This is a genomic window from Methylophaga sp., from assembly GCF_009711715.1.
Classification (GTDB): Bacteria; Pseudomonadota; Gammaproteobacteria; order Nitrosococcales; family Methylophagaceae; genus Methylophaga.
Genome location: NZ_VENF01000009.1, coordinates 288,162 through 340,731, shown reverse-complemented (window position 1 = coordinate 340,731; position 52,570 = coordinate 288,162). Strand labels below are relative to the sequence as shown.

52 protein-coding genes (1 of these 52 running past the window's edge) are annotated in these 52,570 nt (G+C 51.7%); 2 read left to right on the top strand and 50 right to left on the bottom strand.

All coding sequences use genetic code 11. From position 1 onward, the window contains the following. Positions 1-163 precede the first annotated feature (163 nt). The 32 genes from FH755_RS07815 to FH755_RS07660 form a co-directional block, all read right to left on the bottom strand. Complete coding sequence (locus tag FH755_RS07815) at positions 164-1,321, bottom strand: methyl-accepting chemotaxis protein (RefSeq protein WP_292440260.1); 1,158 nt, start codon at positions 1,319-1,321, stop codon at positions 164-166. A 74-nt stretch (positions 1,322-1,395) separates the two neighbouring features. Beyond that, on the bottom strand, positions 1,396-2,823 hold the full coding sequence (locus FH755_RS07810; RefSeq protein WP_292440258.1) for a flagellar hook-length control protein FliK: 1,428 nt from the start codon (positions 2,821-2,823) through the stop codon (positions 1,396-1,398). 81 nt (positions 2,824-2,904) lie between these two features. Continuing rightward, complete coding sequence (locus FH755_RS07805) at positions 2,905-4,077, bottom strand: methyl-accepting chemotaxis protein (RefSeq protein WP_292440256.1); 1,173 nt, start codon at positions 4,075-4,077, stop codon at positions 2,905-2,907. A 26-nt stretch (positions 4,078-4,103) separates the two neighbouring features. Further along, positions 4,104-5,168 carry a chemotaxis response regulator protein-glutamate methylesterase gene (locus FH755_RS07800; protein WP_292440254.1) on the bottom strand — a complete coding sequence of 355 codons (1,065 nt, stop codon included), beginning with the start codon at positions 5,166-5,168 and terminating at the stop codon, positions 4,104-4,106. 12 nt (positions 5,169-5,180) lie between these two features. Beyond that, complete coding sequence (cheD, locus tag FH755_RS07795; RefSeq protein ID WP_292440252.1) at positions 5,181-5,807, bottom strand: chemoreceptor glutamine deamidase CheD; 627 nt, start codon at positions 5,805-5,807, stop codon at positions 5,181-5,183. Next, positions 5,804-6,643 carry a protein-glutamate O-methyltransferase CheR gene (locus tag FH755_RS07790; RefSeq protein WP_292440250.1) on the bottom strand — a complete coding sequence of 280 codons (840 nt, stop codon included), beginning with the start codon at positions 6,641-6,643 and terminating at the stop codon, positions 5,804-5,806. The genes cheD and FH755_RS07790 overlap by 4 nt, the downstream gene beginning before the upstream one ends. A 51-nt stretch (positions 6,644-6,694) precedes the next feature. Beyond that, on the bottom strand, positions 6,695-9,085 hold the full coding sequence (locus FH755_RS07785) for a methyl-accepting chemotaxis protein (RefSeq protein ID WP_292440248.1): 2,391 nt from the start codon (positions 9,083-9,085) through the stop codon (positions 6,695-6,697). Further along, positions 9,078-9,854, bottom strand: coding sequence for a ParA family protein (locus tag FH755_RS07780; protein WP_292440246.1), 777 nt, complete (start codon positions 9,852-9,854; stop codon positions 9,078-9,080). The genes FH755_RS07785 and FH755_RS07780 overlap by 8 nt, the downstream gene beginning before the upstream one ends. A gap of 2 nt (positions 9,855-9,856) precedes the next feature. After that, positions 9,857-10,363, bottom strand: a complete 507-nt coding sequence (locus tag FH755_RS07775) for a chemotaxis protein CheW (RefSeq protein ID WP_292440244.1) — start codon at positions 10,361-10,363, stop codon at positions 9,857-9,859. Positions 10,364-10,371: 8 nt separating this feature from the next. Continuing rightward, positions 10,372-12,414 carry a chemotaxis protein CheA gene (locus FH755_RS07770; protein ID WP_292440242.1) on the bottom strand — a complete coding sequence of 681 codons (2,043 nt, stop codon included), beginning with the start codon at positions 12,412-12,414 and terminating at the stop codon, positions 10,372-10,374. A gap of 29 nt (positions 12,415-12,443) precedes the next feature. Then, positions 12,444-12,806, bottom strand: coding sequence for a response regulator (locus FH755_RS07765; RefSeq protein ID WP_292440241.1), 363 nt, complete (start codon positions 12,804-12,806; stop codon positions 12,444-12,446). 35 nt (positions 12,807-12,841) lie between these two features. Next, positions 12,842-13,123 (bottom strand): STAS domain-containing protein, encoded by a 282-nt coding sequence (locus FH755_RS07760; protein WP_292440239.1) that lies wholly within the window; start codon positions 13,121-13,123, stop codon positions 12,842-12,844. Positions 13,124-13,177: 54 nt separating this feature from the next. Further along, entirely contained in the window at positions 13,178-13,303 is a 126-nt protein-coding gene (locus tag FH755_RS07755) for a hypothetical protein (RefSeq protein WP_292440237.1), read from the bottom strand. Positions 13,304-13,439: 136 nt separating this feature from the next. Continuing rightward, on the bottom strand, positions 13,440-13,886 hold the full coding sequence (fliJ, locus tag FH755_RS07750) for a flagellar export protein FliJ (RefSeq protein WP_292440235.1): 447 nt from the start codon (positions 13,884-13,886) through the stop codon (positions 13,440-13,442). 36 nt (positions 13,887-13,922) lie between these two features. Then, positions 13,923-15,347, bottom strand: coding sequence for a flagellar protein export ATPase FliI (fliI, locus tag FH755_RS07745; RefSeq protein WP_292440233.1), 1,425 nt, complete (start codon positions 15,345-15,347; stop codon positions 13,923-13,925). Next, positions 15,334-16,026 (bottom strand): flagellar assembly protein FliH, encoded by a 693-nt coding sequence (locus FH755_RS07740; RefSeq protein WP_292440231.1) that lies wholly within the window; start codon positions 16,024-16,026, stop codon positions 15,334-15,336. Before FH755_RS07740 ends, fliI begins: the two co-directional genes overlap by 14 nt. Then, complete coding sequence (fliG, locus tag FH755_RS07735; RefSeq protein WP_292440229.1) at positions 16,013-17,023, bottom strand: flagellar motor switch protein FliG; 1,011 nt, start codon at positions 17,021-17,023, stop codon at positions 16,013-16,015. Before fliG ends, FH755_RS07740 begins: the two co-directional genes overlap by 14 nt. Continuing rightward, positions 17,023-18,717 carry a flagellar basal-body MS-ring/collar protein FliF gene (fliF, locus tag FH755_RS07730; protein WP_292440227.1) on the bottom strand — a complete coding sequence of 565 codons (1,695 nt, stop codon included), beginning with the start codon at positions 18,715-18,717 and terminating at the stop codon, positions 17,023-17,025. Before fliF ends, fliG begins: the two co-directional genes overlap by 1 nt. A 28-nt stretch (positions 18,718-18,745) precedes the next feature. After that, positions 18,746-19,081: a flagellar hook-basal body complex protein FliE gene (gene fliE, locus FH755_RS07725; protein WP_292440225.1), complete on the bottom strand. Its 336-nt coding sequence runs from the start codon at positions 19,079-19,081 to the stop codon at positions 18,746-18,748. 48 nt (positions 19,082-19,129) lie between these two features. Further along, a complete protein-coding gene (locus tag FH755_RS07720) occupies positions 19,130-20,500 on the bottom strand; it encodes a sigma-54 dependent transcriptional regulator (RefSeq protein ID WP_292440223.1) in 1,371 nt (456 codons plus the stop codon). Then, the gene (locus FH755_RS07715; RefSeq protein ID WP_292440221.1) at positions 20,497-21,681 is read right to left on the bottom strand and encodes an ATP-binding protein; all 1,185 of its coding nucleotides are present in this window, start codon (positions 21,679-21,681) and stop codon (positions 20,497-20,499) included. Before FH755_RS07715 ends, FH755_RS07720 begins: the two co-directional genes overlap by 4 nt. Before the next feature lie 139 nt (positions 21,682-21,820). After that, positions 21,821-23,287, bottom strand: a complete 1,467-nt coding sequence (locus tag FH755_RS07710) for a sigma-54 dependent transcriptional regulator (RefSeq protein ID WP_292440219.1) — start codon at positions 23,285-23,287, stop codon at positions 21,821-21,823. Positions 23,288-23,421: 134 nt separating this feature from the next. Next, entirely contained in the window at positions 23,422-23,730 is a 309-nt protein-coding gene (locus FH755_RS07705) for a flagellar protein FliT (RefSeq protein WP_292440217.1), read from the bottom strand. Further along, positions 23,730-24,131, bottom strand: coding sequence for a flagellar export chaperone FliS (gene fliS / locus FH755_RS07700; protein ID WP_292440215.1), 402 nt, complete (start codon positions 24,129-24,131; stop codon positions 23,730-23,732). The genes FH755_RS07705 and fliS overlap by 1 nt, the downstream gene beginning before the upstream one ends. Before the next feature lie 15 nt (positions 24,132-24,146). Then, positions 24,147-25,508 (bottom strand): flagellar filament capping protein FliD, encoded by a 1,362-nt coding sequence (fliD, locus tag FH755_RS07695; protein WP_292440213.1) that lies wholly within the window; start codon positions 25,506-25,508, stop codon positions 24,147-24,149. A gap of 55 nt (positions 25,509-25,563) precedes the next feature. Then, entirely contained in the window at positions 25,564-25,962 is a 399-nt protein-coding gene (locus FH755_RS07690) for a flagellar protein FlaG (RefSeq protein WP_292440211.1), read from the bottom strand. Between the two features lie 64 nt (positions 25,963-26,026). Then, positions 26,027-26,860, bottom strand: a complete 834-nt coding sequence (locus tag FH755_RS07685; RefSeq protein WP_292440209.1) for a flagellin — start codon at positions 26,858-26,860, stop codon at positions 26,027-26,029. A gap of 195 nt (positions 26,861-27,055) precedes the next feature. Continuing rightward, positions 27,056-27,892 carry a flagellin gene (locus FH755_RS07680; protein ID WP_292440207.1) on the bottom strand — a complete coding sequence of 279 codons (837 nt, stop codon included), beginning with the start codon at positions 27,890-27,892 and terminating at the stop codon, positions 27,056-27,058. An 86-nt stretch (positions 27,893-27,978) separates the two neighbouring features. Next, positions 27,979-32,094 (bottom strand): glycosyltransferase, encoded by a 4,116-nt coding sequence (locus FH755_RS07675; protein ID WP_292440205.1) that lies wholly within the window; start codon positions 32,092-32,094, stop codon positions 27,979-27,981. A gap of 34 nt (positions 32,095-32,128) precedes the next feature. After that, positions 32,129-33,238 carry a DegT/DnrJ/EryC1/StrS family aminotransferase gene (locus FH755_RS07670; RefSeq protein WP_292440203.1) on the bottom strand — a complete coding sequence of 370 codons (1,110 nt, stop codon included), beginning with the start codon at positions 33,236-33,238 and terminating at the stop codon, positions 32,129-32,131. Further along, on the bottom strand, positions 33,238-33,651 hold the full coding sequence (locus tag FH755_RS07665; RefSeq protein WP_292440200.1) for an FdtA/QdtA family cupin domain-containing protein: 414 nt from the start codon (positions 33,649-33,651) through the stop codon (positions 33,238-33,240). Before FH755_RS07665 ends, FH755_RS07670 begins: the two co-directional genes overlap by 1 nt. Further along, positions 33,641-34,144 carry an acyltransferase gene (locus FH755_RS07660; protein ID WP_292440198.1) on the bottom strand — a complete coding sequence of 168 codons (504 nt, stop codon included), beginning with the start codon at positions 34,142-34,144 and terminating at the stop codon, positions 33,641-33,643. The genes FH755_RS07665 and FH755_RS07660 overlap by 11 nt, the downstream gene beginning before the upstream one ends. A gap of 631 nt (positions 34,145-34,775) precedes the next feature. Here FH755_RS07660 and FH755_RS07655 point away from each other — a divergent pair. Further along, positions 34,776-35,756, top strand: coding sequence for a class I SAM-dependent methyltransferase (locus tag FH755_RS07655; RefSeq protein ID WP_292440196.1), 981 nt, complete (start codon positions 34,776-34,778; stop codon positions 35,754-35,756). A gap of 7 nt (positions 35,757-35,763) precedes the next feature. Here the strand turns inward: FH755_RS07655 and FH755_RS07650 are convergent, their stop codons facing one another. The 18 genes from FH755_RS07650 to flgB form a co-directional block, all read right to left on the bottom strand. Beyond that, entirely contained in the window at positions 35,764-36,516 is a 753-nt protein-coding gene (locus FH755_RS07650) for a phosphocholine cytidylyltransferase family protein (protein WP_292440194.1), read from the bottom strand. Beyond that, complete coding sequence (locus FH755_RS07645; RefSeq protein WP_292440192.1) at positions 36,513-37,169, bottom strand: gamma-glutamyl-gamma-aminobutyrate hydrolase family protein; 657 nt, start codon at positions 37,167-37,169, stop codon at positions 36,513-36,515. Before FH755_RS07645 ends, FH755_RS07650 begins: the two co-directional genes overlap by 4 nt. Then, positions 37,162-39,552 carry a PEP/pyruvate-binding domain-containing protein gene (locus tag FH755_RS07640; RefSeq protein WP_292440190.1) on the bottom strand — a complete coding sequence of 797 codons (2,391 nt, stop codon included), beginning with the start codon at positions 39,550-39,552 and terminating at the stop codon, positions 37,162-37,164. Before FH755_RS07640 ends, FH755_RS07645 begins: the two co-directional genes overlap by 8 nt. Next, the gene (locus FH755_RS07635) at positions 39,533-40,267 is read right to left on the bottom strand and encodes a formyltransferase family protein (RefSeq protein WP_292440188.1); all 735 of its coding nucleotides are present in this window, start codon (positions 40,265-40,267) and stop codon (positions 39,533-39,535) included. The genes FH755_RS07640 and FH755_RS07635 overlap by 20 nt, the downstream gene beginning before the upstream one ends. Beyond that, positions 40,264-40,827: a hypothetical protein gene (locus FH755_RS07630; protein ID WP_292440186.1), complete on the bottom strand. Its 564-nt coding sequence runs from the start codon at positions 40,825-40,827 to the stop codon at positions 40,264-40,266. The genes FH755_RS07635 and FH755_RS07630 overlap by 4 nt, the downstream gene beginning before the upstream one ends. Next, positions 40,827-41,345: an adenylyl-sulfate kinase gene (locus tag FH755_RS07625; protein WP_292440185.1), complete on the bottom strand. Its 519-nt coding sequence runs from the start codon at positions 41,343-41,345 to the stop codon at positions 40,827-40,829. The genes FH755_RS07630 and FH755_RS07625 overlap by 1 nt, the downstream gene beginning before the upstream one ends. 2 nt (positions 41,346-41,347) lie before the next feature. After that, positions 41,348-42,412, bottom strand: coding sequence for a CDP-glycerol glycerophosphotransferase family protein (locus FH755_RS07620; RefSeq protein WP_292440182.1), 1,065 nt, complete (start codon positions 42,410-42,412; stop codon positions 41,348-41,350). A 26-nt stretch (positions 42,413-42,438) separates the two neighbouring features. Then, positions 42,439-43,344, bottom strand: a complete 906-nt coding sequence (gene flgL, locus FH755_RS07615) for a flagellar hook-associated protein FlgL (protein WP_292440179.1) — start codon at positions 43,342-43,344, stop codon at positions 42,439-42,441. 9 nt (positions 43,345-43,353) lie between these two features. Further along, positions 43,354-44,745: a flagellar hook-associated protein FlgK gene (flgK, locus tag FH755_RS07610; protein ID WP_292440177.1), complete on the bottom strand. Its 1,392-nt coding sequence runs from the start codon at positions 44,743-44,745 to the stop codon at positions 43,354-43,356. Positions 44,746-44,777: 32 nt separating this feature from the next. Beyond that, on the bottom strand, positions 44,778-45,752 hold the full coding sequence (gene flgJ / locus FH755_RS07605; protein WP_292440174.1) for a flagellar assembly peptidoglycan hydrolase FlgJ: 975 nt from the start codon (positions 45,750-45,752) through the stop codon (positions 44,778-44,780). Positions 45,753-45,754: 2 nt separating this feature from the next. Continuing rightward, positions 45,755-46,849, bottom strand: a complete 1,095-nt coding sequence (locus FH755_RS07600; RefSeq protein ID WP_292440172.1) for a flagellar basal body P-ring protein FlgI — start codon at positions 46,847-46,849, stop codon at positions 45,755-45,757. An 8-nt stretch (positions 46,850-46,857) separates the two neighbouring features. Further along, positions 46,858-47,565 (bottom strand): flagellar basal body L-ring protein FlgH, encoded by a 708-nt coding sequence (locus FH755_RS07595; protein ID WP_292440169.1) that lies wholly within the window; start codon positions 47,563-47,565, stop codon positions 46,858-46,860. 116 nt (positions 47,566-47,681) lie between these two features. Then, a complete protein-coding gene (gene flgG / locus FH755_RS07590; RefSeq protein ID WP_292440167.1) occupies positions 47,682-48,467 on the bottom strand; it encodes a flagellar basal-body rod protein FlgG in 786 nt (261 codons plus the stop codon). A gap of 52 nt (positions 48,468-48,519) precedes the next feature. After that, positions 48,520-49,263 carry a flagellar basal-body rod protein FlgF gene (flgF, locus tag FH755_RS07585; protein WP_292440165.1) on the bottom strand — a complete coding sequence of 248 codons (744 nt, stop codon included), beginning with the start codon at positions 49,261-49,263 and terminating at the stop codon, positions 48,520-48,522. Positions 49,264-49,388: 125 nt separating this feature from the next. Next, positions 49,389-50,741 (bottom strand): flagellar hook protein FlgE, encoded by a 1,353-nt coding sequence (gene flgE, locus FH755_RS07580; RefSeq protein WP_292440163.1) that lies wholly within the window; start codon positions 50,739-50,741, stop codon positions 49,389-49,391. A gap of 13 nt (positions 50,742-50,754) precedes the next feature. Beyond that, a complete protein-coding gene (locus FH755_RS07575; protein WP_292440161.1) occupies positions 50,755-51,435 on the bottom strand; it encodes a flagellar hook assembly protein FlgD in 681 nt (226 codons plus the stop codon). An 18-nt stretch (positions 51,436-51,453) separates the two neighbouring features. Next, positions 51,454-51,870 (bottom strand): flagellar basal body rod protein FlgC, encoded by a 417-nt coding sequence (flgC, locus tag FH755_RS07570; RefSeq protein ID WP_292440158.1) that lies wholly within the window; start codon positions 51,868-51,870, stop codon positions 51,454-51,456. 2 nt (positions 51,871-51,872) lie between these two features. Continuing rightward, the gene (flgB, locus tag FH755_RS07565) at positions 51,873-52,283 is read right to left on the bottom strand and encodes a flagellar basal body rod protein FlgB (protein ID WP_292440157.1); all 411 of its coding nucleotides are present in this window, start codon (positions 52,281-52,283) and stop codon (positions 51,873-51,875) included. A 267-nt stretch (positions 52,284-52,550) separates the two neighbouring features. Here flgB and FH755_RS07560 point away from each other — a divergent pair, with 267 nt between their 5' ends. Further along, on the top strand, positions 52,551-52,570 hold the 5' end (the start) of the coding sequence (locus FH755_RS07560; RefSeq protein WP_292440155.1) for a GspH/FimT family protein. 514 nt of this gene lie beyond the right edge of the window; the window shows 20 of its 534 coding nt (coding positions 1-20); the start codon lies at positions 52,551-52,553; its stop codon lies off the right edge, out of view.

Sequence of the window (52,570 nt, the reverse complement as noted above, 5' to 3'; positions counted from 1 at the left end):
GACGACTTAGATGTCGTGAGCTTTCGTTTTCAGCACGTTTAGCTAACTCAAGCTTGAACGCTCTATGATGTTTGGACATAAAAAGACCCCCAGTAATTGGAATGTCCAACTATTGGGGGTCACTTCATTTTGCGGGCTTTTTTATTAGCTTGAGTTATTCCACTCAGACTTTGAATTTGGCTGACGCTTCCTGCAACTGGGACGACAGGCTGCTCAGCGTCTCCACGGCAACGGAAGACTCGCGCGCGCCCTCAGCAGTGTGCTCGGCCACCTGGCTGATATTCACGATACCGCGATTGATATCTTCGGCCACCGCGGACTGTTCGTTAGCGGCACTGGAAATCTGAGCACTCATTTCATCCATGGTCGAAATCATGGCGGTAATGGTATCCAGCGCAGCGCCGGCACTGGAAGCTTTCTCTACGCTGTCACGGGCACGTTCACGGCTTTCGTTCATGACTTTTACTGCAACCTGGGCGCCTTGTTGCAGGCGTTCGACCATTTCTTCAATTTCATGCGTGGAAGACTGGGTTCTGGCAGCCAGGGTGCGGACTTCATCGGCTACCACGGCAAAACCACGGCCGTGCTCACCAGCACGGGCTGCCTCAATCGCGGCATTCAATGCCAGTAAGTTGGTTTGTTCGGTAATGCCACGAATGACATCGACAATAGCACCGATATTGCCGATATCCGCTTCCAGACTACTCAGCTGCTGGGCGGCTTTTTCTACTTCATTGGCCAGCGAATCAATCGCTTCCATGGTTTCCATCACCACCTGCTTACCGGATTTGGCTTCGCTGTCGGCGTTGCGTGCCGCTTCAGCCGCACTTGATGCCGTGCGCGCGACTTCCTGAACCGAAGCGGTCATTTCATTCATTGCGGTCGCGACCTGCGTAGTCTCGGCCTGTTGTTTCAGTACACCATCCACCGTTTCTTTGCTGATGGCCTGCATATTCTGGGTGGCCGTGTTGAGCTGGGAAACACCGCCCACCAGCGTATGAACCAGATTAGCAACATTTTTACGTGCGCTATCAAGCTCAAATGCCATCCAGCTGAAATCGCTTTTACCGGGGATCACGACCTTCTGGGTCAGATCACCTTTTTTAATGTTCTGAATCGCTTCAACCAGATTAGTGGCTCTGCGGTCACCAAAGCGACCGATCACATGCGCCAGATACATAATTATTACACTGCCAAGCAACACATAGGTGAGCACGGCATAAAGCTGGTTCATCGCGCTCATCTCAGTAGTCATCATGTACCACTCGAGAACAACAAGCCCCAGAAGCCCGACTATGCCGAAGCCCCCTATCAGATACATTCTTTTTCTTAGAGAAAAGTTTTCAAGTTTAAACACGTCCGTCTCTCCCGGATAACACTTATCGTTATGATAGCTCAGGCATACAAGCTGAGGCCCACCGATGCCTCATCTGAGCTGACCGATTCAACGGTCTCATTGTCTATATCGTCATCCTGACGGCTGGCTTGAGCAAAAATATGAGAATCGTTTGCCTGTTCAGATTGCTCCTGCTGCTGATGCTGCTGTTCACCTACTTCCGCATTGGCCAGTTGCAGACCGCTTTCAGCAAAACTTTCACGCAATCTGGGCAGGGCCTGCTCAAGCGCTTCGCGCGTTGTTCCCTGCTGCGCAAGAAAAGTTACACTGGCCTGATCGTTTTGTACATGAAGTCTGACTTCAACCGGGCCCAGATTGGCCGGATTCATGCGCAGCTCTGCCTGTTGTACACCCTCTTTTGCCATCCACACTACGCGGCTGCTCATCACCTGGGACCAGGCGGGATTCTGCATATTAGGCTGAACCGGCAGGCTGAGTGTGGGTTGACTGATTGCGCTAGCGTTAGTGCCGCTTTGCGTCGATACCAGACCGGTGAGACTGGTGGGTGTTAAAGCAGTGCCTGCGGTATCCGCTGCGCCTCTGTCAGTTAAGATCGGTGGCAAGGTTACCGCTGGTTTGGCTTCAGACTGCTGTGCCTGCGCCGCCATCAGATTTCGCAAGTTGACGGTGACCTCCGGCTTATTCTGCTGACGTTGCAATGCATCCAGAATATCAGCACGAATCTTGGGCGGTTCAGCATTATCTTCAGATAATTGTTTCAGAGCCGCAGCCAGGTTTGGTGTGGCTTTCTGCGCACGCTGCTGTTCTTCGCCATTCAGCTTTTCAATGCTTTCACTGATGGTTTTGGCCGCGGTCTGTTGCGTGGCTTTTGTATTCGAAGGCACTGTATCGGCCGTTACCGCTTCCGTTTGTTTGGGATGGGCTTTGGCGGTCATTTCCACAGAGGTGGTTTTGGCGTTATCCACCGCCTGCTGGCTTACACTAACCTGAGCCCGAACCGGTTTATCAGCTTTTTTATTGCTGACATCGGTGTTTTTAGCCGAGTCCGCAGCTTGCCCTGGTGCAACCACCACTGTTTCCTGTCCGCTGTTATCCGCAGCCGAACTGTCGGTTGCCTGATCCACCTCTTTAGGTTCTGCGGCTGATTCACTATGATTTCCTGCCTGCTGTTCAGCGTCAGATTCAGCATGCGTTTCCGAGTCTGACTGAGCCTCTGACACCGAATTACTGTCATCCTCGGCCGGCAATTTATTGCCGTCAGCGGCAACATTCTGCTCATTGTCTACCGACTTTGCCGCCTGGTTTTTATCTGACTTGGCCCGATTATTAGCAGCCTGCCCCTGCTCAATCCGCTGTTCGAATTCAGCAGAAAATGCTGATTTATCAGTGCTATTGCCGGCGACGGCATTTTTCCTGGCACTGACCGCCGACACCGGCTCGGTCTGAATCATGACGGGTTGTGGCATACAAACTCCTGCTGAGATCAAGCTCACCTGTTAATTGACACAGGAGCTTTTGCAATCGTTATGCCACCGTCACAAGGCAGATTAAAATAATTCTATCTCGCCGCTATCCAGGCTTTGCTGGGTCACCGATTTATGTTGCGTTGCTGCAATTTTCGGCTGCAGACTCTCAGCACGTTGTTTAACGCCGGCCAGCATCTGTCGGCATTGCTCAAGGTTGTCAGGCTGCGTTTGTGCCTGCTGCAATGACTGGATGATATCGGCAAGTTCGTTGACGTTGTCCAGTCGTTTATTAATATGCTGGCTCAGCTGGGCGCACATATCCTCAAACTGTAATGAGGTCACTGCCTGGTTGACCAGTCCGGCAATAGACTGGCTGACATTGCCGGTGCCGTTAATGACCTGCTGGGTTTTATCATTCAGCTGCAACATACGTGCTGAAATATCACCCACCTTGGTTTTGCAGTCTCTGGCCATATCGGTATCTGTGGTCACCACATCCGAGACCTTTGCCAGTGCATCCTGTAACGTCGTTTTGACACTCATTGTGATATCGTTGATTTCATCACTGAAAGCATCTGATTTCTGCGACAGCTTTCTGACCTCATCGGCGACCACGGCAAAGCCGCGGCCGGCTTCGCCGGCACGCGCCGCTTCAATGGCGGCATTCAAAGCCAGCAGATTGGTTTGCGAGGCGATATCCTTAACATCATCAAGTAAAGAAATAACTCCGTCGACATTGCTGTTCATCGCTTCCAGCTTACTCATGACCAGCTGGCTTTCCTGACTGGTTTTGAGCACGCTGTCCGCCAGATATACAAGCACTGACTCGGTTTCCCGGATAAATTCACTGAAATTCTGCCCCTGTTCATCATCGATCAGGCTGTGCAGCATGCGATCTTCATACTCAGTCTGCTCATTCATGCCCTGGAAACTATCAGTCAATTTGCTTATAGCATTGCTGATAAGACCGGCAATCTGGCGATTCTCATCAGCAATCTGGCTGATTTGCTGCTGCAGTGTGCTCAGTGTTTCGCGGCTCAGTTGCTCCACTTCTGCCGGCGCTTTCTGCTCACTGTTACGGCCTGTTTCTGCCACTACTGAGTCAGGTTCGGGCCGTTTCAACAGATAGACGGCCAGGCTGGATATCACTAACAGCGCGGCAAGCCGCCAGTCTGACAGCCAGTAAGCAACGGCCGCCAGTAACATCGCCACCAATGTGGCCGGCAGTGCCTGTTTTAATGTCTGTATATCCATGTGTTCTACCCCTGATTCCCTTTTCTTTATCGACTTAATTTGAGTATTTCTTCAGCGATCTTTTGCAACGGGATCGCTTTTTCTGCTGCGCCCAGTTTGAAAGCCGCACCGGGCATACCCCAGACAATACTGCTTTTTTCATCCTGCACCAGATTCTGTGCTCCCGCCTGTCTCATCTCCAGCATGCCCTGTGCACCATCATCCCCCATTCCGGTCAGCAGAATGCCGATAGCATTAGGGCCGACCTGCTGTGCGACCGAGCGAAACAGCACATCGACTGAAGGTTTGTGGCGTGAGACCGGCGGTCCGTCATTAAGCCGGCAGTAATAGCGCGCACCACTGCGTTCCACCAGCAAGTGTTTATCCCCCGGTGCGATATAGGCATGACCGGCAAGAATCTGCTCTCCATGCTCAGCCTGGCGAACCTGCATTGGCGACAGGCCATTGAGCCGTTTGGCAAAACCGGCGCTGAAAGCGGCAGGGATATGCTGGCTAATCACTACGCCCGGTGCGGACGGCGGCAAAGCACAAAGTACTTCCTTTATCGCTTCGGTACCGCCGGTTGAAGCGCCAATAGCGATAATCTTGTCGGTAGTTCTCAACGTGGTGGTGGCGGATTTGGCGAGAATGGCATCAGCGGTCAGTTTCTGCTCCACCTGCAAGCCGGGCCGGGGTGTCAGCGCCGAGAGCGGCATCGCGGCAGCCGCCTTGACCTTGGCAATGATCTCTTCGGCATAGTCTTCCAGCGTATGTGACAGATCCAGTTTGGGCTTGGCGACAAAGTCAAAAGCGCCGATAGACAGGGCTTCTAATGTCACCTGCGCCCCTTTCTCGGTCAGCGTGGAAACCATCACCACCGGCATCGGCCGCAGCCGCATCAGATTCCGCAGAAACGTCACCCCGTCCATGCGTGGCATTTCCACATCCAGCGTCAGTACGTCCGGATTGAATTGTTTAATTTTCTCTCTGGCCTGGTAAGGATCGGCGGCAGTCGCAACCACGGCAATGGCGGGATCACTGTTGAGGATTTCACTCAATAGCTGCCTGACCAAGGCAGAATCATCAATCACAATGACTTTCAATGGCGTCATGCCTGCGCCTGCCTAGAACAGTTCAATATCGCCGGTCACCGGCTGGGTTTGGAGCTCGGCAACATAATGCTGTTCGCGCTGTATTACCGTGTCGTTATGCAGGGAGCGTAAACGCTTGACCCGCATGACACCGCTGTCGGGATGAAATACCACCTTGCGCGGATGGACATCGCCCAGATCTTTGGCCAGCACTCTGAGGCGCTCCAGCCGGGCATATTCCAGCACGAAGTCAATATTGCGACGGCCGACGTCATACAGGCTGCTGATAATCCGGCCGCCACCCACCAGTTTGACTTCCATCGTTTCCCTGCTGGCCCCCTGCTTGAACATTTCATTAATCAGGTATTCCATCGCGGCACTGCCGAAACGGGTCGCCATATTCATCCAGTTGGGGTTATCTTCAGAAGAAACGGGCAGCATAAAATGATTCATGCCGGCGACCCCGGCTTGCGGGTCACGAATGCAGGCCGACACGCAGGAGCCTAATGTGGTGCAGATAATTTCATCGGGCTCGGTGGTCACATAAAACTCACCGGGCAAGAGTTTGGCCGCCCAGCAGTGGTTATGGCCATCCCAGTAACGGTTGATATGCTCAAAGCCCTTCAGCGGCGTCGGCTGTATTGACCGGGCCAGCATCATTGCACCCGCCTGTATATGGTGTTGCCCAATGAAGTGAAGCGCTCAGTCACCTTATACAAAGACTCGGAGTGGCCAATAAACAATAGCCCGTCAGCCACCAGCAAATCAGCAAAGCGGTCGAACAGTCGGCTTTGGGTTGGCTTATCAAAATAAATGACCACATTACGGCAGAAAATCAGATCAAACGGTCCCCGCATCGGCCAGTCATGCAACAGGTTTAGCCGCTTGAAAGTCACCCGATCCCTGATTTCCGGCTTCAGTCTGACCAGACCGGCTTTACTGCCCCGGCCACGCTGAAACCATTGTCGTTCTTTCCCAGCTACCTTGCTCAGCTTGTCTTCACTGTAAATGCCTGCTTCGGCATGCTCAAGGACATTGGCATCCAGATCAGTAGCCAGAATTTTGATATCCCAGCCTGCCAGTTGTTTTTCTGCCGCCAGGCACATGGCGATGCTATAGGGTTCTTCACCGGTGGAGCAGCCGGCAGACCAAATCCGCAACCTGCGACTGGCCGCATTGCGCCGGATCAGATCGGGTAGCAGGCGCCCACGCAAATATTCAAAATGATGAGACTCCCGGAAAAACGCGGTCAGGTTAGTGGTGATGGCATTGATCAGAAAGTCCTGCTCCTGCGCATCACCATTTTCAATAGCATCACAGAAAGCCTGGAAGTTACCGCCAAAATTGGCACGGATACGTTTTGACAAGCGACCGTAGACCATGTCTTTTTTGGCTTCGGTCAGCGCAATACCAGTCTGTTCGGCCACAAAAACGCGCAGCCGTTTGAACTGCCTGTCAGAAAACGTCAATTCGCGCCCAAGCACACCGGTCATCATCGTTCCTTCGTATTGAAATCGGGCAGCTCAAAACACTGCCCGGCTTATCAACTAAAACTCATCCCATTCATCATCATCCTGCCGCGCCGGGGCGTGTCGGCCGAACAGCGGACGTTCCGGTCTGCTTACAGCAGGTCGCGCTTTTGTCTGAGCTCGGGCTGACGCCGGGGCCTGCTGCGGGGGCCGCCCCATTTCCCTGCCGGTATCGAAGAAAGCCATCATTTGTTGCAGGTTCTGGCCCTGCTCGTCCAGCGATTCACTGGCAGCCGCCGCTTCTTCCACCAGCGCCGCATTTTGCTGAGTCATCTCATCCATCTGAGTGACGGCTTTATTGACCTGTTCGATGCCTGAAGTCTGCTCGAGACCAGCGGCGGCAATTTCAGAAATGATATCGCCGACTTTCTTGGCGCCTTCAACAATCTCTTGCAGCGTTTTGCCGGATTCATCGACCAGGGCCGAACCTTCTTTCACTTTCTCACCACTGTCGTTGATGAGTTCCTTGATCTCCTTAGCCGCTGCCGCTGAGCGCTGGGCCAGATTCCTGACTTCAGAAGCGACTACTGCAAAACCGCGTCCCTGCTCACCGGCACGGGCAGCTTCCACTGCGGCATTGAGCGCCAGGAGATTTGTCTGGAATGCAATTTCGTCAATCACGCCGATAATATCAGCCACTTTTTTGCTCGAGGCGCTGATGGCAGCCATCGCCTGAATTGCGTTCTGTATGACCGCACCGCCTTTTTCCGCTTTTTCACAGGCATCGACAGCAAGCTGATTGGCCTGACGGGCATTGTCAGAATTCTGTCTGACCGTACTGGTCAGCTCTTCCATGCTGGAGGCAGTCTCTTCAAGCGAAGAGGCCTGTTCCTCAGTACGCTGGCTCAGGTCGACATTGCCCTGGGAAATTTCACTGGCAGCGGCCGAAATATTGATAGCCGCCTCTGTAATGTCCTGTACCACCGATGACATCTTGTTAACGGTGCCATTAATGGCCTGCTGCAGTTGCGCGAACTCCCCTTCGTAGTCGCCTTCCATCAGTTTGGTCAAATCCCCCTCGGCCATGGCATTCATCACCACGGCGGAGGATTCCAGCACTGACTGCACGGTTATCTGCAGTTGTTTCTGTTCGGTAATATCCGCGGCGTATTTAACCACTTTGTAGGGCTTGCCGTTTAAGTCCAGAACCGGGTTATAGCTGGCCTGTAACCAGATTTCGCGGCCATCTTTAGCGATACGCTTATATTCACCGGAATCAAACTCACCCCGGTTCAGCTTGGCCCAGAACTCAGCATAAGCCGGGCTATTGGCAAGCTCTGGCTCGGCAAACATCCGGTGATGTTTACCGATGACTTCATCACGGCTATAGCCCACTACATCGAGGAAGTTATCGTTGATATCGAGAACGGTGCCATCCATGTTGAAGCTGATGACGCCCATGACTTTGTTCAAGGCTTCAAACTGCCCATGAATGTCGGCATTACGCAGTTTCTCTTCAGTAACATTGTGCCACTCCAGCATATTGCCGACATAAGCACCGTTATTATCAAACATTCCCGTCACATTAAGCCTGAATGACAATGGCCCGACTTTGATATCGGCCGTGTAAGGCAAATTATCCGGATCACTCAACAGCTGACGCTGATGCTTTGGGTTTTTATGAAAAGCATCGATATTGGAACCGACCAGATTTCTGACGCTGAATCCCGGGAAGGCATTTTTCAACGTGGCTTCATGCTCGCTGAGCATAGTCAAAGTCGACCGATTGGCATAGGTAATTGTGAAATCCCTGTCCACCATCATAATCGCGGTAACAGCACCATCCAGGGCTTTTGCCATCACGTTTATGAAATCATTTTCCTGTTTAACCGATGTGACTGCCATCTCGGATTCCTCCAGTGCATCATAGGCGCCCAACATCTGCTGAACGACTGCGTTCAAAGTGTTACGCCAGGCGGTTTCAACTGCATCCGTCCAGTTTTCACCCGCCAACCTGCGCATAACAGACAACAGGCTGGTTTTGACTTTTTCGTAATCCTCAGCCCTGACACCATAGCTTTGATGCCGGTTGCCGAGCCCTTTGAGATAATCCTGCAAAATCGCCGGTTTTCGCAGGTTATTGACCAGCAACATCAGGGCTGCGAGCAGTTTTTTTTGCTGACCTGCCGCGGAGACACCTTCAAATAGTGGCTTCAGTTCCGGGTTGTGCAAAAACAGATGATCATAAAACTCAGTGACTAACAGTTCGCCCTGTCCCGCCAATTGAGCAAAGCTCTGTTCTACGATTTCAGTATCGGTTTTTTCAGCTTTTTCTTGAGGATCAGTACCTGTTTTTTTGCGGTTTTTTACCGCATTTTTTTCAACCGCGGTCTCCACTGCGTCAAGCTCCCCTTCCTGTGCCAGCCAGGCCAGCGGATCATTGCCCATCGCCTGCTTATTCTCAGCCATCGGCTGTTCTCCCGCTCATTACATCCTGCGCCAGAGACAGATAATCCTCGGCGCCAGGACTGTTTTTACGATAATCAAAAATGGTTTTGCCAAAGCTCGGGCACTCGGCCAGGGCGACATTTTCACGAACCGGGGTAAAAAACACCCGACCGGGGAAATACTTAAGAATGCGGTTTCTGACCTCTTCAGTCAGCTTCCGTCGCATCTGCATGCGGGTGGAGACCAGCCATAATTTAATTCGGTGACCGGCCAGTTCCTCTGCCCGTTTCAGAATCTGAATCATCCGTGACAGGCCCTGCAATGATAAATAATCACCGGATACCGGGATTAACAGTTCGCCGGCCGCAAACATGGCATTAACACCTAGCAGTCCGGAGGACGGCGGACAATCAATCAGAACGTAATCATATTGATTCAAAGACGATTGCTGGAGGGCCTCACGCAGGCGGTGCCCCCGCTGTATGCCACCCTGACTGGTATGTTCAAACTCGTTCAGACGGGTGCCGGCGACAATCAAATCCAGTCCGTCGCGAGCCCGGATCTTGATATCGTCAATGGTCGCGCCATCCAGCAAGACAGTGTCGAGGCCGGGCTGATTATTATCAAATCCCAGGCTGGTGGCGACCTGTCCCTGCGGGTCCAGATCCAGCAAGGCAACTTTCTGACCGGAGCGTGCCAGCGCATGGCCCAGGTTGACCGTAGTCGTGGTCTTACCGACCCCGCCTTTCTGGTTCATGATCGCCATAATTCGGGCTGTGTTTTGTACCATTGTCAGCCAATCTGTTCGCTGTTGAGTAATTTATCGACATCCAGCAGCATGACCATATTGTCATCCATACGGGTGATGCCGGTAATAAACTCGGTGCTGACTTGTTCGCCAAAATCGGGGGCTGGCTGAATCTCATCCGGATGCACATTGTGGGCGTCCGATACAGCGTCAACAACAATGCCCACTGTGCGCTGAGTGACATCATGTACTCTGAGTACCACCACGACGGTGGTCTTGGTGTATGGCTGATACGGCATACCGAAAAACAGGCGCAGATCCACAATCGGCACGATGGCACCACGCAGATTCAATACACCACAGAGATGGACCGGCGTGTTGGGAATCGGAGTCACAGGGTCCCAACCTTTGATCTCCTGCACCCGCAGAATCTCGACACCGTAATGTTCCTGATTAAGTTCAAAGGTCAGAAATTGTTGCATGCCGGCTTCAACACGGCCCATCACATCGAACATATCGAGAATTTCATTCGTTTGACTGAGCTCTATCATGATCGATCCTAGGCCGCCCGGATGGTTTTCAAAGTACGTACCAGCGACGGGTTGCGGTACAAAGCCAATAAGCCCGAAATATCGAGAATCAGCGCCACGGTACCATCACCAAGTATGGTGGCACCGGCCATACCGGTGACTTTACGATAGTTGCTTTCCAGGCTCTTGATCACGACCTGCTGTTGCGCCAGTAACTCATCTACCAGCAGGCCCACTTTGCGGTCTTCAAACTCCACCACTACCAGTAAACCGTCTTCCAGCTTTTCACTGCGCGGTGTGAGATTAAACAGTTCATAAAGCCGGATAATCGGCAGATATTCATCACGCAGACTGTAGACCTCACCCTTACCGGTGACATGTTTGACCGTACCGGGTTTAATCTCGACTGATTCGATAATCGAGATGAGTGGAATGATATAACGCTGATCGCCGACCTGAATGGTCTGCCCATCCATGATCGCCAGGGTCAGCGGCAAGCGGATGGTAAAGGTGGAACCGGCACCGGCTCTCGAACTGACCTCAACACTGCCGCCCAGACTGTGGATATTTTTTCGTACCACATCCATGCCAACCCCACGGCCCGAGACATCACTGACGACATCGGCGGTTGAAAAACCCGGCATAAAAATGAGTTCGTGAATTTTGTCCGGTGCCAGATTGTCATCACTGGCAACCAGGCCGCGCTCAATCGCTTTGCTAAGGATTTTTTCTTCATTGAGTCCCGCACCATCATCACTGATTTCAATCACAATCGTGCCGCCCTGATGATAGGCGTTGAGATGCAGCAGACCGGTTTCAGACTTGCCGTTGGCAAGACGTGTTTCAGGTGTTTCCAGACCGTGATCAAGCGAATTACGCACCAGGTGCACCAGCGGATCACCGATTTTCTCCATCACGGTTTTATCGAGCTCAGTCTGTTCCCCGCTCAGTTTGAGCTCTACCTGCTTACCCATCTTGGCACTGAGATCATGCACCAGCCGCGGAAACCGATTGAAGGCAAAACTGATAGGGAGCATGCGGATCCGCATAATGCCTTCCTGCAACTCACGGGTATTTCGCTCCAGTTGCTCCAGGCCATCGATTAACTGTTGCATGCGGCTGACCTCAAAGTTCTCGCCCAACTGACTCAGCATCGACTGGGTAATGACCAGTTCCCCGACCAGGTTAATCAGGGAATCGACCTTATCGATACCGACCCGGATCGATGACATGGCTGTTTCCGACAATGCTTTTTTGGGCTCTGCGGCGGGATTGATGACAGCTTCCGGGGCGGGAGGCTCAGTGATGTCCTCAGTACGAGGCTCCTCAGTCTCAACCTCAGCAGATTGCTCGGGCTCAAGTGGACTGATGCTTAAATCACAGTCACCCTCGACCCATTCAAAAATCTCATTTATCTGTTCCCGCGTGATGTCACCGCGCAATGTCAGCGTCCAGGCAAGATAACAGTCTTCCGGTTCCAGATCGCTGAAAGCCGGTAATGCCGAATTATCAAGCGTAACCGATAAGTCACCGAGTCCGGCCAGTTCCTGCAGCATGCGCACCGGGTCATTACCGGTCTGCAACAGATGAGGATGGGGCTTGAAGTGAATTTGCCAGCCCGCCGCCTGAGTCGGCGCTGGCTCTGTTGTCTCAAGGTCAGCCATAGCGGGCGTGCCTGATTGTAATAAAGCCTCGATCTCAAGACTCACAGCGGTCGCACTATCCTCATCGATAGCGACACCCTGCTGCACCGCAGTCAGCATCTCTCTCAGCACATCCACTGCCCGCAGCAGGCTGTTTATCGCTTGCTGACTGACATCACGCTCGCCGTTACGCATCTGGTCCAGCAACGTTTCCAGACCATGGGTGAACGCTGAAACCTGATTAAAACCAAAAGTTCCGGCACCACCTTTGATCGAATGGGCAGCACGGAAGATCGTATTGATTGTCTCGCTATCATCGCTATCAGCTGCGCCTTCCTGCATGCCTAACAGCCCCATTTCCATTGCATCCAGCCCTTCGAAGCTTTCTTCGAAAAACACCTGATGAAACTGGGAGACATCAATGCTCATTGCCGGCTCCGACGCATCTTAATTAAAATTCAGCCCAGCACTTTCTTGACTGTGGCCAGCAACTGTTCCGGATTAAACGGCTTAACCAGCCAGCCGGTTGCACCTGCTGCACGACCTTCCTGTTTTTTATCAGGCCCGGCTTCAGTGGTCAGAACCAGGATAGGGGTGAAACGATAATTCGGCAGTTGACGTAACTCACGGGTCAGAGTCAGGCCGTCCATGACCGGCATATTGACGTCGGTCAGTACCAGATCGTAGGTATTCTGTCTGGCGATTTCGAGGGCGTGTTTACCATCTTCCGCATCGGTCACCACATGCCCAGCACCTTTAAGCGTAAAAGCGACCATTTGTCGCATTGAAGCAGAGTCATCTACTGCCAATATGTTTGCCATAACAATGTCACTCCTTTTTACGACTCAAGCCGGTCTCAGCTATTCTGACGATAAAATGCGCCCATGCCCAATATATCGACTGCATCACAAAAAACCTTACTGGGTTCTGACCAAATCGTCACCAGCCCCTGCGCTCTTGCATCACGCTGGAAACTGTAGAAAAGCTGTAAAGCAGCGCTATCAATACGCTGCAGTTGACTGACATCAATATTCACTGCCTGACCTTCTACCATTGCGGCCAGTAACTGCGCATAAATCTCTGCGCATTGGGCAATGGTCAATTGTTCGCCGCATTGAATGTCACTGATGCTGTTCATGCGTATATCTGTTCACTGAGGACTAAAACAAGGACGACACTGTCCGATGACCGTCTACGATTGCTGATGCCAGTTGGACTTGGTCTGCGTATAGGAAGTGCTTTGTGTCGGCGTAAATAGCGGAAGTGGCGTGGCAGGGTTGTCAGCCTTATGCTGATCATCTTGTTGTTCTGCAACCATCTCATCGCTCCTTTGCCGATTTCAGTCAGACACACACTTTAGCGCCTGGCTATTACTTACCGTTATCGGCAGTAAAGAGAAAAGGATGACTGCTTTTTTAGCCATTTTCAGCGAGCGAAAGTATTTCCAATCAGCGTCAGTCACGCCGTGAACGCAACCACATGGCATTGGTATGTTCATCATTTTCGCGCTGTTCCCGACGTTGCTGTTTGACGTTTTCATCAGCGCGGTAACGGGCCATCAGGGAATCCAGCGCCTGTTCCTTATTACGCGCCTGAAGCCAGTTCTGTTGCTGGCGATCAAGCACCTGCCGGCTCTGATTGACCTGCATTTGCTGGGCATGAATTGCCTGGTCAAGTTGCGCCAGAAAACCGCGTAGATCGAGGGCTTTTTTGGCTGACATCTGCATTGGATCGCCTTGACGGAAGCGGGACAGATATTCCTCCCGGTACTGCATCAGATCGTCCAGCTGACTCTGCTCCCGCTGCAGTACGGCGTTATGCTCACCCAGTTTGATGAGCTCCGACTCGGTAGCCTTACGGGCCATATCAATCACAGGATCCAGTTTCCGTGTTCGACTCATAATCCGCTCAATTCACCGTTTGTCCAGTCGATAAATTTAGAAACGCCGGTTGCCCTCTACGACAGCCGGTGTCTGATTCTGTCCCTGACGGGGCTGAATTTTCAGCTGTTTACGCATCTCTGTTACTTGCTGCAAACGCTGCACACTTTGTTGCCAGTTTACAGCCTGATCCATGCCTTGTCGCAACAATTGCAACAATGCCGGATACATCGCAATGGCTTCATCAATTAGTGGATCACTGCCTCGGCTGTAGGCGCCGACACTAATCAGATCCTGGTTCTGCCGGTAGGTCGAGTAAATCTGTTTGAACTGCTGCGCCCGTTGCAGGTGCTCGGCATCAACAACCTGCGGCATCACCCTGCTGATGGAGGCTTCCACATCGACCGCCGGGTACTGGCCGGATTCTGCCAATTGGCGTGACAACACAATATGGCCGTCGAGAATGGCACGGGCCGCATCAGCGACCGGGTCCTGCTGATCATCGCCCTCGGTGAGCACAGTATAAATCGCTGTAATCGCCCCCCCGCCGGCCGGACCATTTCCAGCACGCTCAACTAACTGCGGCAACAACGAGAACACGGAAGGCGGATAGCCTTTGGTTGCCGGCGGTTCACCAATCGCGAGAGCGATTTCACGCTGCGCCTGGGCAAAACGGGTCAGTGAATCCATTAATAGCAGGACCTGTTTGCCCTGATCGCGGAAGTATTCAGCAATCGAGGTCGCCAGCATGGCCCCGTGCAAACGCATCAAGGGAGAATGATCAGCCGGGGAAGCGACGACAACAGCGCGGGACAGCCCCTCTTCCCCCAGAATATCTTCAATGAATTCCTTGACCTCACGGCCACGCTCACCGATGAGGCCAACGACAATGACATCGGCTTCGGTAAAACGGGTCATCATACCCAGCAGCACACTTTTACCCACGCCACTACCGGCAAACAGCCCCATACGCTGACCGCGGCCGACACTGAGCAGGGCATTAATACTCTGTACACCAACATCCAGATGCTTGCGCACCGGAGACCGTGCCAGCGGATTCACTGGCTCCCCATGCAACGGCATTTTATCTCTGACTTTAAGCGGGCCTTTGCCATCCAGGGGTTTGCCGGCACCATCCACGACGCGGCCGAGCATGCCTTCACCAACCGGCACCTGAGAATCACTGCGGATAGGACGCACTCTGGCGTTGGGTACCAGACCACGCATATCGCCGGTCGGCATCAGATATAGGGTTTCACCGGCGAAACCCACGACTTCGGCTTCAATCGGTTTCTGGCCACCGCCTAACACTTCGCAGCGACTACCGACCGGTGCCTGAAAACCAACGGCTTCCAGGGTCAGGCCGACCATCCGGGTCAGACGACCTTCCACCAGCACATCGTTGCTGATATCACTATCGAGACGCTGCTGATATTCCTGCAGTTTTTGTTGCCATAACGGTTGCCGGTTATTCGCCGCCATCCGCCTCTCCCCGCTCTTCGCCCAGCAGCCTGCTGATGACACTGTTAAGACGAGCCTCAACCGTCGCATCGACAGTGGTATCGGCGGTTTCCAGCCTGACGCCGCCACGGGTCATCAGAGGATCTTCAATCCACTGACGGGTGTTATCCTCGCCTTCCATCGACAAGCCTTTCTGAATGATAGAAAGATCGTCCGGGTGGACATAGATTCGGAGTTTACGGTCACTGACCGGCAGGGCCTGCAGGGCGGCACGCATTGCCCCGATGACATGCTCCGGTTCTTGTTTGAGTTCGCGCCGCAGCAACTGACGAGTCATGGTAATCGCCAGATTGACCAAATCCTGTTCGATCTGATGATCAAGTTCTGACAATGGTTGCTCGAGATTAACAAGGATCTGCTGCAAGTAGCTCAATTGCTGCTGAATATCTTCCTGACCGGCTTGCTGCCCGGCTTCAAAACCGGCCTGATGACCTTCTTCAAAACCGGCCTTGTAGCCTTCTTCCTGTGCCTGCTGCTGCAAGGCTTCAATGGCTTTGACATCCAGCATGCTGCCATCACCCTCAACATCGCTGACCGACACCATGCGCGGAGCTTCCCAGCGTTCGAAGGCATTGGACAGTTCTTCGGCCGATAGAATATCAGTGTGCCTGGTAACCAGCGTATCGTCAGATGTAGTCATCGCCGGCTCCACCGCCCAGCATGATTTCCCCTTTATCGGCCAGGTTACGTGCTGTGGTCAGAATCGCTTTCTGGGCACCCTCTACATCACTGAGTCTGACCGGCCCCATTGCCTCAAGATCATCACGCATCATTTCAGCGGCACGTTGTGACATATTGCTGAGGAATTTTTCTTTCAGCGTCTCATCCGCCCCTTTGAGTGCCAATTGCAGCTGATCGGTTTGTATCTCACGCATCAGGGTCTGAATGCTGCGATCATCGACTTCATTCAGGTTGTCGAATACGAACATCAGATCTTCAATGTTCTGCCCCAGATCCGGCTCAGACTCTTTGATCTTGTCCATGATCGCGGCTTCACTGGTACTATCGAAAAAGTTGAGAATGTCCGCTGCGGTTTTCAGCCCGCCGACGGTGGTGGTCTGAGCACCGGCATTGCCACTGAATTGTTTTTCCAGAATTTCATTAAGCTCGGTCAACGCCGAAGGCTGTACCCCATCCAGCGTCGCAATGCGCAGCAGGATGGTTGACTGGTCCCTTTCCGGAAACAATGACAGCACTTCAGCGGCCTGATCAGCATCGAGAAACGAGCAGACAATGGCAACGATTTGTGGATGTTCCAGCCGGATCACTTCATAGATCCCGCGGGGGTCCATCCACTTGAGCTGTTCCAGGCCATTGGTATTACTGCCGGAGAGAATCCGGTCCAGCAAGCTGCCGGCACGGTCTTCACCCAAAGCGCCGACCAGCATTTTCCGTACGTAGTCATGCGAACCGATACCGAGACCGGTTTCCTGTTCTACCGTGGTGACAAAATTACCGAGGACATTCTGTACTTCCTCGCGGGTCACATTCTGCAGCGTGGCCATTGCCTGACCGACGCGCTGCACTTCTTTCGGGCTCATGTGCTTCAGCACTTCTGCTGCATCGGCTTCGCCGATCGAGCGCAAAAAGACTGCTGCTCTCTCAGTACCGCTCAGTTTTCTGACTTCTTCGGCCATCAGGCATCACTCGCTGTCCAGTTCTTGACCACTTGTGCCACCAGCGCGGGGTCTTGCTGCACCAGGCTTCGAACATTACTTAATTGCTCTTCCAATTGGTCCGAGCCTTTGGCAAGTTTAGCAATCTCCTCACTGCTGACGCCACTCTTGTTGGACAGCGCCTGCTGAGCGGCCAATTCAGCTGCAGCATTGTTGCTGGCCTCTGCCGGTACTTTGCTCATATCTCTGAATGCGGGGCGGATCACACCAAAAATCAGGAACAGGACCACCAGCGCCCCGGCTGCCTGCTTGGCTACGGTCCAGACCCAGGCCTGCTCCCAGATCGGTTTTTCCGGCAGCGGCTCAATATTTTCCGGCGCAGCAAAAGCGGCATTGACAATATTCAGACTGTCACCGCGAGCCTGGTTGAAACCGATCGCATCCGTCACCAGCGCATTGATACGATTCATTTCCGCTTCCGTTAAAGGCGTGGAGACGACATTACCTTCGGCATCAACGCTGCGGCGTTCATCCACCAGCACGGCCACGCTCAGCTTTCTGACTTCGCCGGGTGCCGCACGGGTGTGACTGATAGTGCGATCCAGTTCGAAATTACGGGTTGCGCTCTTGGTTGATGACTCAGGACGCGGGGCAGGTATCGGGTTACCTTCTTCATCGACGTTGGCCGTCTCTTCCGGCGCCACACCGCCACCCGGTGGCTGATTGGTCAATGCACCGGGCACACCGACTGCACCGGTTGAGCCAACACGGGCTTCCTCGCGGATCTGTTCACTGCGCAGCGCTGCCATGTCCGGGTTGTAGCTTTCCTGGGTCTGTTCGGTCATGGTGAAGTCAATATCGGCTACCACCTGAGCACGAACGCCGTTCATGCCTACAATCGGGGTCAGGATGTCTTCAATCCGGCTGATATACAGCTGCTCCACTTTCTGGGTGTATTCCAGCTGACTGTCGCTCATCGCAATACCGGCTTCACGTTCAGGCTGGGTCAGCAGATTCCCGCGCTGGTCAACCACAGTGACATCCGCATTGGTCATATTAGGCACGCTTGAGGCGACCATATGGGTGATCGCGTTGATATGGCCTTTTTCCAGTGTCCGGCCCGCATACAGGTTAACGACAACGGAAGCGGTCGGATCTTTGCGATCACGAACAAACACCGATTGTTTGGGAATGGCCAGGTGAACACGCGCACTCCTGACGTTATTGAGTTCAGAGATAGAACGTGACAGTTCCTCTTCCAGTGCCCGCTGGTAGCGCGCACGCTCGATAAACTGACTGGTGCCGAAACCCTGATCCTGGTTCAGCATTTCCATCCCCTGCGAAGTACTGCGGGGCAGGCCTTCTGCTGCCAGTCGCATCCGCAGGTTCTGTACTTCACCCGCCGGTACCATCAGGGCGCCTGTGGCAGGATCCAGTTTATAGTCGACACCCATCTGCAGGAGCACATCGACCACTTCGGTCGATTCCTGCGGCGCCATATCGGAAAACAGCACCTGATAGGACGGCGTTTGTGACCACATCAGTACCCAGCCGCCAACAGCGATGCTGGCCGCAATTGCCAGCAGAAACAGCATCTGTTTGACCACTGGCTGACGGGTAAGATTGTTCTGCATTGCTGCCAGCGGCGTGGTAGGCCGCGCAGCAGATGCGTTCATATTGGCTTGATTGGCAGTGGTGGCCGGTGCGTTTTCCATGGCTTTCTCTAATTCAGACTAAAGGCTATTAAATCGACATGCGCATCACTTCCTGATACGCCTCTACCATTTTGTTACGAACCTGCAGGGTCGCCTCGAAAGCCACACTGGCCTTTTGCGATGCAATCATGACATCAGCTAGATTGACGTTGGGGTCTCCCATCTCAAAAGCGGTTTTCAGATCGCCTGAGCTTTGTTGCAACTCATTAACCTGGCCCACGGCATTCTGCATCACCTTGGAGAAATCCACCCGGTCACTGTTCTGGCCCGGCTGGGTCGCTGCCGGTTGGACATTGTCATTGGCCTGGGCCTGCATGGCTCGCATCTGGGTCAACAGCTGGTTAGGGTCAATCGCGTTAATCATGAATCTCTCCCACGGGAATAAAAAGTAGCTAGCAAAAGTTTCAAAAGTCTATGCAGACTTCTTGCCAGTTTTGTCAGGAATATCGACGCCCTGATCGCGGAAACGGGCAATCTTATAGCGCAGCGTACGTTCACTGATGCCCAGCTCTCGGGCGGTCAAGCGGCGGCTGCCCTGATTTTTTTCCAGCATGTCGAGAATATGACGCTGTTCCTGGCTGCGCAGATCCTGGCCGTCAGCTATCGCGGTGAAAGTGGAAGCCACTTCCACCGTGACTGGGTTTTGTTCTGCTCCGGACAGCGTTTCAAAGGCAATATCATCACCACTGAGCGTTTCCCCGCTTTGCAGAATCAGCGCCCGTTGCAGCACATTATCGAGTTCACGGACATTACCGGGCCAGCTGTGTGACAACAGCTTGTCACGGGCAAACTGATCCAGCACCGGCGCCACCCGACCATTCTGGCTGGCATGTTTGCTCAGCAGGCGCTGAGACAGAGCCAGAATATCGTCACGGCGATCCCGCAATGGCGAAATCTGCAATGGGAAAACATTCAACCGGTAGAACAAATCCTCACGGAAACGGCCGGCTTTCACCTCGTCGCGCAGTGTCCGGTTGGTGGTTGCCAGCACGCGAACATCCAGCGACAACACCTTGCGGCCACCGATGCGTTCGACTTCTTTTTCCTGCAATACACGCAGTAATTTGGCCTGCAGTGCCAGATCCATTTCCGAGATTTCATCAAGTAGAATCGTGCCATGATTCGCCTGTTCGAATTTGCCGGCATAAGCCTGGCTGGCCCCGGTAAAAGCGCCTTTTTCATAACCGAACAGGGTCGCTTCCAGCATGTTTTCCGGAATGGCGGCACAGTTAATTGCCACAAAGGGTTTATCGGCACGCGGAGAATGGTTGTGCAGATAACGCGCCAGCACTTCTTTACCGGTACCGCTCTCTCCGTTAATCAATACCGTGGCATCACTGTCGGCAACACGCTTGGCCAGAGCCTGCAATTCTCTTGAGACGCGGGATTCGGCCACCATATCGCTTTCTTCCTGCCCCAGCTGACTCACATAACGCTGCACCCTGGCCAGCAACTCATCGGCTTCGAACGGTTTGAGGAGGTAATCTGATGCGCCTTGATGCATGGCCTCCACCGCACTCTGTACAGTGCCGTAGGCGGTCATCATCACGACCGGCAAATCAGGCATCATCGCTTTGGCTTTTTTCAGTAGGGTGTGGCCATCCATCGGCTGCATCTGCAGATCACTCAGCAGCAGGCTGACCGGCTGACTGGCGATGGTATCCAAAGCAGACTGGCCATGTTCCATACCGGTCACCTGATAGCCGGCCAGTTCCAGCGTATCGCAAAGCGCCCCCCGCAGGTTGGCATCATCTTCTACCACCAGAATGGTTGACTGATTCATGAAACACTCTCCTGTTGAACTGCCGCAGTGGCATCGGCTTGAACTTGTGACTGGTAAACAGGCAGGCGCAGACCGAAGGTGCTGCCCTCGCCTTCATCGCTCTCAACCCAGAGCTCGCCTTTATGTGCCTTGGCTATCGATTGCACTACGGCAAGGCCAAGACCGGTGCCGTTGGCACGGGTGGTATAAAACGGGGTCAGGATCTTGTCACGGTCTGCCTCACTGATGCCGGGACCATTGTCCTCGACACTGAGATCTATCCAGGCCTGGTCATTATCTTCGACAAACTCGGCGAAAATGCGGATGTTACCCTCATCACCGCACGCCTGACGGGCGTTATTCAGCAAGTTATTAATGGCACTCGCCAGCGCGGCCTGACTGCCGTAGACATGACCATCATTGACGTTGTTATGAATGCTGATCTGAAACTGTTCGGATTGCGGTTGGGACTGAAACTGTTGCAGGACTTCATCAAGCAGCTCAGTAATCGCAACCGGAGAGGTTGAGGCCATACTGCCGCGGGAGAACGCCAGCATGTCACGTACCAGTTGCTCCATATGGGTCAGGCTGTGCTTTAGGCGTCCGGCAAAACGTTGTCTTACCGCAGGCTCACTGTCTTCTTTCAGCAGCGGGGCCAGGTAAAGCAGAGCGGATGACAATGGTGTTCTGATCTGATGTGCCAGTCGCGCGGCCACTTCGCCCATGGTCGACAGGCGTTGCAGGTGCGACACTTTGTTCTGCAGGGCACGGGTATCAGTCACATCCTGCAGCAGAATAATCTGGCCCGGCTCAGTCCCCATGGGGCTGGTGGAAATATGGACCAGACGACCATCACGTAATGACACGTCATGACCGTCTCCCGGCTGAGGGCTGAAAGCGCGATCGATAATATGAATCCAGCGTTCGCCGGAAAGCGGTTCACCCAACAAATCGATTGCTGCGGCGTTGGCTTCCTGCACAATACCCTCGCCATCAATCACCACCACACCGGCCGGTAATACCTCCAGCAATCGGCTGTGTCGATTTGCAAGACGATCGGCTTGCTGCTTGTCAGCACTGGTTTCACGCTGCCAGCTTGCTGAGGCAGGCTGCCAGAACTGCTCCGCTTGTTTCAGTGCTGAAGCTCGGCCAACCGGCGGACGCACGGTGTCAGTGGAAGAGGTCGATAGTTTCAGGTTCATTATTGCTGCTCCCTTTGGCTTTATGCCGTTCTAGCAGGAGTTAGCAATTACCGTGCCTGAAACTTTTTTACTTTGTTTACAACAACTTAGAATTATTTGTTATTTATCAGTCAAAAGCCCGACGCTCGTTGAGCCAGACTTATTCACCGTCGCGCTGAATACCATATTTGCGCATCTTCTCAACCAGGGTTGTGCGGCGCATTTTCAGCTTCTGTGCGGCATGGGCTACCACGCCAGCCGCTTCATCCAGCGCCTGTTTGATCAGCATGTATTCCAGATTGGCGAGATGCTCTTTGAGATCGAGCCCTTCTTCCGGCAGGGTTTCCAGTGATTCGGCAAGGTTTGCCTGACTTGTTTCCTCTTCAGGTTTCGCTAGTGTATCAGGCAGGTTACGGGCACTTTCAGCCTGCGGCACTGCGTTAATAATCGCTGTGATCTGCTCGGGCAGGGCGTCACCTTCTAGCTGGTATTTGGCAGGCAGATCATCGAAGTCCACCGTTCCGTAGGGATAGAGAATCACCAGCCGTTCGACAACATTCGCCAATTCCCGAACATTACCGGGCCAGGCATAGCGACATAGTGAAGTCATCGCTGCCTGTGTCAGATTAACCGTACCGCGGTTTTCATGTTCAATACGTTTTATCAGCTCATTGACCAGTAAAGGAATATCCTCGGGTCTTTCCCGCAGCGCCGGCATTTCAATTGGGAAGACATTCAGACGATAGAATAAATCTTCCCGGAAACGGCCTTCGCTGATATGAACTTCGAGGTTTCGATGGGTGGCAGCAATGACCCGCACATTGGCAGTCTGAGTTTTATTACTGCCTACGCGTTCAAACGTGCGCTCCTGCAATACCCGTAACAGTTTGACCTGCATCGGCAGCGGCATATCGCCGATTTCATCCAGAAACAGGGTGCCGCCCTCGGCCAGCTCAAAGCGGCCCTTACGGGCAGTGATAGCGCCGGTGAAAGCCCCCTTTTCATGACCGAATAATTCGCTCTCCAGCAGTTCACCGGGAATCGCACCACAGTTAACAGGTACAAAAGGTTTATCGCGGCGGCTTGAAAAATGATGCAGATTCCGGGCGACTACTTCTTTACCAGTGCCGGACTCCCCCAGAATCAGGACATTGGCCTCAGAGTCTGCCACCTGGTCAATCATGCGCTGAACCTGTTTGACAGCACGACTGTTACCCACCAGAGACCGGAACAGACTGCCATTGCTGGTCTCGTTACGCTGGGCTTCACCACGATAGATGGTGGCCTGTTGCAGCGCATTATTCAGTTGTGGGTATTTAATCGGAAAACGCAGCGAGCCAATAGTACCCGGAAACTCAATACTTTCACTGTCGGGCAGGTCGAGCGTAAAAACCGGGACGCGGGCTTCATGATTCACAAGCTCCCGCAGCAGTTGCTTGGTGGTATGGCGATTACCGCAGTCGCCGATAATGGCCATTACGATGTCATTGAGGTTGTCGATTTGATCGAACCAGACTTCAGGCTCATCGACGATCACCGGCTGACAATTAACAAATTCAATAAGGGTCGATAGCATCTCGCGCCGATCAGTGTCACCTTCCACTACCAGCACATGATTTCCACTCATACTTACTCCAGATTTCTTATCAGCTCGATGATATCGAATCGCTTATTTTCAAGCATGGAGTTAAGCATTTTTGCACTGCGATTGTCAAAAAAATGACAGGGCTAAATGTAAGGGTTTAGTCTATGGCTGGCAGCTTAACTTGACTGATACGCTGCCACCGCTTTGCGGTTTTGATTAAGACCACTAAGCTCTGTCTGCAAGGATTTTTGTGCCTTGCGGCAAAGCTGCTCAAGTTGTTGATTCTCGCTAATCATTATCTCAACTATGGTACGAGTATCCACCGTCTGATCCTGGGGATTGAGCGGGAAGCTCTGCTGCAGCAATTCTGACCGCTGTTGTTGAAATTCAGGCAGACCAGACCACTGGCCGGCCTCCGCCATTTGCAGCATGGTGCTGGTCAAATCTGCAGCACGTTGTAGTTGTGTGAGCTTGTTCCGAGCCATCAGTGATACTCAGCAGGAATATTGTCCCAGCCGGATTTCACTTCCTGTAACAGGGAAATCACTTCATCGATAATGGCCGGATCATTGTTGACGTTGGCCTCAAGCAGGCGACGGCCCATATATTCGTACAGAGAGTCCAGATTGGCGGCGATATCACCACCTTTGTCCGCATCCAGACTGGTGCGAAGTCCCTGGATGATATTCATTCCCCAAGTAATCTGGCGACTCTTTTCAGCAATTTCATTACGAACAATGCAGCCCTTGGCTGTGGCCAGCTTGGACAATGCGCCTTCCATCAGCATCTGGATAATTCGGTAAGGTGAGGCATAATTGACTTCGGACTCCACTGCCTTGCGACCGTAACCTTCCATTGCCTTTTTATTGATCATGGACTGCGTCATTTCAACGACTCCCCTCTATTGGTTTGCTGCCGGCAGTGCTGCCAGCTGTTGCTGAAGAAAATTACCGGTATTACTGAGCTCGCTGACCAGTGTATCCAGTGCGGTGAACTGGGAACGAATGCGCATTTCAACCATTTCCAGCCTGGCCTCCAGTCTCAGTTCATCATCTTCCAATCGCTCCAGTTGCGAACTGAGCCCTTCCTCACGGGCATCAATCAGACCGTTATTGGCGAGCCAGCCGTCAGCCAGAGACTCCAGCCGCTCGGCATAACCTTCCCCTTCTGCAGAGAACAGATTAACAAAGGAATTGAAGTCACTACTGAGCTTTTCAGTCACGGTAGCCTCATCAATTTCCATGACGCCCTCTTCATTGACTGAGACACCTGCCTCTATCAGGTATCTGAATGATGAGCCGTTAATCTCAGAACCGGCATTTAATACCTCCGACAAGGCCCGTTCGATGCTCAGCAGGGTGCTGTCCGCTTCCAGCTGACCGTTACGTTGTTTGTTGACCTCACTCCGCAGTGAATTGTAAGCCTCGGCAAACTGGTTGACCGCTTCAAGAATCGCTTCATCATCGCGTGTCACCTCCAGCGTCGCCGTACCAATACTTTTTGCTGTGAAGCTGATGCCGTCAACAGCATCGGAAATGGTATTGCTGCTGCTGGTCACCGTGAAACCGTCAATTTTCATGACCGCGTCTGTGGCTGTGGAAATGGTAGTAGCATAGTTGGTGCCACCTGAAACATACGTCAAAGCCGATAGTCCGGCATTATCACTGTCATTGCCGTCGCCATCACCGCTGACGGTTACTTGCAGCGCATTGTCTGTACCGGTTTCGTTGGAGGATAAAACCAGTCTTGCGCCATCATCACTGTTTACAATGGTGGCGGTGACGCCGGTGTTATCACTGGATTCGTTGATTGCTGTTCGGATATCGGCCAGCGTGTCGCCGGCGCCGACGGCAAGACTGAAACTTTCCGTACCGACTGACAGGTTGAGGGTGCCGCTGCCAACCGCTGTGGCACTGTCCGCAAACGGACCGAAGGCGATTTTGTCACGCTCTGCCAACGACTGAACGTCAACCGCATAGTTGCCGGCCAGTGCCTCGCTGCCGACAGTCGCGGTGAAAACGCTCTCGTTACTGGACGTTCCCTGAAACAGCTTGAAGCTGGAAGCACTGCCCAGGGAGGCCATGGCAGATTGAAATTCAGAGACTTTGCTTTTCAGCGATCCATAGGCGCTGATCTGCGCGTTGACTTGAGCCTGCTCGGCCTGCACCCGGTTAATGGGCCGCCGTTCCAGTGCCACTAACTGGCTGACAATGCTCTCGACATCAAGACCGGAACCAATGCCACCTGCTGTAATGCTAGCCATGTCCTATCTCCAAATTACTCTTTGCGGTCAAGTTTTACTGCAAATCCCGGGCCAATCAGACCTTGACTTCTAGTAAAAGTCCGCGATATTTATCCGCAGCGTTGCGGGCGTCAAGCAACTCCTGAGAGGGAATTTGCCGGACGACTTCATCTGTTTCAGAGTCAATTACCCTGACGACGGTATCTCCACTGTTTTCATCTACTGTGAACTGCAAACTACGATTGAAGTTCTGCATAAAGTCATTAAGCTCAGCGACCTTTTCCTGCAGTGCTTCAGCACGTTCTTGCCGCTGTTTTTCTTGTTGTTCCAAGCTTTTAGACGTGGCAGTAGCGGTTTGTTGCTTCTCTGACACGAGAAAAGCAGGACCCACATCTGTGGTGACCTGCTGCTTCGTTTCAGCTTGCTTTGGCAACGTCGGTAGGCTTGATTGCACTAATAATTCGTTATTAGCCATCTTACCTGCTCCTTGTTAATCGGAAAGTCCCGGAGCTGAAGCTCCGGGAGCCCGATTTTTCACCTTAACCCAGCAAACTCAGGGCTGCCTGTGGCAGGGTGTTCGCCTGAGCTAGGATGGATACACCAGCCTGCTGCAGGATTTGCGCACGGGTCAGGTTCGCTGTTTCAGCTGCAAAGTCCGCGTCTTCGATACGGCTACGGGCGGCAGTCAGGTTCTCTGCATAGTTTTGCAGGTTTGAGATGACCGCTTCGAAACGGTTCTGAACCGCACCATAAGTCGCACGGGCTTCGTTGACATCATCAATGTCACTACTCAGATTCGCCAGCGCAGCAGATGCAGCGGCAGTGGTTGATACATCCACAGTACCGGTAGCATCCAATGTTGCGTTGAAGGCGTTAATGCTTGACAGGTCATCCAGTGAGATAGAGATACGGTTATTTGAAGCACCGGAAGCACCTACCTGGAAGCCAACTGTACCACCACCGCTCAGCAGATCCACACCATTAAAGTTAGTCGTCGCAACGATGCGGGAAATTTCCTGAGTCAGCTGATCGACCTCAAGCTGCAGACCGGATGCATCACCAACGGTGTCATTAGACGCCTGAACCGCGATTTCACGAATACGTTGCAGGTTGTTGGCGATTTCACCCAGTGCGCCTTCTGCAGTCTGACCCAGAGAGATGCCATCACCAGCGTTACGAACCGCCTGATTGATACCACGGATATCACGGGTCAACTGACCGGCAACAAACAGGCCAGCCGCGTCATCTTTCGCGCTGTTAATACGCAGACCGGATGACAGACGTTGCAGTGAAGTATTCAGTGCATTTTGCGATTCATTCAGGTTTCTTTGAGCATTCAAAGAAGAAACATTGGTATTGATGATAAGTGCCATGACTTTCTCCTAACCGGCAGTACCCGTTTCTAAGTTGAGTACTGCTTGTTGACTTTGGCAGATATACATTGCTTATGTATTTACCGCCTCCGAAAACAATAACGGCAGGAGAAATTTTTTCTTTAATAAAAAATACAAAGAACTTTCAATGTCATGGCAACTCTGCAGTCAGACCCGTTTCATTTATAGACTCAATTAGCCCTGCAGCAGTGTCAGTGCATTCTGAGGCAAGGTGTTGGCCTGGGCCAGGATCGATGTACCGGCCTGTTGCAGAATCTGAGCACGGGTCAGTTTTGCCGTCTCGGCGGCAAAGTCGGCATCTTCTATCCGGCTGCGTGCCGCTGTCAGATTCTCAACATAATTCTGCAGATTGGAAATCACTGCCTCGAAACGGTTTTGTACCGCACCATAGGTGGCACGGGCACCGTTAACATCATCGATATCCGTACTCAGGCTGGCCAGTGCTGCTGAGGCCGCAGCAGTTGTAGATACATCAATGGTGCCGGTCGCAGTCAGATTTGCGGCAAAGGCGTTGATGTTAGTGATATCATCCAACGTAACGGAAATCTGGTTGCTGACATCACCGGACGCGCCCACATGGAAGTTAACGGTTTCACCGCCGCTCAGCAGGAATCGGCCGTTAAAGTTGGTGGTGGCTACAATGCGTGAGATTTCCTGAGTCAGCTGATCGACTTCTAGCTGCAGACCGGCGGCATTACCGACCGTGTCGTTAGAAGCCTGAACCGCAATTTCACGAATACGCTGCAGGTTGTTGGCGATTTCACCCAGTGCGCCTTCTGCAGTCTGACCCAGTGAAATACCATCTGCGGCATTACGGATAGCCTGGTTATTACCACGAACATCGCGGGTGATTTGGCCGGCAACAAACAGACCAGCAGCATCATCCTTGGCACTGTTGATGCGGAGACCGGATGACAGTCGCTGCAGTGATGTATTCAGATCGCTCTGAGACTCATTCAAATTGCGCTGTGCATTCAACGACGCAATGTTGGTGTTAATGATCAAAGCCATGACTTTACCCTCTTAAATGGTTAGCTATGCTGTTGTTTTCCACGTCAGCACGTGGGCACAGACTGGGTAAAGCACGATATGTGCCACTAACTCCTAAATGATTGTTTTAAGGTCTTTTCCGCTTTTGACTTATCCGCTCTAAACTCAGTAGTGGCAAGGGATGAGAACCACTCGTCCAGATGATCTTCAAGCAAATAATGTTGTTTAACCCAGGCTTTCAAATCGTCACCGGCCTGCTGTAACGCTGACGGATCGGCAAGGATTTGCCGGACTGCCGACAGCCACGCCGACTTGTTATTGGCGACCCGGATCACAGGCGCCTCATTGGTCTGGTAAGGGAAAATATCTGAGCACACCACTGGCCAGCCGAGGATGCCGTATTCCAGCAGACGCAGATTACTTTTGGCGATATTGAAATCATGCTCTTCCAAGGGAGCTACGGCCAGATCCAGATTCAGAGAAGCCAGTTTCTCTGGGTAGGCCTCGATATCAACAAAAGCATGCTCTTCTTTTATATAGGGTTTGATTTCTTCAGGACACATGCCGAAGAATACCCAGTCCACTTCCTCTGCCGTCTCCTTCACCACATCAATAATGATTTCCAGATCTCCCTGATGCTGCTGAGCACCGGCCCAGCCAACCCGGGGTTTGGCAGACTGCTGCCTGAGGCTTTGCAGTTCATTCCATGGCGCTTTCCGCAGACGATTGGGGATAGTATCGATATGCTCAATCATACCCCTGCACATTTCAGCCAAAGGCTCGGTTGAGACAATCAAGCGGTCACAGTAGCTGAGCACCTTGCGCAGGCGACTTCTGGCATCACGGAAAGCCGCTTTCATTTTTTTGTACTGCGAACTTTTCTCCGGTAAATCATGCAGCAGGTCGTCCAGCAGGAAAATAATCTGTGTTTCAGGCAAAAACTCACGATACAGTCGAATGGTTTCGATATCGGTGTCACTGATACCATTCTGGAAAACCACTGTATCAGGTTTCAGGCGAACCATTTCCGGTATATTTAAATGCCGCTCACCAACTTCACACATAGCCATGCCAGTCTGCGAGAGTGCGGCAAAAGGCTGCCTCATCCGATATTCACCGGAACCGCCCCTGATGGGGACACCGTAAACCCGTAACCTCAAATGAGTTTCCACGTCCCAGTTCAGTGGCGCATCGATATCAATCGCACAATGGCGGAAACGCAGGCTGAGATTGGGATTATAAGCTGGATCAAAAGCCAGTTTCTGAAGCCAGCGGTTGAGCATATAGCGCTGTTCTTTACGGGTTCGAATAACTTTGTCTGCTTCACCCTGCCAGTCATAGTAAAATTTGATTTCACTCTTTTCAGCAACGCTGGTGCTGCCATGATGAACGACCATCGCGAATGGCGTATACACAATCCGGTAACCCAGTTCACCGACGCGCAGACAAAAATCGACATCATTGAACAGCACTGCGAGATTCTCGGCATCCATCCCCTTGGCAGCCTGATAGACCGATTTTCTGACCAGCATCACCGCGGCAGTCACCGCTGAGAAATTCTGGTCCAGACGCGCCCGTTCCATGTGACTACTGTCGTGCATACACAACATATTGGCGTAAGGATGATCGGCAATGCTCGCCATGCCCAGAATCACACCGACATGCTGAACCCGACCGGAACCCGGATAGAGTAATCTGGCCCCTACTACACCGACATCTTCACGTTGCCCATGGGTCAGCATCCGTTCCAGCCAGTCAGGCTGAATCACTTCCGTATCATTGTTAAGTAGCAACAGATAGTCACCGGAGGCCTGCTCAGCCGCCCAGTTATTCATTTCTGAAAAGTTGAAGGGCTTATCGAAAAAGAGGACACGGACACGGTCAGGATAACGCCCGCCGAGTTGCTCATAGTAATCCAGCGTATCGGGATCCCGGCTCTGGTTATCAACCACCAGTACTTCATAATTGTCATAACTGGTTTTATCCAGGAGGCTTTCGACACAGGGTTGCAGGTATTCCAGCTTATCCCTAGTCGGAATGATAATGCTGACTTTCGGTTTGTCTTGATGCTGATAGCGCACGCGGTAACTGTTGTCGACATAGCCGGGCTCAATCTCTACCGCTATTTCCTGCCGTTTGAAATGCTGCTTCAAAGCCTGTTCACCGGCTTTGGAATCAAACGGCCGATCCACCTGACTACTCTTGTGGGTCAAAACATCAGCAATATGATGGAAAGCAGTGTCACCAAAACTATCGAACCAGCGTAAGGCCAGATCATAGTTCTCGGCACCGGGCAGGGCCTGCACACCGCCCAGCTGAGCAACTTGTCCGGCAGGCACCCAGCTGTTGCCAATATAGGGAGACGCTCTCAGCAAATCGAGGTTGAAGTCAGGCTTAAAGCGTGGATAGCTGCGCATACCGGTTTCATCAATACGATCATCATCGGTATAGAAAAATGTCCTTGCAGGGTGCAGGTTGATAGCGTCGGCAATTTTTGCCAGTGAATGGGCACTGAACTGCATACCGGGCTCAATAAATGAAATCCAGTGTAGCGGTTCACGGCTGATTTCCTCATTCAGCGCCTGATAAGGATCATCGCCGGACCGCAGTGTTCGCCAATGAAGAAAATCGGCCTGCTCGAAGACCGGGTCGGGCGCCGGTGAACCGGCTATCACAGTCAACTGCCAGCTTTTGAGCAACTGCGCGGCCAAAGAATCGATGGTATCCGCCAGCAGCGCTTCTTCTCCCGGCAATACAAACATAAAGCAGTGCAGGACTGGCTGCTGATGCCAGTGCAAGATCATTCGCTCGGCCAGCACCTCCGCATCCACTTCACGAAGCTCATGCTTGTGAATCCAGTTCAGGTATTCGTCCTGCTCAATCAGTTGCCTGATCTGGGTTTTACATTCCCGCATCAATGGCGATTGCTGATCGGCATCAAACTGTTCATTAATCAGCGTATATAGGCTATAGAGTTCGCGCCGACGTTTTTCACCGCCGATAGCGGCGCCTTTATTGATCTTGTCCAGTGCGCGCTTAATCAGATGTTCCGATGCTTCCAGCAGAAACAGCTCCCTTTCGCTGCGGCCGAGTTGTCCCAGTTGCCCGGAAGCCATCAGTGTGCGGATAACTTCCGGCAGAGATTGCGAGGATAATTCGGCAAAGCGCTTCGCCAGCGCCATCGGGGTATCAGCAATCTGATTGTCAGCAGAGGCTTTATTGCGGGCATACTCTGTAATGGTAATCGGTTTTCTTCCAACAGCGCGGGCATTGTCTCCCAGAACCTCGTAAACCTGTCGCAGCAGCTCGTGGGCGCGCTGGTTATCGGCATCCAGTTCTAATACTTCCAACAGAATCAGATAGACCAGCACCGCCGCAAAATGAAATTGCTGCAGGTATTTTTTCTCGATGTCTATTGCTGACTGTGCCAGTCGCAGCTTGGCAGCCACTCTGTCTTTCACACTCAGCTGCTGATTTTCGTTCAGCGCCTGATTGCGCAGATTGACCGCTCTGAGCACACTGATCACCGTCTCATAGGATCCGGCATAGGCATGTTCGCCCGGGTTCTGGATACTGAGGTTGCCACCGTGAACACGATATTCCGTGAGCTTGTCATCCAGCCGTACCAGCTCATAACGCTCCAGCAGACGCAACCAGTGATCAAAGTCCTGGACATATTGCAAAACAGGGCTGATCAAGCCGATATCATCAAATACCTGTTTCCTCACCAGGGCTGAAGGCGCATTCAGGAAATTGCCCTGTAGCAATTGCAGCCGTATATCAAATACCGGCGTCGAAAACGGCAGGCTGACCGGGACACGTTGACCGTCCTTATCAATCGCATGAACATCACTGCAGACGGCACCCACCGTTTGATGCTGTTCAAGGAAGTCAACCTGAACTTGTAAACGTTCAGCCAGCATCCGGTCATCCGCGCCTAGGTAGGCAATATAGTCACCTTTTGCCAGCGAAATGCAGTGATTCAGGGTATTGCCGATACCACGGTTTACTTCGGAAGCAACAAAGCGGAAACGATCGGGATACTGACGCTGATATGCTTCAAGCAGCGCAGGAGAGTTATCCGATGAAGCATCGTCAACAACAATAATCTCCCAGTTGGGATAGGTCTGCCGAAGCACCGAGTCGATCGCCTCGCCAATATATTTCTCGTAGTTATAACTGGGTATGCAAACGCTGACCAAGGGTCGTTGTTGTTGTGACATCTGCCCTCTCCGGGTTTCTGATAAAGAGATAATGTTAATGACTATGTTCTTGGATAATCTGCAACATATGTTCCATCTGCTTCAGATATTGCCTCATCAATCCTGGAAAGATCGGCAGACTGAGTACCTGTTCTGCCAATGTTTCAGTCAGTGGTAAATCGCCTTTTTGCCAGCGCCGCTTGAAAGCGCCACTAAGATGCGGTGGAATCGGATAATGAATCTGGGTGCTGATCTGCGCATTCATCAGCGCTTTCTGCAGCACTTCCCGCCGGGGCGTTTGCACCACAAACAGGTGCCAGACCGGGCTCATTCCTTCCGCCACAACAGGCAGAGTAAGCTCACTGCAGGCCGACAATTCAGACAGATAATGCTTGGCTATCGCCTGCCTTTCCCGGTTCCAGCGATCAAGCCAGTTCAGCTTGACTCTCAAAAACGCGGCCTGCATTTCATCCAGCCGTGAATTGCATCCGGGCAGATCATGACGATACTTTTCAGCACTGCCATAATTAGATAGGGTTCTCACGGTAGCAGCCAGTGAGGAGTCATCAGTGACTACCGCACCGCCATCACCGAGCGCACCCAGATTTTTGCCGGGATAAAAACTGAATGCCGCCGCATCGCCCAGACTGCCGGCAGGGCGGTTATGATAGCGGGAACCATGCGCCTGCGCCGCATCTTCAATCACTTTTAGACCGTACTCCCGGGCAAGCTGATTGACTGCATTCATCTCTGCTGTCTGGCCATAAAGATGAACAACGATAATCGCTTTGGTTTTGCTGCTGACAGCAGCCTTAATACGGGTCGGATCGATATTATATGTCTCTGGTAAAGGCTCAACCGGGACCGGTTTCGCGCCCACCTGCTCCACCGCCAGCCAAGTCGCAATAAAGGTATTGGCCGGCACGATCACCTCATCACCAGGTCCGATCTTCAGGGCTTTCAGTATCAACACGATGGCATCAAGACCATTACCGACACCGATACAGTGCTGGGTCTGACAATAAGCGGCAAACTCCGCCTCAAAGGCGGCTAATTCCTGCCCCATGATGAACCAGTTCGAATTCATGACCCGCAGGTAAGCCTGATCCAGTTCTTCACGACACTGTTCATGAGTGAGGCTAAGATCGAGAAACGGCAAGGCCATCAGTCTTTACTCTTCACCGCTGTCAGAAACTCGTCATAGTTTCTGAAATAGTCATTCTCATCATAAAACTCAGAAGCAAGCACCATACACACTGAACCAGAAGAAAAATTATCTATCGTCCGCCACATCATTGACGGTACATAGAGACCATAGTAAGAACGGTTGAGATGAAAACGCTTTTGCTGTATGCCATCATCCAGCACCACATCAAAACTGCCCGACATCGCGACAATGAGTTGCTGCAACGCCTTATGTGCATGAGAACCGCGTTCACTGCCACCCGGGACATCATAGGTGTAATAAACCCGTTTAATATCAAAGGGAACGTGATTGTCACTTTCTATAAAAGTCAGATTTCCGCGTGGATCCTGAATTTTTGGCAGATCGATAATCCGGCAGTGTTCAATCGACATGGTCTGCATCCTGTGTTGTCTCATCCTCAAGATAGCGCACAATTCGTGCCGGATTACCGACCACCAGCGCATAGTCGGGCACATCTCTGGTGACAACAGCACCGGCCGCCACCATCGCATATTGTCCGATGGTCAGCCCCGGCAGAATCGTCGCATTAGCGCCGATGGAAGCACCACGCTGCAGCTGCGTTTGCGGAAAAGCTGCCGGATAGACTTTGCTGCGCGGGAAACGGTCATTGGTGAACGTGGCATTGGGTCCGATGAACACATCGGATTCAATACGCATGCCGTCCCATAATTGCACCCCGCATTTCACCGTGACCCGGTCTCCCACCACGACATCATTCTCGATAAATACGTGATCGCAGATATTGCAATCTTTGCCGATGCTGGCACCGGGAAGAATATGGCAAAAGGCCCAGACCCGGCTGCCGCTACCAATGTTATCCGGCGCCTCCACCAGCGCGTGGGAATGAATAAACGTCTCGGCCATTTTTTATCTTTATCCCTGTTGATGTGTTGCTGTCGAAATTGGACTGGAACAGATCCTGCTGCGAAACTAATTCCTGTACTTTACCGGTTTCGTCATGGACAGCAAAAAATACGACTTTTTCATACTACAGAGTTAGACCGCAGCAGGTCATGCTCTGAATGAATTTCTGCGTGCTCAACCCAGCAATTAACATGCCTCAGCGAAAGCTGAAATACTAGGTTGGTTATCAGACATCAAAGAATTATTCACCTGCACGCTATCATCCTTTAGATTATCTATGTTGATAACAGACTCGATTCACTCAGCATTCGTTACTACTGACATGAAAACCCATCCCTATTCTGCAATTGATTTATTAAAAGACTCGGAAACTAATGAATCAAATTTAAGCTACTGTTTTTAGGAGAGATTAATGCAATACAGCGTATATATTCTTGTCGACTCACTCATTGAAATCTTTTCAAGATTTGAGCCACGAAATCGTGACTCGGTCAGTATGTCTCTCGTAGATTACATGGAGAAAGTTAAGCATTCAGATGACGAGTTAGAGGTATTTATAAACAAGTGGAATACTTTTGCAGAGGACATACTCTCATATCCATATTTGTTCTATTTCGTCTTTCGGTGGATAGTGGACGAAGAACAAGAGATTTTTGATGTTCTTAAAAACTATTATTTCCGCCAAGAAATATTAGATCCTCAAGAAGATTTGGCTAGTAAAAATTTAATAGCTTCCATTCTGGATATCGAAAACACTAATTCAGTGATTTGGCAAACATTAGATTATTTAAAGTATTCACAGGTTAAATCGCAAAAACCATTCTTCTATCTCAGCATTTATTTATCTTTTAAAGACTTACTTTATGGCCACTTGATTGACCCAAAGTTAAGACCTTTACACCACCAAGTTTTTTCTCTCCTCCATCAACAATCAGTTAATTGGCTCCCCAATTACTGTAATGGTTATGCATATCAAGGTAGTCACGAAATCGGCATTACAGGAGTGAAACCGACAGAGGCTCGAATGGCGAGCTATGAGATTGATGCATATTTAACTTCTGATAAAACGGTTCTTGATATTGGAAGTAATAATGGTTTGATTGCTGTTTATTTATCACGGCGTTGTAAAGACGTCGATGCGATTGAATACAACCCCTACTTGAATCTCTTCGGAAAAGTGGTGGCCGAATATTTAGGAGTATCGAATATTCAGTTTATATGTGCCGATTTTTATTGTTATAAACCTGATAAAAAATATGACCTGATTTTATCGATGGCCAATCATTCAACGATCGATGGAAAGCTCAAAGTTAATTTTGATGAATATATGCATAAAATTTTCATCACACTGAATCAAGGTGGATTATTCTTATTCGAGAGCCATAATATTTTTGGCCCTGGAAAGGGAGGCACTGGGGATGACGGTGATCTTGATTACAAATTGGACATTGCAGCAAAGTATTTTGAAGTAATCAAATACAAAATGACACAGAAATTTGTACCCGAGGAAGATGTAGATAAACTAATGATTCTATTCAGGCGCCGTAAAAGTATAGTTCCTAATGCACTTAGAACCATTAGCAAGCAAGAAGTGATTAAAAAATATAACTAAGAGTGGTTTACAAACGCCAGTCGTGCTTCCAGTACGTATTGACAGCTAACTGTTTCTCGTAAAAGATCAGGTCATCCGGATCATCAACCTCCAGCCAACGGCCGGCTACCGGAACCGTCGCGATGGATATGCCACGCGCCAGCAGCCGTGATAGCAGGCTTGTCATATCCAGCTTGTCAATTTCAGCATGGTTGTAGCCCTGCAACAGCTTTTTGACCTGCAGCCAGCCATGGGGCCGGAACAACAACAGACCCATGTATTGCCCGGCAATATCGGAAAGATCACTGACTTTACGACCAATATCCGTCAGGAAACCTGCTTCACTCTGAAAACTCTCGGCGTCTGATAATGGCTCATCAAAACGTTGCGACCAGAGATCCAGCCAGTCGGTGTCATAGCTGATGGCAATATCCGCCGGACTATCTTTAAGTTTCCTGACCCAGTCAGGGTGATAAACGATATCGCCGTATGAGACGAGGCAATCTTCATGCTGAAGCAGGTTATCTGCCTGCAGCAATGTTCTGACCATATTCGACTTCTCCCAGAATGGATTATGAATACGGTTGACCGGGAAGCGTTGGAACTGCTCGCCCAAATAGCCTGTGATGACTGTGATATCGCTGATAGCGGCCTGACGCATAGCTGACAGTTGCCAGTCAAATAAGGGTTTACCAGCCAGTTCCACCAGTGGTTTGGGTTTATCGGCGGTTAAGCGATTTAATCTCGATCCGCGTCCGGCGGCCAGAATGATACCTTTCAATCTTGCTCCCCCAATAAAAAATTTTGTATCAATCGTCTGTCATTTTCCGCAAAAGGCTGTTCACGCTCAGGGTGCCACATCAGCCCGAGTATCGGCGCCTGATGATGTCTGACGGCTTCAATTTGCTGATCGTCAGTGATTGCCAAAGTAATCAGTGATTCAGGCCTGCTCACTGTTGAAAGGCCGATGCCGTGATAGGAGTTAACGGATAACGGTTCAGTGTTACCAACTATTGCTTCCCATTCATCCGTGGGATAAATCTGGTGCCGGCATGCGATATGGGCCTCAGGGCTGACTGGCTTCAATTCACCGCCGAAAAACCGCCAGATAAGTTGCAGCCCCCGGCAGATACCGACCAGCGGTAAATCATTTTCCAGCATATAGCGAATCAGCGCTGTTTCGGTCTCATCACGAATCGGACAATCGCCAATATCATTACCACCAGACAATATCAGGCCGTCAATGGCATGTCCCCTGACAAAAGCATTGACAGACTCTGCGCCCAGGTTGGGAATCAGCAGCCAGTTCGCCCGCTCTCCCAATACCCAATCAAGAAATGGATACCAGTCATGCGCCAGTGCATCGCGTGGCTCTTCATAGTCGCTTGCTTCGACTACACGCATACTGATGCCGATAGTTTTTCTCTCAGCCATGATGTCTGGGTTTTAAGGTCCGGTTGTGGCAATTGAGCAGTACGCTCTCGGCTTTAATCATGCGCCCGAAAGTCTGCTCACCACAACCAATCGCCGCAGGAATGCCAAACTCGGCACAACGTATCGCCATATGTGAGTTGGCACCGCCAAACTGCGTGATTAGCCCCCGGATCCCCTTGGTAAAAATCCAGTCAAACCCGGGATCGGCATTTTTAATACAGACAATCTTGTTGAACAGCGACTGAGAGGCTGAGGACTTAGCATCCAGCAGAACTGTTTCACCGCTGACGGATTCATTGGTAATAAAGGTCGGCTCATGACGATTGACCGGGATAACGAACACATCCCGAGCATCACGCAGCAGATATCCCAGCCGCAATGGCAAGGCGGCACGCAGACTTTTCTCCGCTTCGGTCACCTTGTCGAGAAAATATCGATCCTGATAATCAAGCACCGGTGAAACAGCAGTGGCCTTGATATCTTCCCAGTCAAGATAGGATACATCGTCACGTGACAACCCACTCATCTCACCCCAACGTGATAGGCAATAAAGTGCATCGGACAAACTACGGGTGAAGACAAATTTACCAAGCTCACGCACTTTGATTGCTAGCTCAGCATAAATAAACAATGCCGCCGCATTCATATTCAACCCTGCGGTCAGCAGACTCTCGTTGATAGCCAGTTCTTCCTCAGGGCTGAAGTGAAAGCTATGTTGTTTCGGTTTTGCCCTGGCACTGGCCTGACTGCTGAACAGATCAGGGCTTTCGTCATATCGCAGCGAGGTTATATCGTAAGTCCCGGGGCGCAAATGTCCGTATTTGTTAAGAAATGCCGGTATCACACCAGGATCACTGGATGCATTCTGAAAATCGACCACGAGATCACTGGTCACGGTATGAATCGCATGTTTGAGCTCGGCGACGCGATCTGCAGTGATTGCGCCGGTGCGCACCAGTGAACGAAGTAGCGCTTCAGCCATAAAGCCATGCCTCGCCAGGCAGGCAAAAGGGAAAGTGCCGGAATGCCGGCACTCATCCAGTAGCTCTATGGCAAGCTGAAGCGGGTCTTCAGTCTGATCCAGCTCGATCCGGCTGCGCTGCTGCTGGCGTGACATCAGTGCGTCGACGCACGCCATTGATTGCTTCAGGTTACCGTTATCAGAGCAGTCCAGCAGTGAGTTGGTAAGCGTTTGCAGTTCGCTTTTATAGAGCGTCAGTTCTTCGTCGTTCAACAGGTCTGGATAGCGCTTTTTGAAACTGTGTTCAAAATCGACATCCAGACAGGTATGAGCAATGTCAAACTCCACTTTATCATGCAGTTCCGGCCGTTTATCAAGCCGATTCAGCCAGGCGTCGACAAGCTTTTCACCGATACTGTCCGGTAGCCTGGCCGGCAGGAAGGAGTTAAAGCTGTTGCGGATATCAATATATGGATGGTGGTCAATTACCACCATCAGTTCCTCGGCTGGCAAAGCGCGGTACCCCATAACAGCCCTGGCATCTCGCCAGATGTGCGCCGTCACTAAATCACGATATAAAGACACTGCCAAAGGTCTGGGGGTAACGCCGATAATTTCTGCCGGATTCCAGTCGGTCATTACGCCCAGAATCGTACGTGCGCCGAGCAGCTTATTCCTGCTCGCCGAACGTTGTTTAATAAAGTTTTCAATAAAAGCCAGCTTGCGTGAGGTTCGGCGCTCGGTTACCGGATGCCAGGTTTTATGCAGCGCAATTCGCCGCACCTGCAGGATAAACAGTTCACCTGCTGCAGTGAGCACAAACTCGATATCCAGCGGCACATTGCCGCAGACCTGCTCCAGTTCATGAACACCATGAAGGATAGCTCTGATACGCGCGGACTCAATCAGTTCAGCTTCGTATTCACGATGCAACAACACCGTTTTATTGACGCCGTTACCGGCAGTAATGGTGTCGGTACGACCACTTTCATCATCGTAGCTGATCACATAATAGGGGGCGCCGGTTTCAATGTCGTGGGTCATCACTACCCCGCTCAGCGCCACATCCGACAACATTGGCTGTACCAGTACCTGATCCTCCGGGTTGCCGGAATAGGAATCGACCACAGTCTGGACAGCATTGATCAGACTGTGACTGTTATTTGCGCTGACATTGAGTACCGAGTTATAGGCGCCGGCCATGGAACTGACCTCGCCATCTTCACCCTGTGCACTGCTCCTCACCGCCAGTTTCTTATCAGCAAAACGATCCGCAATGGCAGCCAGTATTCTGTCGCGGGATTGCTGCCATTGTTCACAGGAGAAGAAATATTGCGGTAAAAGCTGACTCTGACTCAGATTGCCCTGCAAATTTTCCAGCGTTTCCGCCTTGGTACCGAAATCAAAGGCTATCGCCAGCATTTGCTGTCTCCTTCAAAGACAAGATGGCGAGATGCTTGAGCAAGGGATGAATAACATAAAACATCTCCCCTTCATCCTTGATCTCAATGGGTTCAGGTAAACAGCCTTGCGTCACATATTGTTTGAGTACTGTAATCAGCAAATCTGCCCGAATCGCACAGTCATAGGCATAGTCGATATCTGTCTGCTGATCAGGGGCCGGATAAGTTTTACGGGCCAGAATCGGGCCATCATCAATATCTTCCGTCAACAGCAGCGCTGTCGCGGCACAGTGCCCCTGTTCCAGCAAGCTGTAATAAAGTGTGGTGCTGCCACGGTAATCCGGCAACCAGCCGGAATGGATATGTAATAACCGCCCTGTCTGCTCCAACACCCTTTTCGGCACCAGTTGTCCACCAAAGCCTGAGAAAACCGTTAAGCTCGGAGATAAGGTCTGCAGTAGCTGAACGACTTCATCACTACCGATGGCATCATCATCGATAACACTTGCCGGCCAGCCAGCCTCGCTGATGGTCTGGCTGAGTGGCAGACTGAAATCAGGCTGAGCTAATGCTAAAGCATGGCCCCTTGTATCGTTGGTCTGGTTACGGGGACGGGCATGACCATAAACAATGACATGGTCAGGATTGAGTCCTGCAGACCTGATAGCCTGCAAATAGGCCTGTGAACGGGCTGTGGGAGCGCAAAGCACTATAAAACCAGCGTAATGATTCATGCTATCACCGTTTGTTGCAACTGGCTCACACAGACCTTTTCCTGTTGCAGCAGCCAGGCAATATTATTCTGTTGTCTCGGGAACAGCTGTTTTTGCTGCGAGATCAAAGTATCCATTACCTTGAGCAAGGTATTGAGTAATTGCAGTTTAGCCTGATGCTGATAGCTGATGACGAGCCATTCGGCAAATAGCAAGTAGATATCCAGATCCTGGTAACCACTCTCGATCACTGGTCGATGCGGCGGTTCAGACTGATAGGCCGCAAACAGCCGCTTTTTGACTTCAAATTTTTTCACCAGCCGTGGCCACCAATAGGCCTGTTCCGCCTGATGATTTATCAGATCAAGCAACAAATTGCGGGTGACGATTGCATTGTTTTCAACTGAGCTCTGACTGATATCGGCTGAAGGTCTGCTGATGTTTTCCGGCATTGAAGCCAGAGAACGGGTTTGCAGCCAGGCATCCAGAAAAGCTTCGCCATGATAGCGAGTGTAAAAATAGGTATTAGGCTGTTCCAGTAAAGGTCCCTGGGCATAGGGATAGCGCTCGTCGTTAAACATCAATGGACTCCCGCCGCTTCAAGAATCTGCTCAGCATAGGCTTTTATATCAGCTAGCTGATGACTGTTTTCTATCACAAGATCAGGGCTTTGCGGCCGGTCAAAAGGAATATCAACTCCCACCACATTTTTAGTTTCACCGGTCACAGCTCCCCGATACAAGCCCTTGTCATCGCGGGCAATCAGCTCTGCCATAGGCACATCAACAAACACCTCGAAGTAACGGCTTAGCGTGTTTCGGTTCTGCTGTCGGTGGTCTTCGAAAATTGACAACAGACAACAGACAACATTGATCCCCTGGCTGTCGAGTAACTGACACAGGCCTATCGCCCGCTGCGCGTTGATCCGGCGACCTTCAATACTGTAATCCGTTTTGTGATTATCATGGGCAAACACCTGACGCAACTGGTCACCATCCAGCAGTACGGTGTTGGGCGCCAGCTGTCGCCATTTTTCATAGACTGCTTTGCCGATAGTGGTTTTGCCTGCTCCGGACAGGCCGACAATCCAGATAACCATAATTACGCTGTCAGCCCCTCTTGCTTGATAATTTCACTCGCCTGGCAGATAGCCTGAGCAGCGGCCTCAGCGGAATGTCCGTAGTTCGGCGCAAAATAATAACACCGCAGTTGTTCACGCCGTCGCTGTTGTTGTTGCCAGAGCGCCTCGTTGTTGAGAACATCCGTAATCAGATGAAAACTGCCGGCATCAAGGCTGACAATATCATTCCTCAGCATAATATCCGGAGAATCGGCACCGGCCAAAGGATCCTGCTGTGCATCAGGTAGATTAAGCAACAACAGAGGTTTATCAAGGTAAATCGCCCCAAAAGCGGTGCCGCCGTAATCACAGATAACTTTATCTGCCAGCGCAAACAGATAGACATTATCGATTACCGAGGTAATCACAGCGGTAAAAGGTAAAGGTGCCAGCAAATCAATAATCTGCGGCTCTTCTTCCTGAGTAAGCGGATGCAACTTGACGATGATATTGTAATCATCAGCCAGTTCAGCCATGCGCTCGGCATAAGCTGGTACCGATGAAAGCTCACGCCAGGTCGGCAACCACAACAGGGTCTCTTTGTCAGGATCCAGCTGCAGCTGTTCAGTGAGGGGAGTCAGGTCCGGCAGTCCGTTAAAGAAGATGTCATAACGCGGGTAACCCATCTGCACCACAGGCGTGTTAAATCGAGCCAGTTGTTCTGCATGAAAAGGACCAAACCCCAGAAACAAATCATAACTACTGTTCCAGGCAGAGAAATTATGACGGGCTTTGCCCAGCGCATACATAAAGCGAATGTTTTTTTCAGCAATCGTCTCTATCAGGGGACGCCCATTGAATTGATGCATTGCATGATTGGAGACCATAAATGGAAAGCGATGCCCTTCTGCCATCACCTCTTCCAGCATGATGTAGTGAACCTGGTATTCCTCACAGGCTTCAACAGTGCGCTCTCTTTCAAATTCAGTACCGTGCACTACGATAATGAAATCTTCGCGATTTAACTTATTCCAGACTGGGGCATAGTGGTTAAACATTTCCGAGAAATGCACCAGAAAAGCAATCCCGAAGTCCTCAATTTTCACGCTGTTAATCCCTTCTCTGCGACCACTCAGATGTAATTGAACAATGACAGTCCCTGCACTTTAACATAAGCCTGCTGGGCTGCCTGCAGGCCGACAGATTGCTGATTGAGACGGGTTATCGCTTCCGCATAGTCGAGGTCGGCGAGCTGGGAACGATTGGTTTCAAGACTGGCGATGCTGGCCTCGTTAACGGCGCGTTGCTGGTCGATAGCATTGAGCTTGGTACCGACATTGGTCCGGGCACCGAAGACCTGTCCCAATGCCGTATCCATATTGCTCAGAAAGTCGCCGTTATTGGGCGCTGTAGACAAGTCATTGTTGTTCAGCGCGGTGGCAAAATCATCAATAGTCTGGAATATCGCCTGTGTGTTGCCATCTAGGTTGGTACTGACAAAAATCTGGTCGCCGGGCTCACTGACTTCGACCAGGTAGCCACCACCCACCCGCACATTACGCTGGCCGCCATCGCCGTTGTAGGCATAGGTGGTTGTATCAAAAGCCCGAGTATTCGACTGGTAGCCTGAAAACAGATATTCCCCGTTGGCATCGGTGGTATTCGCCAGACTCAACAAGCTCTGATTAAGCTGACTGATTTCCTCGGCAATGCCAGCGCGGGCATTGGCGTCATTAGTATCATTCAGGCCCTGGACCGCGAGTTCACGGATGCGTTGCATAATATCCACCGCACTGGTGAGCACCCCATCGGTAACATTGAGTTTGTTTTCAGCTACATCGGCATTACCCTGATATTGCTGGGTCAGATTCAAATCACGTTCAATACCAAGAATCCTGACAGCAGCCACCGGATCATCGGAGGGGGACAGAATGCGTTCGCCTGTCGAGACCTGCTGCTGGGTTTTAGCCAGTTCGGTCTGTTGACGCAACATCGCCTCGACACTTTGCTGTTGTATGTAATTGGTGGATATACGCATAACGATCTCCTAGACCGCGTTGATGAGCGTGTCAAAAATCGTGTTAGACACAACGATAATCTGTGATGCCGCCTGATAAGCCTGCTGATATTTGATGAGATCAGCGGCTTCTTCATCAAGGTTCACACCCGAAACACTGTCAAACCGCTGCTTGGTCTGTTGCAGCAGGGCCTGCTGAGTTTCCTGGCTGACCTCGGCCTGACGGGTGCGGGTCGCCACGTCTGACACAATCACGCCATATTGATCCGCCAGGGAACGGGTGATCGGCGGTGGCCCCGCACTGACCTGAACCAGGCTGTTGTCTGTCTGCAAATCGGCCAAAGCCAGTGCATTTTCATTATTCCCGGTGCCGATATTGGTACCCGATGAAGCCGCAATCTGACGCGGATCGGTTAGGACCACATTAATATCAGCCGCGGTGGTACCGGCTGGGTCAAAAAAGTTACCGCCGGCATTGCCGTCCAGGTCAAAACCATTACCGTGCACCGTATTAAACGCCGTGACCACCGATTCGGCCAGCAAGTCCAAATCAGCGCGGGTGTTATCGATGATATTGCTGCGGAACTGCAACGCCCCACCCAGACTGCCACCGTTGATCTGATTGGTAATGTCTATCTGGGTTGAGCCGAAACCGATATTAAGCCTCGGCGGATCAAACGAACTGTCACTGATGGTGTTGAGATCCACCTGTGTGGTACCCACCACCAGCCCCTGGCCGTTACCGACGAAGATATTCACAGTACCGTTACTCTGAGGCACGCTGGTGACCGAGACATATTCCGACAGCTTGTTTATCAACTGATCGCGCTTGTCCAGCAAATCATTGGGGCTACCCTTGGCGCCTTCGGCTTCCAGAATGGCCTGGTTCAGCTCAGCGATACCACGGGTGATGTTGTTAATATCATCAACACCGACGGCGATATCATTATCGACATCACTGGTCAGCTGGGTCAGCTGCGAGTCCAGCGTGTTAAACCGGCTGGCCAACAGTTCCCCCTGTGTCAGCATCACCTTACGAGCGGAAATTGAGGTCGGATCATTGGCGACTTCCTGCACTGCGCCGAAAAATGCATCCAGGCCACCATTAATGCCGAGTTCGGATGAACCGAGCAGATTATCGACCTGACGCGAATAAGATAAAAAGGTATCCTGTTGTGCTTCCTGCGAGGTATAGCTTCTCACCTGAGTTGCCAGAAAACTGTCGTAAATACGCTCAACACTATTGACCGTGACCCCGGAGCCAAGATAGAAATTGCCCTCATAATTGGCAGGACGGGTAACTTGTTCAGCACGCTGACGGGTGTAGCCTTCCGTATTAACGTTACTGATGTTGTTACTGGTGGTCGACAGGGCGGTCTGCGCCGCTGTTAACGCTGATGTGCCAATATTCAGAATACTCATTGCTTAGTTCCTCGTTTCAGACTCAGCATCTGTCAGAACAAATCCATATCCAGTGACATCTGGGCCAGCGTGTCACTGTTCATAATGCGTTTAATCTTGTCCGCATACTGCGGATCGGTGGCATAGCCAGCTTTATGCAGTTGCTCAATAAAGGCATCGGCATCGTCGACATTTTGCAGGGCTTTGCTGTAGCGCGGCTGGGTTTGAAGAAACTGCACATAATCATCAAAGCTCTGCTGATAGGAATCGTAAGCACGGAACTTTGAGCTTTCATGCAACGCTTTACCGTCACGGTATTCCAGTGCATTTTTGGACACAATATCACCATCCCAACGGTGCGCTTTGATATTGAACAGGTTGAAGCTGCTGCCTTTATCATCAGTCAGAATATATTTACCCCAACCGGTTTCCAGTGCCGCCTGTGACAGAATCACTTCCGGTGCGACGCCGAGTTTTTCTGCAGCGCGTTCAGCATAAGGCCAGAGTTTTTCAACAAACTCGTCAGGCGAATTGAAGCGTTTTGGCATATTTGCCATATCGGTGTCGGCAACCTCTTGATCTTCTGCCAGCAGTTTTGGCCTGGCTTCGCGGATTTGTTCAATGATTTTTTCGTTCACCTTGATACCCAGCGCAGGTCGGACAGTCACTGTATCAATACTGAAAGTCTGCCCGGGCTTCGCTTCAGTGCTCTTGGTATAGCGATCACCGCCAAGCTGACGCATGATGACATCCTGCAAACCGAGACCGCCACGCATCGACAAATCGGAAGCCAGCTGCTGGTCAGCCATATCCTGATACATTTTGCTCTGTTCAGAGTCAAACAGGCCTTCTGCAAGACTGGCCTGACGCATCGATTTGAGCATCATGTTCACAAACAGGGACTCAAACTGACCGGCAACCTGACGCAGCGTCTGCTGTTCATTCTGCCCCTGACCCGCCTGCTGGCGAAGCTGGTTGAGGCCATGAAAATCGATCGCGGACTGGGCGATTTTGGATTCCAGTGCCATCGTTAGATAACCACTAACTCAGCGCGTAATGCACCGGCCTGCTTCAGCGCTTCCAGTATCGCCACCAGATCACCCGGTGCGGCGCCCACCTGGTTGACGGCGCGGACAATTTCATCCAGCGATACGCCCGGGTCAAAGACAAACATCCGGCTGTCTTCTTCGCTGATTTCGATATCGTAATTCGGCGTGACCACGGTCTGCCCCTGCGACAGCGGATTAGGCTGACTGACCTCGGGGTTGGCAGAAATGGTCACAGACAGATTACCGTGGGTCACGGCGGCCGGTGTCACCCGGACATGCTGACCAATAACGACGGTGCCGCTACGTGAATTAACGACGACACGCGCCGGCGCTTCGCCCGGACTCAACTCCAGATTTTCCACCAGAGACAGGAACGGCACACGCTGGCTCGGATCACGCGGCGCATTCACTCTGATTGAGGAAGCATCCACCGAATTGGCGGTGCCTTTACCCAAAGTATGATTAATGGCATCCGTCAGGCGACTGGCTGTAGTGAAGTCGGGACGGTGCAGATTGAGCACAATATGGTCGCCGACATTAAAGGCATTTTTAACGGTACGCTCAACAGTGGCACCGTTGGGAACCCGGCCGGCACTGGGAATGTTTACCGTCACCCGTGAGCCATCCCCGGCATCAGCACCAAAACCACCGACCACAAGATTGCCCTGAGCCATTGCATAAATATTGCCATCGGCACCTTTCAGTGGCGTCATCAACAGACTCCCGCCGCGCAGGCTTTTAGCATCGCCCAAAGAGGACACTGTCACATCAATGGTCTGACCGGGTTTCACAAACGGTGGTAAGTCGGCATGCACCGAGACTGCTGCCACATTCTTACTTTTCGGATCGGTGCCGGGCGGAATGTTGATGCCCATTTCCACCAGGAAATTACGCAGGCTCTGGCCGGTAAACTTGGTTTTATCACCGCTGCCGTCCAGACCGACCACCAGACCGTAACCAATCAACTGGTTAGAGCGGACGCCGGCAATCGAGGCCAGATCCTTGACGCGCTCGGCTTGGGCCAGAGCGGATATCGTCAAAAGCAAAGCAGCCAATACAAATTTGAGATTCATCATACTTATCCTCAGAACGGCATCAGGGCGCTGACAAAGAAGCGGCTGAGCCAGCCCATCACGTTGGCATCATTGGTCGGACCGTCCCCAACATAAGCAATCTGGGCGTCGGCAATTCTTACCGACGAGACGGAATTATCTGCCTCTATATCACGTGGGCTGACAATGCCGGACAGGCGGATATATTCATTACCCTGGTTAATGGTGATGACTTTTTCACCGCGGATGACCATATTGCCGTTGGCCAGGACTTCAACGACGGACACGCTGACATTACCGGACAGCAGGTTGTTCTGTTCGCTTTCACCTTCGCCTTCAAAATCGGTTTCCGAACCGATGCCGAATGCCAGATTATTATTGCTGGTGTTATCCAGTGGCAACTGGCTGGGCAGGCTGAACTGCGGGCTGGCACCGAAGATGGTGGGGTTATCAATATTGGTGCTGTTACTCTTATTGACCGTGGTTTCGGTCTCTTTCTCAGCATCCGTCTGCTCTTCCAGTCTGACCGTCAAAATATCGCCGACACGACGGGCACGGTAATCCTCGAACAGCGCGATGTTGTTACGGGCGTCAAAAATCGCACCGTCATTTCTTTCTTCTTGCTGTGTCGGTACCGGACGCACGGCGGCGTAGGCCGGATCGCGCTTAACGGTATTGCTGTTACAGCCGGCAATCAGCGCGGCGGACAACAATATAAATGGCACCGTAAATTTCATCATGACTCTCCACAAAAAAGCTTTGCAGAGAGATGCTTGCAGACTTTGTGCCAGAACCTGGCAAAGAGCCGAGCAAAAAAAAGCCGGCCATGGAAGTGGCCGGCGATTGCGAGAGTTAATTAAAGATTCTGGCTGGCGTATTGCAGCATCTGATCGGAAGTCGAGATCGCTTTCGAATTCATCTCGTAAGCTCTCTGGGTTTCGATCATATTTATCAGTTCTGTCACCACATTGACGTTGGAAGTTTCCAAAGCGCCGCCAACGGTTGTGCCAAACCCATCCAGACCCGGTGTGCCCAGAAGCGGCGGTCCACTGGCACCGGACTCTCTGAACAGGTTTTCACCAATCGGCTGCAGCCCGGTCGGATTCACAAAATCGGCCAAGTCCAGATTACCGACAATCGTGGGTTCAGCATCACCCGCCTGCAGGACACTCACGGTGCCGTCAGAGCCTATGGTAATACTCTGGGCGTCTTCCGGAATCGTGATGCCCGGCTCCAGCGGATAACCATTGGACATCACTACCTGACCGGTATTATCCAGCTGGAAGGTACCGTCACGGGTATAGGACAGTGTGCCATCAGGCATCAGGATCTGGAAAAAGCCACGCCCCTGAATCGCGATATCCAGCGCATTCTGCGTCTGCTGAATATTGCCCTGCGTATGCACTTTTTCAGTGGCCACCGTGCGGACACCGGTACCGACCATCAAACCGGAAGGCAACTGTGTGCTGGCTGACGACTGGGCACCCGGCTGACGAATCGTCTGATACAGCAGATCCTCGAATACAGCCCGGTCCTGTTTAAAACCGGTGGTGTTAACGTTAGCCAGATTATTGGAAATCACTGACATCCGGGTCTGTTGGGCATCAAGGCCGGTTTTTGCAATCCATAAAGCCTGATTCATAATTTAACTCCTACTGTCACGCCGGGGCGGAAAAAATTGCCGCTTGGGGCGGTTAACCATTCATTTGCATTAAACGTGCCGAGGCGGCGCTGTTTTCCTGCGTGGTTTTCATCATCTTGACCTGCATTTCATATTGCCGCTGCAGTTCGATCATTTTGACCAGCGCACCGACGGCGTTGACATTACTGCCTTCCAAGGTACCGGAAGACACTGTCACGGTCGCATCCAGCGGGGCATCGCTGCCATCACGCATCCGCAGCAAACCATCAGTATCTTTAATGACCTGTTGCAAATCCGGCTTCACCAACTTGATTCGGTCCAAAACAGCCAGCGCGTTGGCGGCTTCGCCGATAGGGCGAATTGAAATCGTGCCGTCACTGCCAATCTCGACTTTTTCTGCCGGCGGTATGGCGATAGGGCCACCTTCCCCCATCACAGCCAGACCGGTGCCGGTCACTAACTGGCCGGTTTCAGTGATCTGCAGATCGCCGGCACGGGTATAGCCTTCTCGGCCATCTTTCCCCTGTACGGCAATAAAGCCCTCACCCTGGATCGAGATATCGAGTTCGCGTCCCGTCGACTGGACTGAGCCCTGCTGATAATCGGTGCCCGGTCTTTCTGTCATCGAATAAACCCGCGTAGGCAAACCTTCACCAAACACCGGCATGCTGCGGAACTGCTCGAAATCCGCACGGAAACCGGTGGTATTGATATTGGCCAGATTATTGGCATTGGTCGCCTGTGCCTGCATGGTCTGCTGGACAGCGTTCATGGCGATAAAAAGACTACGGTCCATAGCAATTGCCTCTGATAACGAAATGACTGGCAGTCAAAAAATAGTTATGGAATAGATGAAGCAGTTTTCGTTCCAGTTTTTTGCAAAAACCCCACTCAAAAATCTGAGCGGGGTCCAGATCGAACTTAACGCAGGTTAATAATGGTCTGGGTAATGGCGTTGTTGGTCTCGATCGCTTTCGAGTTAGCTTGGAAGTTACGCTGAGCGGTAATCAGCCCGACCAGTTCCTTAGTCAAATCCACATTCGAGGTTTCCAGAGCACCTGCCTGCACTTCACCAAAACTACCTGTTGAGGCTTCACCGGCAATAACAGGGCCGGAATCGGTGGTTTCTTTCCAGGCTGTGCTGCCAATTTTGTTGAGCGCCTGTGGATTGGCAAAGTCACCCAGTGCGATTTTGCCTATAGGTACTGCCTGACCATTGCTATAGGTAGCCCTGATCAAGCCGTCTTCACTGACATCAACCCCCGTCAGACGACCGGTCGGGAAACCGTTTACAGTCAAAGCGCCGACATTGAAGGCACCGGAGTTCTGTGTGGAACCGTTCAGTGACAAGGTAATCGTCTGCGTTTCTGCGCCGCTGGCCCACTCGGTAGCCGTAGTATCAATGAAACTCAGAGTGATGGGGTCGAGCGCGGCTGTGCTGGGGTCGGCATCCACTGTATCCAGGGTGCCATCGGCATTAAAACTGATACGGACATCATCTTCCAGCGCGTAAGGGGTCCCCGGTGTACCGCCTTTCACTTCACTGCCATCAATATAAGCCGCCATTTGCCACTGGTTATCACCAACCGGACCGCTGCCATCATCAGCGTTGGAATCAATATGTTGATAATAAGTGGTTACAACATGTTCATTACCCAGCGAGTCATAAACTGTTGCCGAGGTTGAGAAGCTGTAAGAATCGGGATCGTTGGGATCAATCGCCAGCAAACCACCGGCGCCGTCATCAATACCTGGAGAGGTCGACGGCAGATTAGTGGCAATACTCAGGTTGGTAGTGGCTTCCGGTGCCCCCACCGAAGGCGGCAGCTGAATAGGACCGGTCGCATTCATACTGGTCGCTGAAATCTGACCGTCACTGTCAACCGGGAAAGCCCGCAGATACCAGCCTTCATTGGAGACAATGTAGCCATCTTTATTCACGCCGAACTCACCGGCACGGCTATAGATGACTTCACCACTGTCCAGCTCCGGCGCCATCGCGAAGAAGCCTTCACCGCTAATCGCGAGATCAAGCGCGTTGTCAGTAAACTCGAGGTTACCCTGACTAAACTGCTGAGCGACTTTCTGCAGGACGGCGCCATTACCGATAGCTGTACTGCTGGTCGTGCCGAAGGCAGAAACAGCAAAAACATCACCAAACTCAGCGCGGGATTGTTTAAAACCAGTTGTATTGACGTTGGCAATATTGTTGGATTTAACATTCAGGTCCGCTGTGGCCGCGTTCAAACCGCTTAATGCTGTGCTAAAAGACATAGTGATGTCCTCCTTAGATAATTTCTTGTACTTCGCTGAACGGCACGGAACCGATGCCTGCGAGATTAACTGTTAAACCCTGGCTGCCTGAGCCGACCAGAACACTGGATACCTTGGCAATTGTGGCGGTGGCAAAAGCCGTATTTTCACCATCGACAGTGCCGGTTGCCTTGAACTGATAAATCCCTTCCGGCATGGCATTGCCGTTATCGTCAAACCCGTCCCAGGTGAAATTGGTATAGCCGGAGGCGCCACCCATTTCCAGCGTTTTAACGGCTACGCCGGCTTCGTTATAAACAGTGACTTTCAAATCATTAACTGGCTCGGCCACATTGATTTGACCGGTCAATCCGCTGTCCGGCGTCATGTAACCTATTGATGACGGAACCAATACAGAGCGTCCTACCAGAGAGGAACCCTGCAGCGCCTGATCGGACTGCATCGCCTTGGCAAAGCTGGAAAAGGAGTCCTGCAAATCGGCAATACCGCTCACCGTGCCGAAGGAGGCAATCTGGCCCAGAAAGTCGCCACTTTCCATCGGCTTCAGCGGATCCTGGTTTTTCAGTTGGGTGGTCATCAGCGACATGAAATCTTCCAGCGCCAGTTGGCCGGTATCTTTGGTCTCATTACTGGTTTTGGATGTCTGACCGTTAAGAAAGGCATAAGGGTTATCGCCTACTCCGTTCACTGCCATGATCATTTACTCCTGTGTTTATGACCGCCCCAACTGCAGGGTGCGCAGCAGGAGTTGTTTGGATGTATTGGCGATCTCGACATTGTTCTGATAGGAACGTGAGGCCGACATCATATTGGCCATTTCGCTAATCGGATCGACATTGGAGTGGAAGACATAGCCGTCTTCATTCGCCAACGGATGTGTCGGGTTATATTCTGTTCTGACCGGTGCCTGGCTTTCGGTCACACCATGCACCTGCACCGAACCCTTTTTATAGCCTTCCCGGGCTTCATCGAGTACCGCGGAAAATACCGGCTGACGTGCCCGATAGACCTCATTAACACTGCTGCTGACGCTGTCCGCATTAGCGAGGTTACTGGCCGTGGTGTTGAGCCGCAGTGATTGCGCACTCATCCCGGTACCTGCGATATCAAAGATATTAAATAGTGACATGATTATTGCCCCTTCAATGCCTTGGTCAGGCTGCTGAACTTGCCACCCAGAAACTCCAGGCTGGCCTGATACTGAACTGCATTCTGCATGAACTGTGCCTGTTCTACCTGCTCATCAACGGTATTGCCATCCAGTGAGTCCTGCATCGCGATACGGAATTGAACCGGCGCCATCAGGCCTTCACTGCCAGCCCCACCGGTGAATGGAATATGATTCTGATGCGTGGTTTTCATCATCGCCGGGTTGCCGCTATCGACGGCATTATTCAGAGCCGCCCTGAAATCAATGTCCTGCGCCTTGAAATTAGGCGTATCGGCATTGGCCAGATTGGCTGCCAAGAGTTCAGCACGCTGTGATCGCACTCTCAATGCATCGGCATGAATTCCCAGGGCAGAATCAAAGGTGATTGGCATGTCACACTCCACAAAAATTTTTCTTCAACTGGGAGATAGCAGTTTGCGTGCCAGATTCTCAGGGTGCTGTGTTTACTGAATTTTTAGGATTGCGGGGAATATTCCATGCCGAGCATCGGCAATATCTTGCCGCTTAAGGCGGCAACACAACCACACCCCCTCACACAGGGGGATAGACGGCAGTCTGCAGGTCGCTCAGTATCATGATTGACAATGGACTTAGAATTAGCTGACTATTCATTGAATAGAAGGTTAACGGGAGTACCTATGAGCTGTAGGCAACAGCT

What these genes read in the sequence shown, in the direction of transcription:
- FH755_RS07715 (WP_292440221.1), bottom strand. Translation starts at nt 21,681, where the DNA reads ATGAACCTGAAACTATCGACCTCTTCCACTGACACCGTGCGTCCGCCG.
- FH755_RS07800 (WP_292440254.1), bottom strand. Translation starts at nt 5,168, where the DNA reads ATGACGCCATTGAAAGTCATTGTGATTGATGATTCTGCCTTGGTCAGG.
- fliG (WP_292440229.1), bottom strand. Translation starts at nt 17,023, where the DNA reads ATGGCCGAAGAAGTCAGAAAACTGAGCGGTACTGAGAGAGCAGCAGTC.
- FH755_RS07640 (WP_292440190.1), bottom strand. Translation starts at nt 39,552, where the DNA reads ATGCTGGCGATAGCCTTTGATTTCGGTACCAAGGCGGAAACGCTGGAA.
- flgK (WP_292440177.1), bottom strand. Translation starts at nt 44,745, where the DNA reads ATGAGTATTCTGAATATTGGCACATCAGCGTTAACAGCGGCGCAGACC.
- FH755_RS07575 (WP_292440161.1), bottom strand. Translation starts at nt 51,435, where the DNA reads ATGGCAGTGAACGGAGTAGGCGATAACCCTTATGCCTTTCTTAACGGT.
- cheD (WP_292440252.1), bottom strand. Translation starts at nt 5,807, where the DNA reads ATGATGCTGGCCCGGTCAATACAGCCGACGCCGCTGAAGGGCTTTGAG.
- FH755_RS07815 (WP_292440260.1), bottom strand. Translation starts at nt 1,321, where the DNA reads ATGTATCTGATAGGGGGCTTCGGCATAGTCGGGCTTCTGGGGCTTGTT.
- flgJ (WP_292440174.1), bottom strand. Translation starts at nt 45,752, where the DNA reads ATGGCACTGGAATCCAAAATCGCCCAGTCCGCGATCGATTTTCATGGC.
- FH755_RS07780 (WP_292440246.1), bottom strand. Translation starts at nt 9,854, where the DNA reads ATGGTACAAAACACAGCCCGAATTATGGCGATCATGAACCAGAAAGGC.
- FH755_RS07760 (WP_292440239.1), bottom strand. Translation starts at nt 13,123, where the DNA reads ATGAACAGCATCAGTGACATTCAATGCGGCGAACAATTGACCATTGCC.
- FH755_RS07685 (WP_292440209.1), bottom strand. Translation starts at nt 26,860, where the DNA reads ATGGCACTTATCATCAATACCAATGTTTCTTCTTTGAATGCTCAAAGA.
- FH755_RS07710 (WP_292440219.1), bottom strand. Translation starts at nt 23,287, where the DNA reads ATGAGTGGAAATCATGTGCTGGTAGTGGAAGGTGACACTGATCGGCGC.
- flgL (WP_292440179.1), bottom strand. Translation starts at nt 43,344, where the DNA reads ATGCGTATATCCACCAATTACATACAACAGCAAAGTGTCGAGGCGATG.
- FH755_RS07765 (WP_292440241.1), bottom strand. Translation starts at nt 12,806, where the DNA reads ATGGCAAACATATTGGCAGTAGATGACTCTGCTTCAATGCGACAAATG.
- FH755_RS07740 (WP_292440231.1), bottom strand. Translation starts at nt 16,026, where the DNA reads ATGACTACATCTGACGATACGCTGGTTACCAGGCACACTGATATTCTA.
- FH755_RS07705 (WP_292440217.1), bottom strand. Translation starts at nt 23,730, where the DNA reads ATGGCTCGGAACAAGCTCACACAACTACAACGTGCTGCAGATTTGACC.
- FH755_RS07600 (WP_292440172.1), bottom strand. Translation starts at nt 46,849, where the DNA reads ATGATGAATCTCAAATTTGTATTGGCTGCTTTGCTTTTGACGATATCC.
- FH755_RS07595 (WP_292440169.1), bottom strand. Translation starts at nt 47,565, where the DNA reads ATGATGAAATTTACGGTGCCATTTATATTGTTGTCCGCCGCGCTGATT.
- FH755_RS07690 (WP_292440211.1), bottom strand. Translation starts at nt 25,962, where the DNA reads ATGGCTAATAACGAATTATTAGTGCAATCAAGCCTACCGACGTTGCCA.
- flgE (WP_292440163.1), bottom strand. Translation starts at nt 50,741, where the DNA reads ATGTCTTTTAGCACAGCATTAAGCGGTTTGAACGCGGCCACAGCGGAC.
- FH755_RS07630 (WP_292440186.1), bottom strand. Translation starts at nt 40,827, where the DNA reads ATGTTTAACGACGAGCGCTATCCCTATGCCCAGGGACCTTTACTGGAA.
- FH755_RS07805 (WP_292440256.1), bottom strand. Translation starts at nt 4,077, where the DNA reads ATGGATATACAGACATTAAAACAGGCACTGCCGGCCACATTGGTGGCG.
- FH755_RS07720 (WP_292440223.1), bottom strand. Translation starts at nt 20,500, where the DNA reads ATGAATCAGTCAACCATTCTGGTGGTAGAAGATGATGCCAACCTGCGG.
- FH755_RS07790 (WP_292440250.1), bottom strand. Translation starts at nt 6,643, where the DNA reads ATGATGACCGGTGTGCTTGGGCGCGAATTGACGTTTTCTGACAGGCAG.
- FH755_RS07755 (WP_292440237.1), bottom strand. Translation starts at nt 13,303, where the DNA reads ATGGTTGCAGAACAACAAGATGATCAGCATAAGGCTGACAACCCTGCC.
- flgG (WP_292440167.1), bottom strand. Translation starts at nt 48,467, where the DNA reads ATGAATCAGGCTTTATGGATTGCAAAAACCGGCCTTGATGCCCAACAG.
- FH755_RS07635 (WP_292440188.1), bottom strand. Translation starts at nt 40,267, where the DNA reads ATGAATCATTACGCTGGTTTTATAGTGCTTTGCGCTCCCACAGCCCGT.
- fliF (WP_292440227.1), bottom strand. Translation starts at nt 18,717, where the DNA reads ATGGAAAACGCACCGGCCACCACTGCCAATCAAGCCAATATGAACGCA.
- FH755_RS07810 (WP_292440258.1), bottom strand. Translation starts at nt 2,823, where the DNA reads ATGCCACAACCCGTCATGATTCAGACCGAGCCGGTGTCGGCGGTCAGT.
- FH755_RS07675 (WP_292440205.1), bottom strand. Translation starts at nt 32,094, where the DNA reads ATGTCACAACAACAACGACCCTTGGTCAGCGTTTGCATACCCAGTTAT.
- fliS (WP_292440215.1), bottom strand. Translation starts at nt 24,131, where the DNA reads ATGACGCAGTCCATGATCAATAAAAAGGCAATGGAAGGTTACGGTCGC.
- fliJ (WP_292440235.1), bottom strand. Translation starts at nt 13,886, where the DNA reads ATGAGTCGAACACGGAAACTGGATCCTGTGATTGATATGGCCCGTAAG.
- FH755_RS07775 (WP_292440244.1), bottom strand. Translation starts at nt 10,363, where the DNA reads ATGATAGAGCTCAGTCAAACGAATGAAATTCTCGATATGTTCGATGTG.
- flgB (WP_292440157.1), bottom strand. Translation starts at nt 52,283, where the DNA reads ATGCCAATCACCTTTGATTCTGCCCTGGGAATTCATGCCGATGCATTG.
- FH755_RS07770 (WP_292440242.1), bottom strand. Translation starts at nt 12,414, where the DNA reads ATGAGCATTGATGTCTCCCAGTTTCATCAGGTGTTTTTCGAAGAAAGC.
- fliD (WP_292440213.1), bottom strand. Translation starts at nt 25,508, where the DNA reads ATGGCTAGCATTACAGCAGGTGGCATTGGTTCCGGTCTTGATGTCGAG.
- FH755_RS07660 (WP_292440198.1), bottom strand. Translation starts at nt 34,144, where the DNA reads ATGGCCGAGACGTTTATTCATTCCCACGCGCTGGTGGAGGCGCCGGAT.
- FH755_RS07670 (WP_292440203.1), bottom strand. Translation starts at nt 33,238, where the DNA reads ATGGCCTTGCCGTTTCTCGATCTTAGCCTCACTCATGAACAGTGTCGT.
- FH755_RS07665 (WP_292440200.1), bottom strand. Translation starts at nt 33,651, where the DNA reads ATGTCGATTGAACACTGCCGGATTATCGATCTGCCAAAAATTCAGGAT.
- flgF (WP_292440165.1), bottom strand. Translation starts at nt 49,263, where the DNA reads ATGGACCGTAGTCTTTTTATCGCCATGAACGCTGTCCAGCAGACCATG.
- FH755_RS07785 (WP_292440248.1), bottom strand. Translation starts at nt 9,085, where the DNA reads ATGGCTGAGAATAAGCAGGCGATGGGCAATGATCCGCTGGCCTGGCTG.
- FH755_RS07645 (WP_292440192.1), bottom strand. Translation starts at nt 37,169, where the DNA reads ATGGCTGAGAGAAAAACTATCGGCATCAGTATGCGTGTAGTCGAAGCA.
- flgC (WP_292440158.1), bottom strand. Translation starts at nt 51,870, where the DNA reads ATGTCACTATTTAATATCTTTGATATCGCAGGTACCGGGATGAGTGCG.
- fliI (WP_292440233.1), bottom strand. Translation starts at nt 15,347, where the DNA reads ATGGCGGCGAATAACCGGCAACCGTTATGGCAACAAAAACTGCAGGAA.
- fliE (WP_292440225.1), bottom strand. Translation starts at nt 19,081, where the DNA reads ATGATTAACGCGATTGACCCTAACCAGCTGTTGACCCAGATGCGAGCC.
- FH755_RS07625 (WP_292440185.1), bottom strand. Translation starts at nt 41,345, where the DNA reads ATGGTTATCTGGATTGTCGGCCTGTCCGGAGCAGGCAAAACCACTATC.
- FH755_RS07680 (WP_292440207.1), bottom strand. Translation starts at nt 27,892, where the DNA reads ATGGCTTTGATCATTAACACCAACATTGCGTCGTTGAATGCACAGCGC.